Source organism: Azospirillum sp. TSO35-2 (assembly GCF_003116095.1).
Classification (GTDB): domain Bacteria; phylum Pseudomonadota; class Alphaproteobacteria; order Azospirillales; family Azospirillaceae; genus Azospirillum.
Genome location: NZ_LGRA01000021.1, coordinates 730,345 through 788,015 on the forward strand (window position 1 = coordinate 730,345; position 57,671 = coordinate 788,015).

Annotated in this window: 45 protein-coding genes and 5 pseudogenes (1 of these 50 running past the window's edge); 19 read left to right on the top strand and 31 right to left on the bottom strand. The window is 66.8% G+C overall.

Annotation, left to right across the window (positions count from 1 at the left end):
- Nucleotides 1-50: 50 nt before the first annotated feature.
- Nucleotides 51-239, bottom strand: a complete 189-nt coding sequence (locus tag TSO352_RS19485) for a hypothetical protein (protein WP_109110746.1) — start codon at nt 237-239, stop codon at nt 51-53.
- Between the two features lie 1,076 nt (nt 240-1,315).
- On the opposite strand from TSO352_RS19485, the gene TSO352_RS19500 reads away from it, so the two are divergent.
- Nucleotides 1,316-2,206 carry a LysR substrate-binding domain-containing protein gene (locus TSO352_RS19500; protein WP_109108927.1) on the top strand — a complete coding sequence of 297 codons (891 nt, stop codon included), beginning with the start codon at nt 1,316-1,318 and terminating at the stop codon, nt 2,204-2,206.
- A gap of 62 nt (nt 2,207-2,268) precedes the next feature.
- Here TSO352_RS19500 and TSO352_RS33275 read toward each other — a convergent pair whose 3' ends face one another.
- Nucleotides 2,269-2,433, bottom strand: a complete 165-nt coding sequence (locus TSO352_RS33275) for a hypothetical protein (protein WP_158284607.1) — start codon at nt 2,431-2,433, stop codon at nt 2,269-2,271.
- Nucleotides 2,434-2,498: 65 nt separating this feature from the next.
- On the opposite strand from TSO352_RS33275, the gene TSO352_RS19505 reads away from it, so the two are divergent.
- Nucleotides 2,499-3,467 carry an IS5 family transposase gene (locus tag TSO352_RS19505; protein ID WP_109108928.1) on the top strand — a complete coding sequence of 323 codons (969 nt, stop codon included), beginning with the start codon at nt 2,499-2,501 and terminating at the stop codon, nt 3,465-3,467.
- Nucleotides 3,468-3,541: 74 nt separating this feature from the next.
- Here the strand turns inward: TSO352_RS19505 and TSO352_RS19510 are convergent, their stop codons facing one another.
- The 28 genes and pseudogenes from TSO352_RS19510 to TSO352_RS19645 all read right to left on the bottom strand — a co-directional run bounded on the left by TSO352_RS19510 (nt 3,542) and on the right by TSO352_RS19645 (nt 31,984).
- Nucleotides 3,542-5,335: a helix-turn-helix domain-containing protein gene (locus TSO352_RS19510; RefSeq protein ID WP_109108929.1), complete on the bottom strand. Its 1,794-nt coding sequence runs from the start codon at nt 5,333-5,335 to the stop codon at nt 3,542-3,544.
- 242 nt (nt 5,336-5,577) lie between these two features.
- Nucleotides 5,578-6,324: an MFS transporter gene (locus TSO352_RS19515; RefSeq protein ID WP_109108930.1), complete on the bottom strand. Its 747-nt coding sequence runs from the start codon at nt 6,322-6,324 to the stop codon at nt 5,578-5,580.
- Nucleotides 6,240-6,662 (bottom strand): annotated as a pseudogene (locus TSO352_RS34040) (MFS transporter); the annotation flags it as partial. The pseudogene TSO352_RS34040 and the gene TSO352_RS19515, both read right to left, overlap by 85 nt.
- Nucleotides 6,662-7,609: a glyoxylate/hydroxypyruvate reductase A gene (locus TSO352_RS19520; RefSeq protein ID WP_247872268.1), complete on the bottom strand. Its 948-nt coding sequence runs from the start codon at nt 7,607-7,609 to the stop codon at nt 6,662-6,664. The gene TSO352_RS19520 and the pseudogene TSO352_RS34040, both read right to left, overlap by 1 nt.
- 62 nt (nt 7,610-7,671) lie before the next feature.
- On the bottom strand, nt 7,672-8,265 hold the full coding sequence (locus TSO352_RS19525; RefSeq protein ID WP_085091820.1) for an amino acid synthesis family protein: 594 nt from the start codon (nt 8,263-8,265) through the stop codon (nt 7,672-7,674).
- Nucleotides 8,266-8,351: 86 nt separating this feature from the next.
- Nucleotides 8,352-9,389, bottom strand: coding sequence for a glycine betaine/L-proline ABC transporter substrate-binding protein ProX (proX, locus tag TSO352_RS19530; protein ID WP_109108931.1), 1,038 nt, complete (start codon nt 9,387-9,389; stop codon nt 8,352-8,354).
- 81 nt (nt 9,390-9,470) lie between these two features.
- Nucleotides 9,471-10,433, bottom strand: a complete 963-nt coding sequence (locus TSO352_RS19535; protein WP_109108932.1) for a proline/glycine betaine ABC transporter permease — start codon at nt 10,431-10,433, stop codon at nt 9,471-9,473.
- On the bottom strand, nt 10,426-11,568 hold the full coding sequence (locus TSO352_RS19540; RefSeq protein ID WP_348770650.1) for a betaine/proline/choline family ABC transporter ATP-binding protein: 1,143 nt from the start codon (nt 11,566-11,568) through the stop codon (nt 10,426-10,428). Before TSO352_RS19540 ends, TSO352_RS19535 begins: the two co-directional genes overlap by 8 nt.
- Before the next feature lie 226 nt (nt 11,569-11,794).
- Complete coding sequence (locus tag TSO352_RS19545; RefSeq protein ID WP_085091605.1) at nt 11,795-12,109, bottom strand: NIPSNAP family protein; 315 nt, start codon at nt 12,107-12,109, stop codon at nt 11,795-11,797.
- Nucleotides 12,106-12,504, bottom strand: coding sequence for a carboxymuconolactone decarboxylase family protein (locus tag TSO352_RS19550; RefSeq protein WP_109108934.1), 399 nt, complete (start codon nt 12,502-12,504; stop codon nt 12,106-12,108). The genes TSO352_RS19545 and TSO352_RS19550 overlap by 4 nt, the downstream gene beginning before the upstream one ends.
- A complete protein-coding gene (locus TSO352_RS19555; RefSeq protein WP_109108935.1) occupies nt 12,497-13,324 on the bottom strand; it encodes an alpha/beta fold hydrolase in 828 nt (275 codons plus the stop codon). Before TSO352_RS19555 ends, TSO352_RS19550 begins: the two co-directional genes overlap by 8 nt.
- A gap of 2 nt (nt 13,325-13,326) precedes the next feature.
- Entirely contained in the window at nt 13,327-14,442 is a 1,116-nt protein-coding gene (locus TSO352_RS19560) for an LLM class flavin-dependent oxidoreductase (RefSeq protein ID WP_109108936.1), read from the bottom strand.
- A 45-nt stretch (nt 14,443-14,487) separates the two neighbouring features.
- Nucleotides 14,488-15,999 carry an aldehyde dehydrogenase gene (locus TSO352_RS19565; protein WP_109108937.1) on the bottom strand — a complete coding sequence of 504 codons (1,512 nt, stop codon included), beginning with the start codon at nt 15,997-15,999 and terminating at the stop codon, nt 14,488-14,490.
- Between the two features lie 36 nt (nt 16,000-16,035).
- Nucleotides 16,036-17,034 carry a flavin reductase gene (locus TSO352_RS19570; RefSeq protein ID WP_109108938.1) on the bottom strand — a complete coding sequence of 333 codons (999 nt, stop codon included), beginning with the start codon at nt 17,032-17,034 and terminating at the stop codon, nt 16,036-16,038.
- A 374-nt stretch (nt 17,035-17,408) separates the two neighbouring features.
- A pseudogene (locus TSO352_RS19575) lies at nt 17,409-17,516 on the bottom strand (IS6 family transposase); the annotation flags it as partial.
- A 173-nt stretch (nt 17,517-17,689) separates the two neighbouring features.
- Nucleotides 17,690-18,070 (bottom strand): Rid family hydrolase, encoded by a 381-nt coding sequence (locus tag TSO352_RS19580; RefSeq protein ID WP_109108939.1) that lies wholly within the window; start codon nt 18,068-18,070, stop codon nt 17,690-17,692.
- A 26-nt stretch (nt 18,071-18,096) separates the two neighbouring features.
- Nucleotides 18,097-19,575 (bottom strand): NAD-dependent succinate-semialdehyde dehydrogenase, encoded by a 1,479-nt coding sequence (locus TSO352_RS19585; RefSeq protein WP_109108940.1) that lies wholly within the window; start codon nt 19,573-19,575, stop codon nt 18,097-18,099.
- Between the two features lie 38 nt (nt 19,576-19,613).
- A complete protein-coding gene (locus tag TSO352_RS19590) occupies nt 19,614-20,579 on the bottom strand; it encodes a dipeptidase (protein WP_109108941.1) in 966 nt (321 codons plus the stop codon).
- Between the two features lie 43 nt (nt 20,580-20,622).
- On the bottom strand, nt 20,623-21,363 hold the full coding sequence (locus tag TSO352_RS19595; protein WP_109108942.1) for a hypothetical protein: 741 nt from the start codon (nt 21,361-21,363) through the stop codon (nt 20,623-20,625).
- A complete protein-coding gene (locus tag TSO352_RS19600) occupies nt 21,360-23,105 on the bottom strand; it encodes a hypothetical protein (RefSeq protein ID WP_109108943.1) in 1,746 nt (581 codons plus the stop codon). The genes TSO352_RS19595 and TSO352_RS19600 overlap by 4 nt, the downstream gene beginning before the upstream one ends.
- Nucleotides 23,102-23,824, bottom strand: a complete 723-nt coding sequence (locus TSO352_RS19605) for an IclR family transcriptional regulator (protein ID WP_109108944.1) — start codon at nt 23,822-23,824, stop codon at nt 23,102-23,104. Before TSO352_RS19605 ends, TSO352_RS19600 begins: the two co-directional genes overlap by 4 nt.
- 48 nt (nt 23,825-23,872) lie before the next feature.
- Nucleotides 23,873-25,456 carry an acetolactate synthase large subunit gene (locus TSO352_RS19610; RefSeq protein WP_247872269.1) on the bottom strand — a complete coding sequence of 528 codons (1,584 nt, stop codon included), beginning with the start codon at nt 25,454-25,456 and terminating at the stop codon, nt 23,873-23,875.
- Nucleotides 25,453-26,541: an ABC transporter ATP-binding protein gene (locus tag TSO352_RS19615; RefSeq protein WP_109108945.1), complete on the bottom strand. Its 1,089-nt coding sequence runs from the start codon at nt 26,539-26,541 to the stop codon at nt 25,453-25,455. Before TSO352_RS19615 ends, TSO352_RS19610 begins: the two co-directional genes overlap by 4 nt.
- Nucleotides 26,542-26,549: 8 nt before the next feature.
- Nucleotides 26,550-27,431, bottom strand: a complete 882-nt coding sequence (locus tag TSO352_RS19620) for an ABC transporter permease (protein WP_199231664.1) — start codon at nt 27,429-27,431, stop codon at nt 26,550-26,552.
- Between the two features lie 2 nt (nt 27,432-27,433).
- Nucleotides 27,434-28,225 (bottom strand): ABC transporter permease, encoded by a 792-nt coding sequence (locus TSO352_RS19625; protein ID WP_199231665.1) that lies wholly within the window; start codon nt 28,223-28,225, stop codon nt 27,434-27,436.
- Between the two features lie 93 nt (nt 28,226-28,318).
- Nucleotides 28,319-29,419, bottom strand: a complete 1,101-nt coding sequence (locus tag TSO352_RS19630) for an ABC transporter substrate-binding protein (protein WP_109108947.1) — start codon at nt 29,417-29,419, stop codon at nt 28,319-28,321.
- Nucleotides 29,420-30,365: 946 nt separating this feature from the next.
- Nucleotides 30,366-31,266: pseudogene (locus TSO352_RS19640) on the bottom strand (IS5 family transposase).
- A gap of 106 nt (nt 31,267-31,372) precedes the next feature.
- Nucleotides 31,373-31,984, bottom strand: a complete 612-nt coding sequence (locus TSO352_RS19645; RefSeq protein WP_109108948.1) for a TetR/AcrR family transcriptional regulator — start codon at nt 31,982-31,984, stop codon at nt 31,373-31,375.
- A 138-nt stretch (nt 31,985-32,122) separates the two neighbouring features.
- Here TSO352_RS19645 and TSO352_RS19650 point away from each other — a divergent pair, with 138 nt between their 5' ends.
- The 13 genes and pseudogenes from TSO352_RS19650 (at nt 32,123) to TSO352_RS19710 (ending at nt 49,573) form a co-directional block, all read left to right on the top strand.
- Nucleotides 32,123-33,079, top strand: coding sequence for a chlorophyllase (locus TSO352_RS19650; RefSeq protein WP_109108949.1), 957 nt, complete (start codon nt 32,123-32,125; stop codon nt 33,077-33,079).
- Nucleotides 33,080-33,450: 371 nt separating this feature from the next.
- Nucleotides 33,451-33,693 carry a DUF4167 domain-containing protein gene (locus TSO352_RS19655; protein ID WP_109108950.1) on the top strand — a complete coding sequence of 81 codons (243 nt, stop codon included), beginning with the start codon at nt 33,451-33,453 and terminating at the stop codon, nt 33,691-33,693.
- 13 nt (nt 33,694-33,706) lie between these two features.
- Nucleotides 33,707-34,090: a hypothetical protein gene (locus tag TSO352_RS19660; protein ID WP_109108951.1), complete on the top strand. Its 384-nt coding sequence runs from the start codon at nt 33,707-33,709 to the stop codon at nt 34,088-34,090.
- An 11-nt stretch (nt 34,091-34,101) separates the two neighbouring features.
- Nucleotides 34,102-34,470, top strand: a complete 369-nt coding sequence (locus TSO352_RS34045; protein WP_109108952.1) for a toxin-antitoxin system HicB family antitoxin — start codon at nt 34,102-34,104, stop codon at nt 34,468-34,470.
- Nucleotides 34,471-35,030: 560 nt separating this feature from the next.
- Nucleotides 35,031-35,183: pseudogene (locus TSO352_RS19670) on the top strand (transposase); the annotation flags it as partial.
- Nucleotides 35,184-35,364: 181 nt separating this feature from the next.
- Complete coding sequence (locus TSO352_RS19675) at nt 35,365-36,507, top strand: Fic family protein (protein ID WP_109108953.1); 1,143 nt, start codon at nt 35,365-35,367, stop codon at nt 36,505-36,507.
- Nucleotides 36,508-36,567: 60 nt separating this feature from the next.
- Nucleotides 36,568-36,912 (top strand): DDE-type integrase/transposase/recombinase, encoded by a 345-nt coding sequence (locus tag TSO352_RS19680; protein WP_158284608.1) that lies wholly within the window; start codon nt 36,568-36,570, stop codon nt 36,910-36,912.
- A gap of 105 nt (nt 36,913-37,017) precedes the next feature.
- A pseudogene (locus tag TSO352_RS19685) lies at nt 37,018-37,775 on the top strand (IS5-like element ISAzba5 family transposase).
- 402 nt (nt 37,776-38,177) lie between these two features.
- Entirely contained in the window at nt 38,178-40,079 is a 1,902-nt protein-coding gene (locus TSO352_RS19690; RefSeq protein WP_146210773.1) for a hypothetical protein, read from the top strand.
- Nucleotides 40,080-40,101: 22 nt separating this feature from the next.
- The gene (locus TSO352_RS19695) at nt 40,102-42,948 is read left to right on the top strand and encodes a DNA/RNA non-specific endonuclease (protein ID WP_109108956.1); all 2,847 of its coding nucleotides are present in this window, start codon (nt 40,102-40,104) and stop codon (nt 42,946-42,948) included.
- 36 nt (nt 42,949-42,984) lie between these two features.
- A complete protein-coding gene (locus TSO352_RS19700; RefSeq protein ID WP_109108957.1) occupies nt 42,985-44,139 on the top strand; it encodes a serine protease in 1,155 nt (384 codons plus the stop codon).
- 56 nt (nt 44,140-44,195) lie between these two features.
- The gene (locus tag TSO352_RS19705; protein ID WP_158284609.1) at nt 44,196-46,337 is read left to right on the top strand and encodes a serine protease; all 2,142 of its coding nucleotides are present in this window, start codon (nt 44,196-44,198) and stop codon (nt 46,335-46,337) included.
- Nucleotides 46,334-49,573 (top strand): hypothetical protein, encoded by a 3,240-nt coding sequence (locus TSO352_RS19710; RefSeq protein ID WP_146210774.1) that lies wholly within the window; start codon nt 46,334-46,336, stop codon nt 49,571-49,573. Before TSO352_RS19705 ends, TSO352_RS19710 begins: the two co-directional genes overlap by 4 nt.
- A 74-nt stretch (nt 49,574-49,647) precedes the next feature.
- On the opposite strand, the gene TSO352_RS19715 is transcribed toward TSO352_RS19710, so the two are convergent.
- A complete protein-coding gene (locus tag TSO352_RS19715) occupies nt 49,648-49,923 on the bottom strand; it encodes a hypothetical protein (protein ID WP_109108960.1) in 276 nt (91 codons plus the stop codon).
- A 161-nt stretch (nt 49,924-50,084) separates the two neighbouring features.
- On the opposite strand from TSO352_RS19715, the gene TSO352_RS19720 reads away from it, so the two are divergent.
- The 4 genes in view from TSO352_RS19720 to TSO352_RS19735 are tightly spaced (at most 2 nt apart) and all read left to right on the top strand, a layout consistent with a single transcriptional unit that may run on beyond the window.
- Nucleotides 50,085-51,323 carry a DNA cytosine methyltransferase gene (locus TSO352_RS19720; RefSeq protein ID WP_199231666.1) on the top strand — a complete coding sequence of 413 codons (1,239 nt, stop codon included), beginning with the start codon at nt 50,085-50,087 and terminating at the stop codon, nt 51,321-51,323.
- A 2-nt stretch (nt 51,324-51,325) separates the two neighbouring features.
- Entirely contained in the window at nt 51,326-53,443 is a 2,118-nt protein-coding gene (locus TSO352_RS19725; protein ID WP_199231667.1) for a hypothetical protein, read from the top strand.
- Nucleotides 53,440-54,954: a hypothetical protein gene (locus TSO352_RS19730; protein ID WP_109108961.1), complete on the top strand. Its 1,515-nt coding sequence runs from the start codon at nt 53,440-53,442 to the stop codon at nt 54,952-54,954. Before TSO352_RS19725 ends, TSO352_RS19730 begins: the two co-directional genes overlap by 4 nt.
- Nucleotides 54,951-57,671 carry the 5' portion of a hypothetical protein gene (locus TSO352_RS19735; protein WP_109108962.1) on the top strand. Its footprint extends 2,694 nt past the window's final position, so the window shows 2,721 of its 5,415 coding nt (coding positions 1-2,721); it begins with the start codon at nt 54,951-54,953; the stop codon falls past the right edge of the window. The genes TSO352_RS19730 and TSO352_RS19735 overlap by 4 nt, the downstream gene beginning before the upstream one ends.

The window sequence follows — 57,671 nt, forward strand, 5'->3', positions numbered from 1 at the left end:
GTGGCCATCCGCCCTTTTCGCGACAGCGGTCAGGCAGCAGGGCCGCTTCGTCAAGGTGCGGCGTCAAACTCGATGACCAATAGGTCTTCATCGATGTGCAAAAATGAGTTCACTTCAAGGGTGCCGCGAGCAATGGCCTCATTGATCATCACCTGAGCTTCAGCAAGTGTGATGGGTTCCCCCTCATAGAACAGCCGGCCGTCGGTGTACCGAATGACATGATAGGTAGCCGTGGTCATGCTGCTGTACTCCGTTAACTTCCTACCCCCCGTTAACGCTGGCATCGGCAGTTCCGCTCGGGGAGCCTCTATCCTGAGCCGTTTCGTCAGGACAGCATCAGGGGGAGGTGAAGGCTCCTCCTTTTCGCGACACTCCGATCCACCTGGATCAGAGTGTCCGCTTTGCCACCCTTTGACGGACAGGAATGTGAAGGTTGCCGATACTCGGAATTGAAGGCCTCAGTGCGCCACCGTGAAGCCAACGCCCATAGACGTGGCGTAGAGACACTATGAAAGATCAGCCTGGGACGGCGCGGTCGCCACCCCCGCTGCCGATCCTTGCTCACAAGGCGGTATGCTCCTCGACCGCCGACTCAAGCCGGCCCTTGAGGTCGAGGAACCGCGCATCGATAGCCAGCGGGTTGTCCAATTTGAGCATGATCATCTCCGAGCGTGTATTGGCGTGCCAGTCTACGCTCATCCGTCGCGAGGGCCGGGAACCGTTCCTACTGTTCGTGCGTCAGGAGTCGCCGCCGCACCATCGTCCTCTCCAATCATTCGGCGCATCATAGCGGCGGCCGTCCGACGACTTCTCCCCTTAACAGTTTGAGGGATGCTGTCCGCATCGGACCGCGGTTGGCGGATGAGTTGACGCGTATACTGGAAGGTGGCGAGTTGGACTGTGGCCCCGGATCGCGGGTGGCCTGACAACCACCATTGGGGCTGAACCGACATCCAGTCGCCAAAGCCCTCGCTTCCCACTACAAATCCGCGGCGTCCCAATCCGGTGCGAATGGAGGCCGAACAAAACGCTCGGCCTTCGGCAGTGCAGAGATCGCAGCACGATCTTCGTCTCCGAGCCGAACTCCGAGCGCCTCGAGATGGACCATCACCGCGAGAGCGGTCACACCCGCCAAAGCCGACAACAGCGGCCTCATGTAGGCTCCGTCCGCTGATGATCGTTGCTCGTGTGTCTTGCGCCATGAATCTAAGTTGCATGGAGGGCTGGCATGCGACAATGCGGAAGTGAATGCTACCAGCCTTCGGCTGTGCCGAAGGCTCTTGCCACCATGCCGCTGAATCTTGGATAATCCGGGATGCGCTTTGATCTCACTGACCTGCGTTTGTTCCTACATGTTGTCGAGGCTGAGAGCATCACCCGTGGGGCTGAGCGAGCCGGGATGGCACTCGGGTCTGCGAGCGAGCGTATCCGCAGCATGGAGATGACCGGAGGCGTGCTCTTGTTGGAGCGTCGGCCCCGTGGGGTCCGACCGACGCCGGCGGGCCAAGCGGTCGTCCACCATGCCCGCGTTGTGCTGGGCCAGCTTGAGCAGATGCGGGGCGAGTTGGGGCAGTACGCTAAAGGCCTGCGCGGCCATGTGCGGGTGCTGGCGAACACTGCGGCCTTGGCCGAGTTTCTGCCCGACTCCTTGGCCTCCTTCCTTGCTGATCACCCCGGGGTCGACGTCGATCTGGAAGAACGGCCGAGCCGCGAGATCGTTGATGCCATCGCAAGCGGGCTCGCCGACTTCGGCATTGTTGCCGACACGGTGGACCTCGGCGCCCTACAGACTAAGCCGTTCCGAACCGACCAGCTTGTCCTTGTGGTACCAGCCGGTCATGCTCTGGCCGACCGAAGCGAGATCGCGTTCCGGGAGGTGCTGGACGAGCCTTTCATCGGCTTAGGGCACGGCAGCGCACTCCAGGCGCACCTTGCCAGCCACGCAGCCAGGGCCGGCCGCACGCTCAAGTTCCGGGTGCGTGTTAGCGGGTTCGAAGCGGTGTGCCGGATGGTCGAGAGCGGGGTGGGGTTGGCAGTGGTACCCGAAGCGGCCGCGCAACGATCAGGCGGAGCAGGGGCGATCCGGTCGGTTCCGCTCAGCGATGCGTGGGCGCTCCGGCGCCTAACCCTCTGTGCCCGCAACGTCTCGGCGCTGCCGGTGCATGCCAAGCAGCTTGTGCACCACCTTACCTGCGGTGATGCATAATTCAGCGGCCGGCCGCTGTCGCGAAAGGGGCCATGGCCGCCTCGCCGGCATGCCGGCGGCGATCAGCTGGCCAGCACTGGCCCGGCCGGCTCTTCGATCTCCACCGCAGCCGCCAGCAGGTCGACGTCGAGGCCCTGCGCCTGATGCCTGCTGTCCGGCGCCGACGACGTGGCCCCGCCCTGGGCGATCCGCTCGCCCGCATGCCGGCGGTGATGACGTTGGTGCAAAAAGGCCGGGCTGGTGGCGGTCGGGAGGGCGAGCGGGTATAGAGGCGGCCCGCTGAATCCGACCGATGCCGTACAAGGCCAACGAGCCCCGCCGCCACAAGATCCCGAGGGCTCGCTATCGGGTTGAGAACTGGTCAGCTTACGATGCGGCGCTGCGCTGGCTGGGTGACCTGACGATCTGGGTGTCGCCGGAGGCGATCGCCGCGTGGACGCCGCCCGCCACGGGGCGGTGTGGCCGGCCGGTGCGCTACTCGGACTTGGCGATCGAAGCCGGGATGCTGCTGCGCCTGGCGTTCGGTCGACCGTGGCGCCAGACCGAGGGGCTGCTGGGATCGCTCATGCGCCTGCTCGGCCTGGAGTTGCCGGTCCCCGATCACACCACCTTCTCCCGGCGCAGCGGCGACCTGGAGGTGGCAAGCGATCTGGCGAAGGCGGACGGGCCGGTCACCGTGGTCATCGATTCCACCGGGCTGAAGGTGTTCGGCACGGGCGAGTGGCATCTGGAAAAGCTCGGCGGCCAAGCGCGCCGGAGCTGGCGCAAACTCCATCTGGCCGTCAATCCCGATACCGGCGAGATCCTCGCCTCGGAGCTGACGTCCAACGAGGAAGGGGATGCCTCTCTGGTTCGCCCGTTGCTCGACCAGATCGCCCGCCCGATCGGCACGGTGCTGGCCGACGGCGCGTACGACGGTGAGCCGGTCTACCGTGCGGTCGCCGCCCACAGCCCTGCGGCGGAGGTGATCATCCCGCCGCGCTCGACGGCGGTGCCGAGCGCCACGACCGGAAATGCTCCCAACCAACGCGACCGCCACATCCTGAGGATTGCCGAGTGTGGTCGGCTGGCCTGGCAGCGGGCCGTCCGGTACGGCCGCCGCTCCTTGGGCGAGGTGGCGATGATGCGCTACAAACAGGTGATTAGCCGCAGCCTCCGCGCCCGGACTCTGCCCACGCAGAAGGTCGAGGCCGCCGTCGGCTGCAAGGTCCTGAACATCATGGCCACCCTCGGCATGCCCGTCTCCCGCAAGGGCGCCTGATTACCCGCCACCGGCCGCTGGACTCCGTTTTCACGGCGATTTACGCGCCAAAGTCCGACGGAGCCCTTTCGAGATCAGGGGGACCGGTCGATGACCCCGCTCAGGTGAATGGCGAGTTCAACCGAGAAGCGGCGATCCGGGCTTTCGACATCGATGCCGAACAGCTCTTCGATGCGTGTCAGTCGATAGCGCAGGGTGGTGACGTGTACGCCAAGCTGGTCGGAGCAGGCCTTGGTGCGGCACCCCGTCTTCAGATAGGCGGAAAGCGTCTCCAGATAGGGCGTCCCATGCTGACGGTCGTACTCGATGAGGGCGCCAATGCTGTCGGCGACGTAGCCGCGCACTTCGTGGGTGTTCGCCGCAGCCAGCAACATGGGCAGTGGGCCGAACTGTCGGGCATCGAGGACGCCGGGGCGGCCGAACTCTTCGGCGATCCGGATCATCCGCCAGGACCGGTCGCACGCCTCCGCATAGTCCGGCGGGGCCATGCAGCGGCTCGTCAGCACGACGAATGGTTCGGCATGCAGGATGTCGGCGACCGACCGCGCGATCTGCGCCATTAGCCGCTTGACCGGTCCAAGGCTCCGCTCGTCGACGGCGGGAATGAGGCAGACCAGTCCGGCCGGAACGGTGACGAGAGTGCCGGCGATCCCGTGCAGCGACAGCAGCCGCTGGACCGGGAGATGGAGGTCGGCCGCCGCGCTCACTGCCCGCGGACTGCGGCCGGGCAGTCCGACCAGGATCATCTGAGTCGGCAGATCGAGGTTGAGGCCGAGCCGCCGCGCGCGTTGTCCGATGTCGAGCGGATCCCGCCATCGCCGCTCCACCAGCTCCAGGAACAGCTCCGTCAATGACCGGTTTTCGTACCGGAAGCGGATGACGTTGCGCAGCATCTGGATGCCGAGGGCGTGCTTGATGCCGTCGAGCAGGAGCTGATCGGCTTGGCCGTAAGGCTGCGGACCCGGAAAGATCATCAGCACGCCGACCACCTCGCCGTCGGCGGTCAGCGGGTCGATGCGCGGCGCCGTGCGGATGCGTTTGCCGTTGACCTCCCAGAACAGGGTCGCCCCGGTAGCGGCGGGATGGTCGATGGCATCGCGCGCCGCCTTCATGATCGAGGGGCCGAGGTCGGCCGCGACTGCCGCCTGCCAGTCGGCGTCGCCGATGTCGCTGCCGCAGGGCGCCCGGTCGGCGGTGACGAGGTTGGCGGTAAAGTCGACGATGACGATGGAGTAGGGCAGCAGGTCGCGGATGCAGGGCAGAAGGGTGGCCATCGCCCCGTCCTCCAGCGCCTGCCGCAGCAGCGAGGTATTCACTTCCAGCGCCCGTTGCAGGCGTTCGGCGGCCAGGGTCTCGGCACGCAGCCGATGCTGGCGCTCCACTGCGATTTCGCCGAGCTGGACGATCATGCCGATGAAGGCCAGATCCTCCTCGCTCACCTCGATGATGCCGCGGGACACGACGCTCAGCACCAGCGGCCGGCCGCTGTCGTCGGTGCAGTTCATCGGCACGACCAGCACGCTGTGGTAGTCGCGCTCGAAGGCCTCCCGGCGATAGCCGGGGAACTCCTCCGATACCCGGGCGTCGGGGATGAAGACCGGCTCGTTCCGCCGCAGGGCGACCAGAGACGGGCTGGTCGCCAGCTCCCAGCGGTCAGGCAGCGGACGCTGGATCAGCGTGGGGTCGTGGCGAACGACGACCAGGGCGTAGCCATGCTCGACATCGACCGCCATGATCGACCCCATCGACCAGTTGGCATGTCGGCAAGCGGCCAGGACCAAGCGCTGAAGCACCGTCGCCAGATCCCCGCCCGAATTGATCAGGCTTGCCACCACGCGCAGCGACTGGATGCGCGACGTCTCGACCAATGCTCCTCCGGCGAACGGATGGGCCAAGGCCCGGTTTCGAACGACTCTAACCCGATGACGGCACTCGGGAAAAGCGGAACGGCAGCGCCCTTCCGGGGGCCCTATACCGGCACGCGGGGTGCCAGAAGGCTCAAGGACCGTCCGAGGGCCGGAGATTGCCGCTCCCGTCAGGCTGTCGGGCGGCAGCGGGCGGAAGGCCGGCCGGCCGGGCGCCCGCTCTCGCTCCCGCACGGCGCGGCGGATCAGGACGAAGCGGCCAGCGCGGCGCAGCCGGCGGCGGCGTAGACGAACAGTCCCGACGGGCCGACCCTGTCCATCAGCAGGGCGCCCGGCACCGGACCGACCATCGCCCCGGCGGCCCAAACTACCAGCAGGCCGCTGACCGTGGGAACGATGCGGCCCGGCGGTACCACGTCGCAGGCGTGGGCGACGCACAGGGCGTAGATGCACAGGACCTGGCTGCCCCACAGCGCGAACCCCGTCCATACCAGCCAGGCCGGGCTGCCGGCCGGCAGCAGCGCCAGCCTGGCGGACAGGACGGCGCCGGTCGCGGCCACGGCGGCGATCACGACGCGGCGGTCCCGCCGGTCCGATAGCGCGCCGAGCGGCCATAGGGCGAGAAGACTGCCGCCCTGGAGGGCGACGAGCAGGGCGGCGGCGGCCGGTTCCGAAAGGCCGATGCGCAGCCCGTACAGCGGGGCGAACGCGATCATCGTGCCGGTCACCACGCCGACCGCGAAGCAGCCGACCAGGGCCGACGGCGCCAGCCTGAACAGCCCGCGCAGGTCGAGCGAGACGGCGGTTGGCAGGGCCGGGTGACGGCGACCGGCAGAACCGACAGCAGGATCAGCAGGAGCAGCAGTCGGAAGGGCTGGTCGCCGCCGGGGTCGAGCAGGAGGGGGCCGGCCATCAGCGCCAGCTTGGTGGTGACCATATAGACCGCCAAGATCCGCCCGCGGTTGCCGTCCTGCGCTCCGGCGCCAATCCACCCCTCAATCACCGTGAACAGCCCAGCGAAGCCGACGCCGGTCAGCGCGCGCAGCAGGACCCAGCCGACGTTGCCGCCGGCCAGCAGCAGGGCAAGGGCGAGGATCGCCATCAGCGCCGCCAGCCCGGCATATGCGCGGACGAAGCCGAGCCAGCGGACGACTCTCGGCGCCGCCAGACAGCCGGCGGCGAAGCCGACGCCGTAGGCGGACGCCACCATGCCGATGTCGGCCGCCGACAGGCCCTGCGCCTGCATGCGCAGCGGCAGCAGGGCCTGGAGCAGCCCGTTGCCGGCCTGCATCAGGACGGCGGCCGCCATCACCGGCAACAGTGGCGACATCAATAGCCGCGCCCCCGGTCGACCCGGTTGGCCAGCGGTCGCCCGTCGCGGAAGGCCGCCAGGGTCGCCGCCACCTGTTCCACCGCCTGCGTCGGGTGGGTGGCGGCGGCGCTGTGGGGGGAGACGCGGATGCGTGGATGCCGCCAGAAGGGATGGCCGGCCGGCAGCGGCTCCTCGCTGAACACGTCCAGGCTGGCTCCGCCCAGCCGGCCGCGATCGAGGGCGTCGAGCAGGTCCGCCTCGACCAGATGGTCGCCGCGCCCGGCATTGACCAGCACGGCACCGGCCGGCAGGCGGGCGAACAGGCGCCGGTTCAGGATGCCGCGGGTGTCGGCGGTCAGCGGCAACAGGCACACCAGCTGGTCGCAACGCGGCAGCATCGCCTCCAGCCCGTCGGGGCCGGCGAAGCACTTCACGCCGTCCAGCCGCTTTGGCGACCGGCTCCAGCCGAGGACGCGGTATCCCAGCGCCTCGAGGACGACGGCGGCGGCACGTCCCAGCTCCCCCAGCCCAAGCAGCCCGATTGTGACCTCGTGGGCCGGCCGGTAGGGCAGCCACCGCCAGACCCCCGCCGCCTGCGCGGCGTCGAAGGCGTCGGAATGGCGATGCCAGCGCAGCACCTGGAGGGCGACGAAGCCGGCCATGTCGTCGCTCAGGCTGTCCGCCACCATGCGGACGAGCGGCACGTCGGGAAGCGACGGGTCGGCCAGCAGCGTCTCGACCCCGGCGCCGAGCGACATCACCAGCCGCAGCTTGGCCAGTCCGGCGAAGATGCCGGGCGGCGGTTGCCACACCAGCGCCATGTCGATGTCGTCCGGGTCGCCGACCTCCGGCCAGACCCGCACCGTCACGTCGGGAAGGCGGCGGTGCAGGGCCTCCCGCCACAGGTCGGCATTGTCGATGCCCGAACAGAACAGCAGCGTCATCGGGCTGCGTTGAAGCGGCATGTCGGTATAGCCTCGATCCATTCGAAAAGCCGGGCGTGGGCGGGAGCGGGCGCGCCGGAGCCTCAACGGGCGCCGGCCTTTTCCGCTTCCATCTCCTCCATGTCGAGGAAGCGGTCGCCGATGCGCGGATGGGCGCGGCTGCCGTCGGACGCGCCAATGGCGACCAGCAGCTCGTCGGGACCGGGGGAGTCGGGAACCTGGAAATTGGCGGTCAGGAAATGCGCCCGCTTGCCGGTCTCCGTCTTATGGATCATCGGAAGGGCGAGCAGGGCACCCGGGGCGTTGCGGGTGTTGGTGAAGCTGAGGAAGGTGGTGCCCTGCGCCGCTTCGCGGAACATGTTGCCGAAGCGCAGCGTGTGGATCAGGGCGGAGGCGTGCTCGATCTCGCCGTTGACGCCGACCGACGCAGCCTTGCCATAGGCCTCGATGCGCGCGGCCGGCATCAGGGCGACCAGGCGCCGCGTCATCTCGGCCCCCAGCACCGGGGCCACCCGCAGGATCTCCGGCCGCAGATTCTCGACGAAGCCCTGGCCGGCCCAGGGGTTGCGCAGCACGGCGGCGACGACGACTGACGTGATCGGCCGTTCGGCCGGCTTGCCGCCCTCGACGATGGTCTCCTCGATGAAGGTGGAGATCTTGCGCAGTCCGATGTCCATCATGTCCTGTCCGATTCTCTGATGTCCGGTCCCGGAGCCGGCCGGCGGCTTCGGGGGGTGGAAACTGGGGAGCGTTGGCGGTGGGGTCAGCTCGCCGCCCTGGCGCTGGCGACCCACTGCTCGAAGGTCGACTTGTTGGCGGCGAGCCACTCCTGGGCGAGCGCCCGGATATGGCTTTCGCTGGCGCCCTTCTCGCTGATGCTGCGCTCCCAGGCGGCCCACATCTGCAGCGGGAAGCCGATGTTCTCGACGAGCGCCTTCACCGCCGGGTTGGCGGCGATGAAGTCCCGGTTGGCGACGGTGTTCCAGTTCCAAGAGGCCATGGCCATCCGGCAGGGGTCGGCGCCGCCGGCGCAGCCCGACACGCCAGCGACGAGCGCCGTGCCCTTGTTGGGCACCGAGGCGGGCAGGGCGTCGAACGGGGTGGGCAGCCAGACCACGTCCTTGCCGGGGACCAGCGTGTTGGTGACCCAGGACGGGCTCCAGGCATAGAAGAAGGCGGGCTCACCGCGGCGGACGCGGGCGACCGCCTCCACCATCAGCGGCTCGTACTTGCCGCGCACCGAGTTCACCGTGTCCTTCAGGCCGAATTTGTCGAGCTGGTAGTCGACCACGTCGCCGCAGCTCCAGCCGGGATCGCAGTTGACCAGATCCGCCTTGCCGCCTTTGCCGAACAGCGCGGCGATCTTCGGATCCTTCATCTGCTCCAGCGAGGTGATGTGGTGGGCGTCGGCCGTCTTCTTGTCGATCAGGTAGCCGTTGACCCCGCCCTCCTTGATCAGGCCGCCGCCGACAATCGTCGCCTGCTGCTCCACCTTGCGGAAGGCGGGCTCGCGCTGCGGGAAGTTGATATCGGTGGCGATGTCGAGGTCGCCCTGCGCCGCCGCCTGGAAGAACAGGGTCGTGCTCAGCGTGCTGAGCTTGACCGAATAGCCGAGTTCCTTGAAGGCAGCGCTGACGATCTGGGCAGTGACGTAGTTGGCGCCGAGGCTGTCCGACTGGGCGTAGCGGATGGTCTTGCCCTTGCCGGGCTGGTCGGCGGCCAGAGACGGCTGGACGCAGGCAGCGGCGAGAAAGGCGGCGACGGAGAGGGACTTGGCGACCGACTTTGTGAAGAAGGGCATGGCGGTTTCCTCAATCGGGGTCGGGACGGGATTCGGGTGGAACGGGGCTTGCGGTTCGGGGCTTGCGGTCTGGGGGCGGGATCACTGGTCCGGACTGGAGATCGCCGGATTGGAGGTGGCCGGGCCGGCGTTCGTTTTGCCGTCGGCCGGACGACCTGAGCGGACGAGGGCGCGCAGGCTGCGGAGCAGCGGACGCCCGCCGGGGCCGCCGGGCTGGGCCAGCTTCTGGGTGATGCGGTCGAGCATCATCGCCAGCAGAACGATGGCGATGCCGCCCACCGCAGCGCGGCCGACGTCGAGCCGACCGAGGCCCTGGAGCACCACCAGCCCGAGCCCTTCCGCCCCGATCATGGCGACGACGACCGACATCACCATCGCGGTCAGTACCGTCTGGTTCAGGCCGCCGAGGATGGTCGGCACGGCCAGCGGGAGCTGGACCTCCCACAGCAGCTGCCGCTTGGTGGCGCCGAAGGCGAGGCCGGCCTCGACCATTTCGGTCTCGACCATGCGGATGCCGAGGTTGGTGAAACGGATCAGCGGCGGGGCCGCCGCCGTCACCACCGCCACCTCGCCTGGCACCGTGCCGACGCCGAACAGCATCACCACCGGCACCAGATAGACGAAGGTCGGGGTGGTCTGCATGATGTCGAGGATCGGGCGGACCACGCCCCACATCCGGTCGCTGCGGGCGCAGCCGATGCCGATCGGGATGCCGATGGCCGCGCAGATGACGATGGCGGTGGTGATGAGCGAAAGCGTGGTCATCGCCTCCGACCAGACCCCCAGCGCGGCGATGGCGACCAGGGCGACGGCGCTGAAGCAGGCGACCCCCAGGCTGGCCAGCCGCCAGGCCAGCAGCACCGCCACCGCCACGATGGCGAGGAAGGGGATCTCCTGGAGCAGGAAGATGTTGAGGTTCAGGACATACTCGACCGGCCACTTGATGGCGAGGAAGAGCGGACGAAGGTTCAGCGCGATCCACGCGACGCCGTCCTGGATCCAGGCGTCGACCGGAAAGACGTTGAGGTCGTTTGCGTCAAGCATGCAGGCCTCCCGCTGGGTGAGGAGGGGCGGCGGCGATGCCCGCCAGGATGCGGTCGGCGGCGAGCGTGCCGGTCAGCCGGCCTTCCTCGTCGACCACCGCCATCGGCCGTCCGGCCCGGTGGGCGCGGGCGGCGTCGAGAAGGCTGTCGCACTCGCGCACCGTGACGAAGTCCTTGCGCAGTGCGCCGATGCCGCCATTTCCGAGGCTGGCAATCCCGCCGCCGGCGGTGTCGCGCAGACCTCGTAGCGTCTCGGAGTCGAGCGCGCCGACGACATGGCCGCCATCGTCGAGCACCAGCCCGCCACCGTCGCCCGTCTCGGCGAGGCACAGGCCGGCGGCCAGCGGGACGGGCTGCACCGGGGTCATCGCCCAGCGGGCGTCGAACAGGCGGGAGCGGTCAACCTCGCGGGTGAAGGCGGCGACATAATCGCTGCCCGGCTCCAGCACAATCGACTGGGGGGTGCCTTCGCGGACCAGTTCGCCGTCGGCCATGATGGCGATCCGCGTGCCGAGCTTCAGCGCCTCCTGGAAATCGTGGGTGATGAACAGGATGGTCTTCTTCAGCGTGCGCTGGAGGCGCAGCAGTTCGTCCTGCATCTCGGTGCGGATCAGCGGGTCGAGCGCGCTGAACGCCTCGTCCATGATCAGCACGTCGGCATCGGTGGCGAGCGCGCGTGCCAACCCGACCCGCTGGCGCATGCCGCCGCTCAGCTCGTGGGGGTAGTGGTTGCCCCAGCGCGCCAGACCGACGATCGACAGCACCTCTTCCGCCCGGCGCCCGCGGGACTGGGGAGAGACCCCCTGGAGCTTCAGGCCGAACTCGGTGTTCTCGGCGACGGTGCGGTTGGGCAGCAGGGCGAAATGCTGGAACACCATGGAGATGCGCTTGCGACGGATGTCGCGCAGTTCCGCCTCGCCGGCGGCAACGATGTCGCGGCCGTCCAGCAGGATCCGACCGGCGCTCGGTTCGTTCAACCGGTTGATGCAGCGGGCCAGGGTGGATTTGCCCGATCCCGACAGCCCCATCACCATATAGATGGCACCGCTCGGAACCGACAATGAAACATCGTTCAACCCTACAACCATTCCGGTTTTTGCCAGAACATCGGTTTTTTTTGCACCTGCGGCCAACATCCGCAGGGCCGGATCGGGAGATTTGGAGAAAACTTTATAGAGATTCTCTACCCTCAGTCGTTCTGTCACAACCGTCTCCCATCGTTGTGTTCGGTGGGCTTTCCCTGTCTTTAAGATTTTTACTTGAGCCCATTAGGAAGACTTGCGCGTCTTCCTGTCTCCCTGTGAAACAGAGGAAAAACGGCCCTAATGTTCCTGCGAATCGGAGCATAGCGCTGCCGGTTCGTCACTTCAGGGGCGAGAAGGCGGTCGGCAGCAGGATGCGGTTTTCCGCCGTCTCGATCAGCGCCGCCAGCTTCGGGATGAAGGCCTGCCAGCGCGGATCCTCGGAGAGCTGCTGGCGGCGGGCGGTGCGGTCCTCGAAATCGGCATAGCCCCACATGTGGACGACATGGTTCAGTGGGCCGATCTCGCTGACGAAGTAACCGATCAGATTTCCGAGGATCGGTTGCTGGATCGCCAGCCCCTCGCTCTGCACCAGCGCCAGATACTCGCGCAGTTTGCCCGAACGGATGCGGTAGATGCGTTCCTCGACGATCATGGTGTGCCTCCCGTGCCGTCACCGGCGACCTCCTGGTGGATTTTGCGGGCGATGCGGAAGCACTCGACGCCGGCGGGAATGCCGCAATAGACGGCGATCTGGATCAGCGCCGCCTGCAACTCGGCATCGGAGAGGCCGTTGCGGATGGCGCCGCGCAGGTGCAGCTCGAACTCATGCATGCGGCCCAGCGCCGCGATCATGCCGAGGTTCAGCAGGCTGCGCTGGCGGCGGTCGAGCGCGTCGTCGGCCCAGCACTGTCCCCAGCAATATTCGTTGACCATCTGCTGGAAGGGCCGGGAGAAGTCGTCGGCCGCCGCCATCGCGCGGTCGACATAGGCGTCGCCGAGCACGTCGCGCCGGACGCGTTCGCCCGCCCGTTGTAGGGGTTCATCCATGGCTTGCGCCCTCCTTCGGCTGCTCGGCGGACGTCAGGAAGCGCCTCATCAGTCCCGCCACCGCGTCCGGCGCCTCGATCAGGATCGAATGGCGCAGGCCCGGCAGGATGTGCAGAGCCGAACCGGGGATGCTGTCGTGCATGGTGCGCGCCATGCGCGGGTTGGAGCCGATGTCCTCCTCCCCGGTGGCGATCAGGGTCGGGCAGCGGATCTGGTCGAGGAAGCCGCCGAAATCGGTTTCCGCCAGGACGCGGTAGGCGGCGGCGTAGCAGTCGGGGTCGTTCACGGCGTTGCGTTCCCGCAGGCCCCGGATCAGATCCGGGTTGCGCTCCTGGAAGTCGTCGGTTAGCCAGCGCGACAGCGAGGCGTCGTAATGCGAGCCCGGCTGTCCGGCCTGCAGGGCCGCCAGACGGTCGAGCACCCGCCGGCGCTCCTCCGGATTGCGGCCGGCGACGGTGGACAGCAGCACCAGCCGCTTGACGCGCTCCGGATGGGTCAGGGTCAGGCGTTGGGCGATCAGCCCGCCCAGCGAAAATCCCGCCAGGTTGAAGCGGCCGAAGCCGGCATGGTCGGCCAGCGCCAGCGTCTCGCCGACAAAATCGTCGATCTCGTAGCGGCCTTTGATCCTTGTGGACCGGCCATGGCCGCGCAGGTCGAAGGTCAGGATGGTGAAGCGGTCGGCGAGCCGCTCCACCACACCGCTCCAGGCCTCCAGGTAGGAGCCGACGCCGTGGATGCAGACCAGCGGCTCCGGTCCCCGGCCGTCGAGCCGGTAGTTCAACGTCACCGGCCCGACCGTGAAGTGACAGAAGTCGGCCATGGTCAGTGCCCCGCCGCAGCCAGGCGCGGCGCTGCTGTGGCAAGGCGGCGCTCCTCCTCATGCCGGCGGTCGCGTTCGCGTGCGGCGAAGACCGGCAGCACCTCGCAGGTGAACAGGTCGAGCGTCTTGCGCTGGAGCTCGACGGGCAGGTTGAAGGACAGGCCGAGCGAGAACTGGTCAACGCCGGCCGCCTCGTAATCCAGCAGCTTTTCGATCACCTCGTCCGGCGTGCCGAACATCAGGTTCTTCAGGACGTTCTCCGGCTTGTAGTTGTCGCGGCCGGCGACGCTTTCGTAGGACACCGCCGTCGGGAAGCCGTTGGTCACCGTCCCGATGTTCTGGAACAGATTCTCGAAACTGCGGCCATAGTCGATGCTGTGCCGTACCGCCAGTTCGGCCTCCTCCGGCCGCTCGTAGCAGCAGGTGCGGCGCTGCATCATGAAGCGCGGGCGCGGCACCTCCGGATGGTCGGTCACCGCCTTGCGGAACTTCTCGCCCAGTACGGCGATCTCGGCCGCCGGGGCGGCCAGCGGCGTCGACAGGATGCTGGCGCCGATGCCGACGGCCCAGTCGAAGGTGCCGGGGTCGCGGGCCGCCACCCAGATGCGCGGGTGCGGCGCCTGCAAAGGCTTGGGCACCGAGGTTGCCAGCGGGAACTTCCAGTAATGGCCATCATGGGCGTAGTCGCCGGCCCACAGCTTTTGCACCGCCGGCACCAGTTCCTTCATGTAGGCGACGCCCTCCTGCTGGGGCATGCCGCCGGCCATGCGGTCGAACTCGTACTGGTAGGCGCCGCGGGCGATGCCGAACTCCAGCCGGCCGCCGGTCAGATGGTCGCACAGCGCCGCTTCGCCGGCCAGCCGGATCGGGCTCCAGTAGGGGGCGACGATGGTGGCGGTGCCGAGCCGGATGCGCTCGGTGTGCTGGCCGAGCCAGGTCAGGACGGTGAAGGGGTTGGGGGAGATCGTGCACTCGATGGTGTGGTGCTCGGCGGTCCACAGGGTCTCGAAACCGCCCTGGTCGGCCATCTTCACCAGCTCCAGCATGGTGCTGGTCACGTCGCTCATCGGCGTGTCCGGTGAGAAGCGCTCCATGGAAAGCGCGACGGCGAACTTCATGTCCTTGTCCTTTTCTCGGGGGAGGAGAAGCCCGGGCGGGGCGGATCAGCGCAGCCGGATGACGAAGGGGTCCTGCATTGCGCCGGAGTAATCGATGACGACGTTCTTCGACCGCGAGAACTCGCGCATCACGTCGAAGCCGCCGCGCCGGCCGTAGCCGCTCTGCTTGAAGCCGCCGTTCGACGACATGTAGGCGGCGGCGCGGTAGGTGTTGATCCAGACGGTGCCGGCGTCGATCCGGGTGGCGAAGCGCATGGCGCGGTCGATGTCGCTGGTCCAGATGCCCGATGCGAGGCCATAGCGGGTGTCGTTCGCCATGGCGATCATCTCGTCCTCCGAGGCGAAGGGCACCACACCGACGACCGGGCCGAAGATCTCGTCCTGCATGAAGCCCATGTCGTTGCGCGCGTCGGCCAGCACCGTCGGCTCGAAGTACCAGCCCTTCTCCAGCCCCGCCGCCTGGGGCCGCCGTCCGCCGGCGGCCAGCCGGGCGCCGTCGCGCTGGCCCGAGGCGACATAGTCCTCGACCTTGGCGAGCTGCGCCGACAGGGCGAGCGGGCCGATGTCGGTGCTCTCCTCCATCGGGTGGCTGACGGTGATGCGCCCGGTGCGGGCGACCAGCGCCTCGACGAAGCGGTCGTAGATGGCGGCCTCGACGAAGCAGCGCGACCCGGCGACGCAGGTTTGCCCGGCTGCGGCGAAGACCCCGGCGACCACGCCGTTCACCGCCCGCTTGATGTCGACGTCGCCGAACACCACGTGGGGCGACTTGCCGCCCAGCTCCATCTGGCAGGGCACGAGGTTGGCGGCGGCGGTGGCGGCGATGCGGCTGCCGGTCTGGGTGCTGCCAGTGAAGACGATCTTCGCGATGCCGGGGTGGCGGGTCAGCGCCTCCCCGGCGGTGGCGCCGGCGCCGGTCACCACATTGACGACGCCGTCCGGGAAACCGGCCTCGGTGACCAGCTCGGCGAGCGCCAGGGTGGAGGCGGTGGCGTGTTCCGACGGCTTGATCACCACCGTGTTGCCGATGGCGAGGCAGGGCGCCAGCGTGCCGGTCAGCAGCATCAGCGGCGAGTTCCACGGCGTGATCATGCCGACGACGCCCAGCGGTTCGCGCAGGTTGAAGTTCAGCATGTCCAGCTTGTTCACCGGGATGGTGTCGCCTTGCAGCTTGTCGGCCATTCCGGCGAAATAGACGTAGCTGTCGGGTATGGCGCGCATCTGGGCGCGCATCTCCTTGATCAGCTTGCCGTTGTCGCGGGTCTCCATCAGCGCCAGGTCCTCGGCGTTGGCGAGGATCAGCTCGGCCAGGCGGCGGACCAGCTTGCCGCGGTCGCTCTGGGTCATCCGCCGCCAAGCCGGATCGGCGAAGGCGGCCCGCGCCGCGGCGACGGCGGCATCGACGTCCTCGGCACCGGCGTCGGCCAGTTCGTACCAGGGCTCGGCGGTGGTGGGGTCGTAGCTCGGGATGTAGCGGCCGCTTTTCGGTTCGACGAACCGTCCGCCGATATAGAGGGCGCGGCGGGTGCCTTCGAGCGACCTGCAGGTGGTGTGCATCGCGGTCTCATATTTTTGTGAAGGGGCGGTGGGGGATCAGCCGTTTTCGGCGAGCGCGCCGGGCCAGGGAGAGGGGCGGCCATCGACCATCGCCAGCCGCCCGCCGTCGCTTGAGTCAATGTAGATGCCGAAGCGGTCCGCTTGCCGTTCCCGGACATAGCGGCGCAGCATCGCCCGGGTCTCACGCATCGGCATGGCCTCGAAGGGCAGGGCGTCGAGCGCAAAGAAGCGGAGGCCCGGCGGCAGGGTCATGGTGGCCGCATCGGCCGCGAGACGGGTGCGATAGACCAGACAGCCGGCGTCCTGCCCGGCGACGTCGAAGACCGAATAAAGGAAGCTGTCGTCCGGCCGCAGCGGTAGTGTGCTCCCGTCAGCCAGAGGCAGTGCCCGTTCGGCCTTGCGGCTGCGGCCGCCCGGCAGGCGCCAGCCGCCCGCTCCGTCGGATTGCAGCAGGATGCCGTCGTCCGCTTCGACGAGGTAGCCGACCTGCATGCCCTGCGGCATCTCCCCACCGGCGCCCGGAACTTCGTGCATCGTCGCGTACCTGCCCCGGCAGAAGCCGAGCGGAGCTGCCCGACCTGCCGTTCCGCTTGGGCCGAAGGCCTGCACGCGGCCGATGAGAACCAGATGGTCGCCGGCCATCACGCGGTCATGTACCGTGCAATCGAACCAAGTGAGGCAATCGGTCAGAACCGGCGCGCCGGTGTGTTTCGGGCCAAACCCGGTCGACTGGAATTTCTCGGGCGAACGGGAGGCGAAAAGGCCGGAGACATCGGCCTGTCCCTCGTGCAGCAGATTCACGGCGAAGGACGGTGTGTTGCAGAAGATCGGAAAACTGAACGATCGGTTTCCGACACAGACAAGGACCAGCGGCGGATCGAGCGAGACGGATGTGAAGGAATTCGCCGTTATCCCGCGGGGATTTCCGTCTTCGTCGAGCACGGTGACAACCGTAACCCCGGTCGGGAACTTGCCGAAGGCGTTTCGAAGGTCTCTTTGATTGATGGGCGATGGTTCACTCGAAGAGAATGTCACGTCTGCCTCCCTTCCATAACGAAGACGAGGCTACCCTGGGCGGATACCGCCATCTTCCTCCTCTACAGAGGAATGTGCGACATTTTGTCCCATCGATTCCAAGGAATGGGTCCTGCCGCGACGGCGCCGTCGCTGGCGGACAGGGGCTACGGGCATATGAAAATGCAGCTGGGGCGAGGCAGATTTTCTGCCCCGCCCCAGCTCAGGCCAACGTCAGACTCAATCCACGCGCCGCCGCCTGCCCGGCCGGTCCATCAGTTGGACGCGGCGCAGAGCTTCTCGCGGGAGGTCTGCTTGGCGGCTTCAGCGGGGCCGCTTTCGTACCTTGCCATCCTGCCGCAGCCAACCTCCCGCCCATTTGTGCGCCAAGGTCGTTCGACATCACAGAAGCTGAGCGAGAATGTGTGGTACAACCAAACTGCATGCGCGATCATTTTGGCTGGGAAGCGGTGGCGGTAATGGGGATCGGGCTCTCGTCTCATCCCGCCACCATGCCGAGAGCAGCTTGGGGTCGCCAACCCCGCTGTTTACGTGACGATGCCCCTCGGTTGGGTAGCGGCAACCGATACGGTGGTCAGCGGGTGTCGTCATGCCGCTCCATATCTCGCACTCGCCCGCTCCAGCACCCTATCCAACACCAACTTGATGGTGCCGGTCAGGTTTCGAGAACGGCCGTCGCCACAAACTCGATACGGACGCCGGGGGACAGGAGTTCCTTGACCACCACGGTTGCACGGCAGGGATAAGGCGGTTTGAAGAACTCCGTATAGACGGCGTTCATGCCGCCCGCGTCGGCCCGGTCGATCAGATAGATGGCCATGTGCACCACGTTGGCCAGCGATCCGCCGGCCGCGCGCATCGCTTGGTCGAGATTGCGTAGCGCCTGTCGCGCCTGCGTTTCGATGTCGCCCTCCACGATGGCGCCGGTGAGGGGGTCCTTCGGGATGTGCGCGGAATAGACGATGTTGCCGGCGCGCAGGGTGGCGGTCACCGGCCCCTTGGGCGGGGCGATGCCGGTATCGATTGGATCGAACATTGGTAAACCTCGTGGGTGCCCGCTGGTCAGGGCAGATCGTGTCGGTGGGTGATGAACTTGGTGGTCAGATAGCCGTCGAAGCTTTCCTGTCCGCCCTCGCTGCCGTAGCCGCTGTCGTTCACGCCTCCGAAGGGGGTCTCGGCGAGCGCGAGTCCGAAATGGTTGATCGACACCATGCCGGTTGAAAGCCCGAGCGCGACCGCATGCGCCGTGTCGGCGGATCGGGTGAACAGGTAGGCGGCCAGCCCGAACGGCAGGCTGTTGGCGCGGCGCAGCACGTCCGCCGCATCGTCGAAGGGCGTGACGATGCCGAGGGGGCCGAAGGGCTCCTCCCGCATGGCGCGAATGTCGTCAGGCAGGTCGTGGATGACGGTTGGCGCGTAGAAGAAGCCCGGTCCATCCAGCCGCCGGCCGCCGGTGGCGATGGAGGCGCCGCGCGAGCGTGCGTCCTCCACCAGCGCGTCCATGGCGTCCTGCCGCCGGGCGTGGCAGAGCGGCCCCATGACGACGTCCGCGCCAAGCCCATTGCCGACCCGGGCGCTGGCGAGCATTGCGACGAAACGGTCGAGGAAACGGTCGTGGACGCGCCTCTGGACATAGAAACGTGTCGGCGACACGCAAACCTGCCCGGCGTTCCGCAGCTTCTGCGCGGCGAGCGCCTCGGCAGCGGCCTCCACGTCGGCATCGTCGAAGACGATGGCGGGGGCATGTCCTCCCAACTCCATGGTCGTGCGCTTCATGTGCTGCCCGGCCAGCGCCGCCAATTGCTTTCCGACCGGAACGGAGCCGGTGAAGGATACCTTCCTCACCTCCGGGGACTCGATCAGCGTGCGGGAGACCACCGCCGGCTCGCCCCAGACGAGGTTCAGGCAGCCGGGCGGCAGACCCGCCTCCATGAACAGGCGGCCGATGGCGACGATGGCGGAAGGCGTGTCCTCCGGTCCCTTCAGGATGATGGTGCAGCCGGCGCCCAGTGCGGCGCAGACCTTGCGCACGGCTTGGCTGAAGGGGAAGTTCCATGGTGTGAAGGCGGCGCAGACGCCCACCGGCTCCCGCACAACCGACTGGACGACATGCGAGTCGCGGGGCGGGATGATCCGTCCGTAGATGCGCCGGCATTCCTCGGCATGCCAATCCGCATGTTCGGCCGAGAAGCGGACCTCCCCCAGCGCCTCGGTCAGCGGTTTGCCCTGGTCGAGCGTGATGGCGCGGGCGATGTCCTCGGCGTTGGCCCGAACCAGGTCGGCGAAGCGACGCAGAACCGTGGACCGGAGCATTGGCGAACTGTTGCGCCATGTGGCGAAGGCGCGCTCGGCCGCGACGACGGCGCGTCGGAGGTCCGCGGCATCGGCGTGCGGGAGCCGCCCCAGCAGGCCGCCGGTCGCCGGGTTGACGATGTCCTGCGTCGCCCGGCCGTCCGTACCCAGCCATTCGCCGTCGATCAGCATGCCGATCGACGGGTAGGCCGCTTCAGCCGCGGCCGCGTCCACGGGTTCATGCCGCATGGGCCACTCTCCTTTCAGTCTTGGTCAGAACCGCGCGATCAACCCATCACAGCCTGATAGAGGCGCAGCCAGTTGCCGCCCAGGATCTTCCCGGCCTCCTCGGCACTGAATCCGACGCGGCGCAGGCCATCGCGGACGGCGGAGAGCTGGCCGGCCCGGACGAACCAATCGGGTTTCGGCACCTTGCCCGGACGCGCGGCGGAACCGGCGCCATACTGCACCGACCGCGTCCAGCGCCCCTTGCGCATCCAGTCAATGTCCACCTGCGTGGTGTTGTGGCTGTAGTCGGTGCCGATGCCGACATGGTCGATGCCGGCCAGGTCGACGGTGCGGGCGACCATCTCGCACCAGCCCTCGACCGTGGCGCAGGCCGCATCGGGGGTGATGTTGCGGTAGGCGACGCAACCGATGACGCCACCGTTGCGGCTCAGCGCCCTTACCACCTCGTCGCTCTTGTTGCGCTTGTGCGGGAACAGGGAGGCGACGTTGGCGTGGGTGATGGCGACCGGCTTTTCCGACCATTCGATGGCGTCAAGCGTCGTCTTGTCACCAACGTGCGACAGGTCGACGACCATGCCTACGCGGTTCATCTCGCGCACCACCTCGCGGCCGAAGCGGCTGAGTCCGCTGTCCTTTTCCTCGTAGCAGCTTCCACCCAGCTCGTTCTGGTTGTTGTAGGTGAGCTGTACGACGCGGACGCCGAGATCGGCGAACAGCTCGACATAGGCGATGCGGTTCTGGAACAGGTTGCTGTTCTGGTAGCCGAGCAGGACGGCGACCCGCCCCGTCTCCTCCGCCCGGCGGATGTCCGCGGCGGTGCGGGCGATCAGGAAGAGGTCGCCCATCTCCCGTTCCATGTCGCGCCACCGGCCGATGGCTTCCAGCGACTCCAGGGTGTCCTCCCAGAAGCCCAGCGTCGGGGTGACGCAGGTGTAGCCGCTGTTCTTCAGTTCCTCGAAAACGGCGCGGTCGAAGTGACCGCACTGGAGTGCGTCGATCAGCATGAGTGGGTGTCCGTCTGAAGAGGGTGTGCTGGCCAAGCGCAGTTCAAGCCGCGGAGGCGTCGCCGTGCAGGAGGGAAAGGTCGGTGTCGTCCTCATCCTGGCGGCCGACGACCCGCCCGTCGGCGGTGACCATGATCGCACCGGCATGGCGGCGGGAGGTGAAGCTGTCCGGCGCCAGTGCCTCGTTGGCGAGATGGAACAGGCGCCACCACAAATCCGCCTCCACCGGGATGCCATGGCGGCGGATGGTGTCGAGCACGGTCGGATGGCCGTCCGCCCTGGACTGCACGGACAGCCGGACGGCTGTGCCGCCATCCTGCTCCGCAGCGGTTACGGTCGCGGACAACCCGTGGGCTTCCGCCAGCGCCCCGGCGATTTGGAGTTCACCCGTCTCGGTGAGATTCAGCGCGACGACGCCGCCGGGCAGTCCGCGGCGATGCCGCTCCACGCACAGGTCGACAAGTGCCGGCGCGGCGATCCAGGCATGTTGCCCGGTGCAATCCGCCACCAATGTGTCAGGCAGGGGCGTGTCGGCACCGTCGAGAATGCGGAGGCCGGTCGGCTTGGCCGCCCGCAACAGGTCCAGGTGGCGCGGCAGTTCCGGAAAGCCGCCGAGGCCGAGGGCAGCGGAATAGAGGGCGCAGTCGCGCAGGCTGGGAACCAGTCCCGGCTCCACGCGGGTCACCTGCATCAGCCGCTCGAGCACCAGCCTGCTTTCGCGCAGGCTCACCTGCAGCGGTACGCCGGAACCGGCGGTCGCATCGTTTGCGGTCCGTATGGTCATGACAGGGGCTCCGCAGGATAGAACCAGGTCTCGTCCGCACCGGCGGCCAGTTCGGCCGGGGTCGGCGCCCCGTGGAACAGCACGCCGCGCAGGTTGCGGTTCAGGAAATCGCGCGTCTTGTCGATGCCGTGGATGCCGACGTTCAGCAGGCGGGTGATGTGGGCGGGAACGAAGCCCTCGCACATGATGTCGGCATGCGGCGAATGATAGGGCAGCCCGGCCAGCGCCTGCACCCGCGTGACGATGGCGCGGTGGGTCGGGTGGGCAAGCAGGAAACGCGCGGTGCTCTGCTTCGGGTCCTGGGCCGCCAGGTCGGCGTCCAGCCGGACGATCAGGCGCGGCAGGTCGAGCCCGAGATTGACCGCGTCGCCAACCTCGTCCCGCGGGCCGCGGCGCGGCTCCTCCGCCGTCACCGACTTGTACCAGACGTAGCGAAGCGCGGTGTCGGACTTCAGGTCAAGCCCGAAGGCCCAGGCATACTGACTGTGGATGATCTCCCGCAGCCGTCCGACCGGCATTTCCGGACGCCCGGTCAGCTCCTCGTCGATCACCAGCGTCTCGACCAGCGCGTCGGCCACCTCCGGCACCAGCTCGATCAGCAGGGAGTGCAGCGTTTCCATCGCGTCCGGATGAATGCTCCCGTCCAGCGAGGCGCAGAGATCGGCGATCGGATGCTCAGCCACGGCCTCGCCCCGGCGCAGACGGGTCAGAAGACGCTCGGTCTGCTCGCGGATGATAAGAAGGTCGGCGTGCACGACGCCGCTTGGGGTGATCGCTTCGTAGACGACGCGGTCCTGGCGGCGGAACAGGATGGCCTTGTCCAGTAGTCGCAACAGGGTCGCGACCTCCGCGGCGTCGGGCCCGGGGATCAGGCACTTGGCCCGAGCGATGGCCTCCTCCCGGACCCACAGCCAGCGGTCGATCAGGCGCGGATGGTTGTTGACGAACAGCATCAGCCCGAGGGCCGAGCCGTTGCCGACGCCGAGATAGCGCGCCAGTTCGGGAGCAAGCGTCACCGCCTGTGGCGATGCCATCCGCGCCAGATGGTGCAGCAGGTCCTGTGCGAACGCCCGCATCATGTAGGCGCACAGCATCTGGGCGGAGAGCGACCAGCGCAGAGGATGGTCCTTCTCGAAGGCAAGGAAGCTCTTGGTCCCGAAGGTGCCGTTGCCGTCCAGCCCCGTATTGCGCATCAAGTAGCAGATCTGGCCCAGCTGGGCGACGTCCGGCTGCCTGCCGGCGACCAGCGACTGCAGGGCATGGTCGAACAGCCGCTGGCTGCGGTTGGAGCGGCACCAGATCAGCGTGCCGGGTGTCGCCCGGCCCTCGTAGAGCTTCGGCAGTTCGACGCGGGTCCGTTCCACGTCGGCCGGGCTGATGTCCCCTTCCACCAGGGCGCCCATCATGTCCCAGGACCGGCCGATGATGCGGCCGGAACGCCCCTGGTCCGACGGCTCGAACGAGAAGACCGGGAAGGAGAAGCGCCAGCCGCCGATGTCGATGCGGTAGCCGGCGGTGCCGTGCCCGCGCTCGTCGATGTCGAAGCTGGTGCGGGTGATGGACCAGCGGTCGCGGATTGCCCGGCTCATCAACGCGCGCGACGCGCTGATGCGGGAGGGCTGGATGGAGGCGAGGCGTTCGGGGGTCATCAGCTCCGCCGGGTTCCGCATCAGCCGGAACAGGCTGTGCGGGTCGGGACCCGGTGCTGTGCCCCCCGCCGACGGGGATAGGGCAAGGCTCATTCTTTGGCTCCGCGTAGGCGAGCGTTGACACGGGCCGCCGCCGCGACCACGACACTCGCGCAGGTTTGCGTGTTGAAGCCCGCGGTCGGTCCCGAGAGCGACAGCGCGGCGATGCAGTCGCCATGGCTGTCGATCACGGGGGCGGCCACGGCGGAAACGGTTCGGGGGCCGGTGACGCCGGAAACCGCGTAGCCGTCGGCACGGATGCGCTCGGCCAGTTCGCGTTCGGGCAGTGCCACGCCGGCCTCGACCAGTCGTGCCAGGGTGTCGGGACGGGCGAAGGCGCTGAGGACGCGGCCCAGCGCGGTGCGCGCCAGATCGAGGCGGGTGCCGACCCGCAGGTCGGCCCGCAGGATGCCCTTGGCTTCGACGCGGCGCATGATGGCGGCTTCCTGCCCGTCGAGCACGGCCATGGAGGCGGTTTCTCCGCTCTCGGCGACCATGTCGTGCAGGATGTCGGCCAGCCGGGCGCCCAGGTTCGCCTGTTCCATGGCCATGGCCGCATGGGCGACGATGCGCAGGGCGAGGCGGTAGCGCCCGTCCTCCGTCTGCTCGACCCATCCGGCTTCCACCAGGGTCTGGAGGCGCTGGTGTGTCGCCGCCCGTGCCTCCTCCACCGTCCGGGCCACGTCCGCGAGCCGCACGGGCTCTGACGACGCCGCAACGACGTCGAGGACGGCAAACGTCTTCAGCACGGAGGAAAGCGGACGAACACTCACGGACGGCTCCTGGTCTGCATGGATGGCGGGCGGATCAGTGCTTGGTCTTCACATCACTGCCTCGATCAGGAATGGTCCCTTCCGGCGAAACGCCGCCGACAGCCGGTCGGCGAAGGTTCCGGCATCCTCTGCGCGCGCCGCCTCAACTCCCATGGATCGGGCGAGACCGGTCCAGTCGATCACCGGGTCGACGAGATCGAACAGCCGGTCGGCGTTGCGGCCTGGTTCCCCGGCGCCGACGCTGCGGTACTCGTTGCGCAGGATGGCGTAGGAGCGGTTGGCGAAGACGATGGTGACGACGTCCAGCCCCTCCCTTGCCTGCGTCCACAGGGCCTGGGCGGTATACATGCCGCTGCCGTCGGCCTGGAGCGCGATGACCTTGCGGTCCGGACAGGCCACCGCGGCGCCGGTCGCCAGCGGCAGTCCGATGCCGATAGACCCGCCGGTCAGCGCCAGGACATCGTGAGGCGGCGCCCCGCGGGTGAGTTCGAACAGGCGGCGCCCGGAGGTCAGCGCCTCGTCGCACAGGATGGCGCCCTCCGGCATCAGGGCGCCGACGGCCGCTGCGATGGAATCCGGCGTCAGCGCCCCGTCGATCATCGCCGGCCGGTCGAGCCGCTGGATCAGCGGTTGGCCACCCGACCCGACGCCAAGCGCATCGGCCAAAGCGTCCAGCGCACCGGGCAGGTCGTCCTCGGGCTCCGCCAGCGTCAGGACGCGGCATCCGTCCGGCAGCGGGCTGCTCGGCCGCCCGGGATAAGCGAAGAAGGCCACGGGCGCCGCGGCGCCGACGAGGATCACCTGCTCGACGTCCCGGAAGGTGGCGATTGCGCCGTCCAGCGGGTAGGGAACGCGCTCCACCGCCACGCGGCCGGCGCCGCGCTCGATGCGGCCGTTCGACTGCTGGGCCAGCAGCCGGACCCCGGTGGCCCTGCCGATCCGCTCCGCCGTGGCAAGAGCCGGCGCCCGCAGCGCCCGGCCGGTCAGCAACAGGACCGTCCGCCGCCCCGAACGGATCGCCGCCGCCGCGTCCGCGACCATCGCGGCCGACACCTCCGCCGGCGGTGGGGCGGGCAGCGGCGGCAAGCCGGGCGAGGTTTCGCTCCAGGCCGCATCGGCCGGCAGGATCAGCGTGGCTATTTTGCCCGGTGCCGTGCGGGCGGTCCGGATGGCCTCCGCCGCGTCCTGGGCCACCGTGGCGGCCGAGGCCGTGCTGCGCACCCAATGGGACATCGGACGGGCCAGCCCCTCGACGTCGCTGGTCAGCGGCGCGTCGTAGGCGCGATGGTGGGTCGCGTGATCGCCGACCACGTTGACGATGGGGGATCGGGCGCGCCGCGCGTTGTGAAGGTTTGCCAGCCCGTTGGCGAGCCCTGGGCCGCAATGCAGCAGGGTGACGGCCGGCTTGTCGGTCATGCGGGCATAGCCGTCGGCGGCCCCCGTCACCACCCCCTCGAACAGGCCGAGGATGCAGCGCATGCGCGGCCGGCGGTCGAGGGCGGCGACGAAATGCATCTCCGAGGTGCCGGGATTGGCGAAGCAGACCTCCACCCCGCCGGCCAGCAGCGTGTCGCACAGCGCGTCGGCACCGGTGTAGGGTGCATTTTCAGTTGGTGCCTGGGTCATCGTCATGCCGTCGGGATGGCGTGGACGGCCGCCGCCGGCCACAGCAGTTTGAGCGAGGCGCCGCTGCCGATGCCGTCCGCTTCCTGCGCGCGCAGCCGGATGCGCAGATCGCTGCCGCCCGACCGTCCGATCAGCAGCGTGCTTTCACCGTAGGGCACCACCGTATGCACGTTCACCTCGGCGCGGTTCATCCTCTCGGTGTCGCCGCCACGGGTGTCCATCATGCCGGCAAGGTGGATGGATTCGGGGCGCAGCATCAGCGTCACCTTCGCTCCGGTCGCCGTCTTCAGCCGATCGGGCAGGCGCATCAGGCCGAAATGCTCGGTCCTGACCAGCCCCTGTTCCGGGTCCAGCACGATGCCCGGCAGCAGATTGCTGTCGCCGATGAAGCGCGCGACGAACGGCGTGCTGGGCCGCCGGTAGACCTCCTGCGGGGTGCCGATCTGGTCGATGCGGCCCTGTTCGAACACGGCGATGCGGTCGGACATGGTCATCGCTTCGGACTGGTCGTGCGTGACGAAGATCGTGGTCACGCCCAGGCTCTTCTGGATACGCTTGATCTCGATCTGCATCTGTTCGCGCATGCTCTTGTCGAGCGCGCCCAACGGCTCGTCCAGCAGCAGGAGCGACGGCTCGAACACCAGCGCGCGGGCCAGCGCGATGCGCTGCTGCTGGCCACCCGACATGTCCTTGGGCCAGCGGTCGCCGTAACTGGACAGACCGACGAGGTCCAGCATGGCGCGCGCCTTGCGCTCGGCTTCCGCCGCCGGGACGCCGCGCATGTTCAGCGGGAACATGATGTTTTGCAGCGCCGTCCTGTGTGGGAACAGAGCATAGTTCTGGAAGACGATGCCGATGTTGCGGGCGTGCGGGGGGATGTTGCTGAGCGAGCGGCCTCCGATCTCGACGGTGCCCGAGGTCGCCGTCTCGAACCCGGCGATGATCATCAGCGTGGTGGTCTTGCCCGAGCCGCTGGGCCCAAGGAGCGTGACGAATTCGCCCTTTTCCACGTCGAGGGACACGCCGCCGAGCGCCGTGACGCTGCCGTAGGATTTGGTCAGGGCGGAAACCTGAAGGTAGCGATCGGGCATGGTCGGCCTCAAGCCTCCAGTTGCACGCGGCTCGGCGCGCAGGGATTGATGTCGGACGGCGCGGTGCCGGCGTTCGCCCCGGCGGCGTCACGGGCGACGGCGCTGGGGCCGGTGGGGGAACGGCGCTTGCGCGCCGCCTTCCACAGCACCGGCATCAGCACGACCAGCACCACCGCGGCGAACAGCAGGGTGGACACGACGGAGATGACCGGGTCGGCCTGCACACGGATGCTTTCGAACATCTTGCGCGGCAGGGTCTCGCTTTCGCGTCCGGAGATGAAGAGGGCGACGACCGTCTCGTCGAAGGACTGGATGAAGGCGAACAGCGCGCTGATCGCGAAGCCCGGCCGCAGCACCGGCAGCGTAACGTGCCAGAAGGTCCGCAACGGCGTGGCGCCGAGGCTCATCGCCGCGCGCTCCAGGTTGCGGTCGAACCCCTTCAGGTTGGCCGACAGGATCAGGAAGGCGACGGGGACCGACAGCGCTGTGTGGGCGATGATCACGCCGGCATGCGTCTGCGTCAGCCGCAGGTCGCCAAGATAGGAGTAGTAGCCGATCGCCAGCACGATGTGCGGCATTGCCATTGGCATGGTCAGCATCAGGTTGGCGATCCCGCGGCCGAGGAAGCGGTGGCGCACCACCGCGAAAGTCGCCGGGGTGACGAGCAGCATGGTCAGCAGCATCGTCCCGAAGGCGATGACCAGGCTGTTGACGGTCGGCTGGGTCCAGCGCTCGTCAGTGAAATAGGCCGCGTAATAGCCGAGCCAGTAGCCGGGCGGCGGGAACTCCAGCGACGGCGCCGTGCTGAAGGACATCGGCACGACGATGAGCAGCGGAGCCGCGATGAAGGCGGCGACCAGAATGCCGATCAGACGGGGCAGGAGCCTCATGGTCATCCCCACAACCGGTCGAGGCCGAAGCGGCGGTGATAAACGGTGAGCACGACCAGCGTGCTGGCGAGCAGGACCATGGCCATGGCCGACGCCTGGCCGAAATCCAGGAACTCCTCGATCTGTGTGCCGATCAGCCCGGCGACCATCTGCTCCTGCGGGCTGCCGAGCAGCACCGGCGTGACGTAGAAGCCGAGGCAGATCATGAACACCAGCGTGGCGCCGTTCACCATGCCGGGCGCGCTCAGCGGCAGATAGACCTGCCTGAACACGGACCAGGGCTTGGCGCCGAGACTTTCCGCCGCCCGCAGCAGGGCCGGGTCAATGCGCTTCATCACCGAATAGAGGCTCATCACCATGTAGGGGATGAGGATGTGCACCATGGCGAGCGTGGAGCTGAAGCGGGTGAATAGCAGGTGGGGTGCCGGATCCCAGCCGAGGAGCGCCAGCAGCGCGGTCACCGGGCCGTTGTTGCCCAGCAGCACCATCCAGGCGTAGGTGCGGACCAGGAAACTCGTCCAGAAGCTCATGGTGACGAGCAGCATCAGCAGCGCAGCGACGCGCGGCGACGACTGCGCCATCAGATAGGCCAGCGGGTAACCCAACAGCAGGCAGCAGACCGCCACCCCGAGCGCCGTCAGGAAGGTGTTGAGAAAGACCTGGAGGTAAAGCGCGTCCTCGGCCAGATGGGCGTAGTTGCCGAAGCCCGGTTCGGGCTCGGTCACGCTCATCATCGCGACCTGGACAAGCGGGACCAGGAAGAACGCGGAGAGGAACAGAACCAGCGGAAGCAAAAGAAGCCATGGCTTCGACGCCCCCCGGACGGTGGTTGAAATCACAGGCTTCTCCCTTCGCGGATGCAGCGGGATGCGGTCGGAAGGCGCTGTTCAGCTCGCGAGCCACTGCTCGAATCGCTGGGTCACCTTTTGCAGGTTGCCGCCGAAGTCCTTGACGTTCTGCTCGAAGGCGAGGGGATAGTTACGCGGGCCGGTCGGCATGCGGTCGGACTCTTCCTTCGGGATGAACTCGAAGGCGGCCGGATTGAGCGGGCCGTACAGCGCCTCGCGACAGAAGCCGGCCAGTCGTTCCGGCTGTACGGCGCTCTGGATGAACTTCCAGGCGATCTCGCGGCGCGGGCTGTCCTTGGAGACGACCCAGTAGGCGCGGTCGATCTCCGCCTGCGTCCAGGAGATGCCGACCGGGTGGCCCTGATCGATCAGCTCCAGCGCGCGGGAGTGCCAGATGCCGATCATGTCCACCTCGCCGTCGCGCAGAAGCTGCTGCGACTGCTGGCCCTGGGTCCACCAGACCCGCAGGTCCGGCTTGATCCGTTCGAGCGCACGGAAGGCGCGTTCGGTGTCCAGCGGGTAGAGCTTGTTCTGCGGCACCCCGTCGGCCAGCAGGGCCAGCGGCAGGACACGGGCGCAATAGCGCTGCAGGCAGCGGGTTCCGGGAAACTCCTGCCGGTTCCAGAAATCGGCCCAGTTCTGCGGCCCGCCCTTGGGAAGACGGTCGGTGCGGTAGGCGATGACGGTGGAGAAGGCATGCGAGGCCACCCCGTTCTCGAACACCGCGTCCTTCCACAGCCCGGCCGACGCCAGAGGGGAGCCTGCAAGGGGGTCGATGATCTTGGCGGCGTTGGCGCGGACGATGTCGCCGCCTCCCAGCGTCGTCACGTCGAATTCGTAGACACCCGTGCGGACCTGTGCCGCCAGTTTCGCGAAGGACACCGGCGACACGGTGCGGATTTCCACACCGGTTTCCTTGGTGAACGGTTCGAACAGATGCTTGACCGCGGCCTTTTCCCAGGTGCCCCCCCAGGTGTTCACGTAGAGAACCTCGGCCGCCTGTGCGCTGCGGACGACGGCCGGCATCGCGAGAGCACCCATGGCACCCGCCGCCACCTTCATGACCGAGCGGCGGGACCATCCCTGAGCCGCGGGCTCATCGCCGGTCTTGTCGCCGGACTTGTCGATGTCTTTGCTCATAGCCCCTCCTGTGCGGCAGAACATTCCCTGACGACAGCACAGCCGGGGGCTGCGGCGCACCTGCGGGCGTTCCGTCCATGATGATCACAGCATTGGAAGCCACCTGCCCTCTAATGCGATTTCCTGAGCGGCATGAAATGCCTTCAGCTCTCGTCGCGTCTGTTCTGGACAGCGGATGACTTGCACCGAACTTTTCTTGAAGGCCGTCGATGTATTCTAATAGAATACGACGTCTTCATAAAGAATATGCTGCGCTGGCTGTGGTAATGTGTCAAATCAACGCAGCGTCAATATGACGCATGGCTGCTATGCCGAAACCCAATGCCGGCTCGGTTCAGATCGCGGTGGCCCGCAAGTTGGCAGTGCTGATGCATCAGCTTTGGATGGACAGCGGTGAGTTCCGTTGGTCGGACAAGGAGGCCGTCGCATGAGCACGATCGTTCCCTGGGATCCGTCCTAGCGGCGGAGAGGGGTCACTGCCGGGACGAAGCACTGGTCATTCCACGACCTTGCTTGCCCCGGCCTCCTGAGGTGAGCGCGCTGCGCACCTTGGAAGATCAGAGCTTCCAGACGCCATAGTGAGGTGGGCTTGTCCCGACCTTGGAAAGAACCACGGAGCCGGCAGGTCATCTCATCAACGCGGTGGCCGATGATTCCACTATTGAGGGCTTGCTCCCCTGCCGGCAATTGAAGACCCAAAGTCATCGGGCATCGTCACCTCGATGCTGGACAATTTGGCGGGCTCAACCTTGCATGGGCCGACGCGGGCAGGTCGTCAGCAGGCGCGGCGCGGCTTCGGTCACGAGAACGGTCTCGCTCACGGCAACGCCGCGCGCCGACGCGTACATGTGGAACACCTGCCCGGGCTGCAGATGGAAGTCGGCCCCAGGGCGGCGTGTTGCAGGGAGGTGAGCGTGGTAAGAGATCGCCCCAGCCCCGTTGCTGATCAGGAGACGCGGACGGAGTTCGGGCGTCCAAGGTCGAGCATGCGGTTGAGGGTGGCGACGCCGATGGCCTGCGCCGCGTCGCAATGGAAGCGCAGCGCGTCGCCGAGGACGCCCTTCCAGCGCGCCATTTGGCTTTCAACACCAGCGCGCCGATTGTACTCATTGGCCCGTTGCCATGCCATCCGGTCTCTCTGCGCGACTATCTGGATGTGACGGTCGCGCTCGGTGGGCGCGGTGCCGACCGTCTCGCTGAGCACAGCATCGCGGCGGGGCGGCGCTATGACCTTGGCGTCGGGATGGCGCGCGTGGACCGACGCGTAAACCCCCGTCCAAGGGGGCGACCTGCGAGGCATCGTCCACGCCACGGTCGGTCAAGGTGGCGGCGACGATCCGCCCGCTTCCTGCGTCCAGGCCGAGGTGCAGGGCGCGCCAGGAGCGCCGCCGCTTGGTGCCGTGCTTCTCGATCAGCCATTCGCCCGACCCGCACAGCTTCAACCCCGTGCTGTCGACCAGCAGGTGAAGGGGTCCGCCGCTCGAGCGCGGTGCGGGCAGCAGTGTCACCGTCCGGGCGCGCCGGGCGATGGTGGAATGATCGGGCACCGCCAGATCCACGCCGAGCAACTGGAGGATGGAGGCGAGGAGCCCTTCCGTCTGGCGCAGCGCCAGACGGAACACCGCGCGCAGCATCAGCGCTGTTGTGATCGCCAGGTCGGAGTAGCTGGGCTGCCCACCGGGCGTGGTGCGGGGGGCTGCCTTCCACTGCGCGATTGCCTCCTCGCTCACACACACCGTGAGGCTGCCCCGCTGGCGCAGGGCGGCGTCGTAAGCCGCCCAGTTCGTCACGCGCCGCTTCGGTCGCGGGATGTGATGACGGCGGGCGGCGTTCGCTTTGTAGGGCACGGTCCGGAACCTAAAACGGAGGCGGAGCCGCTCCCTACGACAGCGATCCCATCCATGCAACAGCCCGCCGCTGTCGCGAAAGGGGGCGTTCGGTGTCACTTGAGCGTCAGGTGGTGCGTGTCGACGCACGGTAGCGCAGACCGTCGATAAGGAGCGCCACCAGCCAACGCGCCATGGTGGGATCACCCTTATTAGATGGCGCGCAGAGGCTGGCGGCAGCTCGAAGCAGATCGTGGGGCCGGGCATCGGCGCTCACCTCGCCCGAAGCGGCGGCCGCATCCAGAATCGATTGCAACGCGGGTTCGAAGCGACTGTCGAAATAGGCCGGCAAGGATTCGAACGACGGTCCGCCGGAGTAGAGTGCTGAAGCCAGGCCGCGTTTGGCGATAAGGAAATCGACATAACGCTGCATCCAGCGGTCAAGCGCTTCCCCGGGTTGATGCTGATGGAGAAGGTCCGACGCTGCATCAGCGCAGGCATCGACCTCGTGGCGGAATACCGCGGCAATCAGGTCGGAGCGTTGCGGAAAATGCCGGTAGATCGTCCCGACACCCACGCCCGCCTTCTCGGCGATCTCGCGCATTGGAGCATCCACTCCGGCGCTCGCGAACACGTCGCGCGCTGTCTCCACGACGAGCGTCAGATTGCGCCGTGCGTCCGCGCGCATAGGGCGTTCAGTCGTCGCTGAAACCTCCAGTTCGCTTTTCTTGACGCTCATATCGGGAACCCCCTTGCTAAACGGAACGTTCGTCCGTATAAAGCGGAAGAGCGTTCCGCTTATCTTTAGCCGAACGGCACGAGGTTGAACAGGCCCCAACGCGATCGCGACGCGGCCTCCAGATCGAAAGGAACAATCATGGCTGACAAACTTATCAAGGATGCCGCCCTCATTCCGGTCGCCGCGCAAACCCCATTCATGGCCGTGACGCCGATTACGATCCCGGCACCTCAGCGTTATGTCGATATAGAACTGCGGGTGTCCGCCCCAACGACTGGAGACAAGTTGCCTATCATCCTCCTGTCGCATGGCCACGGAGCATCCAACTATCTGTCGTCCAACCGAGGCGTGCTTCCGCTTTCGGAATTCTGGGCCTCGCATGGATTTGTCGTTATCCAGCCGACGCACCTCAACTCCACGACGTTGAGTCCGGAGACGCCCGAAGCACCTCTGTTCTACCGCTCGCGGGCGCAGGATATGGCTCTCATCCTCGATCGGCTCGACCTGATCGAGAAGGCAGTACCCGGCCTAGCCGGACGCCTCGATCGGGAGAAGGTCGCCGTTGCCGGCTACTCGTTGGGCGCTTTCACCGCAGGCATGCTGCTCGGCATGCAACTTCATGATGTCGATGGGGAAGAAACGCTGGACCTCCGGGACGACCGCATCAAGGCGGGCGTCCTCATCGGTGCCCCCGGCCTCGGCTCCCGGTTGGACGGGCCAATCGGGCAACGCTACCCGGCACTGACGAAGAATACCTTTGACGCGATGAAGGTGCCCGCTCTCATTGTAGCGGGGGACAAGGACTTCAACCCCAACTTTTCAACCCACACGGACTGGCGCAGCGATGCCTACCGCCTGAGCCCGGCTCCCAAGAGCCTCCTGGCGGTCACTGACGCCGAGCACGGCTATGGGGGCGTTGCCGGCTATGACGCGGGCGAAACGACCGACGAGAACCCGGAGCGGGTTGCCTTTGTGCAGCGTATGACCTGGGCCTGGCTGTGGTCGGCACTTCATCCGGGCAGCGACGCCTGGGAGAAGGCGCAGGCCTCGCTCAATGGTGAGGCAGGACGGCTCGGTCACGTCGAGACCCGATAACGACTTCTTCCAGAAATGCGGGGCGCGGCGCACCGCCGTGTTGCATGGATGCGTTCGGTGTCGTAGGTCCATGCCCCGTCCCCTCTGGTCGCCCGCTATGCCGCACATGGCCAATGCCGCTCGTCGCCATCGTATTCCCCGGCCGAAGCGCAAAGTGACGAATTGGGCGGCTGGCCATCTCGCCGGCGCTGACGGTGCTGATCAGGCTACCGGCCCCACTGGTCGGCCGGGTCTCCGATGCCAGGCAGCACGCCGGCAGGCGTCGGCGACGCCGCAGCATCGGAGAATTCTCGCGCATCGTTACGATGCACGGCGTAGACTTTCCGGGTCGAAGGATGAACCTCCACTCTTCAAGGAAGTCGGTAGGCCCCATGCCACCCTCCAGGCCCCGCGTACCAGTGCCGCGACCAAATTTCAGCAAGCCTCGCCCAACCACTGCCGCTTCGACAGGGGTTCGACCATCACCCTCCCGTGTGAACGGATCAGCGCTTCAGAAGCAGTCTCAGTGGCTCGCCCGCGCGGCGGATGCCGAACGCAGCGGAGATGGCGTGGAGGCTGAACTGTGTCGGCAGTATGCTGAGCATTGGTTCCGCGTATCGCGGGGAGAGGACTGAGGGAGATGAGCTGGTGAGCGACACCACCTTGACGCCGCGAGAGCGGGCTCTGATCCGCAACGAATTCATGGTGCGCTTTGGGCAGGCACCGCGGCTGGAGAGCGGCATCCTGGTGAAGCGGTGGGCCACCGGGCCGAACAAGGGCCAGCCGAAGCCGGGAACGGTCATTCAGGGGATGCTGGACCGCGGGCTGCTGGAGTTGCGGGATGATGGCGGCCATTGGCTGCGCGCGCGGTTTACCGAGGCTGGCCTCGCTGCCTTACGGCACATCGCCGAGGATTCACGCGCCCTACCACCGGGCGAATACCAGCATGTTCTGGACGAACTCGGAAGCAGGCAACGGGCAGATCACAACGACGCATCGTCGGCCATCCCGGGTTCGATATCTGTCGCGTAAAGGAGCCTCCCATGGCGAAGGTGTCGCTGAAGCAGTATGAGATCGAGGCGATCAAGTATGCCGCCGATCTGGTGCGCACAGCGGCAGAGGGCGCTAACCAGCACGTCTACAATCAAATGCCCCTGGCGGCGCTGTGCGTGCCCGTGGCTTTCGACTATCGCTGGCGGCCGGTGGCGAACGATCCGGACGACGATCATGTTCTCGAAACTACGATCAACGGCGTGGCCGATATGATCGCGAGCTTCAATCTCACCGACCTCACGGCCGGTGAACGTTCTCAGGAGATTATGATGGCCAGCTTTCTCCTCCGCATCCCCGACGATCTGAAGGACGAGGCGGCCCGGCTCGCCGACGCGGCCGGTGTCAGCCTCAACCAGTAGGTCGTGGCGGCCCTGGCGTCGCGTGTTGGTGCGCAAGCGGAGGCAGCGCGCTACTTGGCCGCTCGGGCGGCTCGCACGACCCCTGGACGCGTCAAGGACATCCTGAGCCGGTCCGGCGTCGGAAACGCACCGCGTGATGACGATCTCATAGAATAATCGTCCAGAAAGGGTGCATTTGATGGATGTAACCCTGATCAAGACTGAAACTGACTTCCGGGCTGCGCTTGCCGAGATCGAGCGTCTTTGGGATGCCGAGCCCAACACAACGGAGGGCGCCGTCTCGACATCCTCATGACGCTGGTGGACGCCTACGAGCGGCGCCACCACCCCATGCCGCCTCATGATGGAGCAGCGCGGAATGACGCGCGCCGACCTGGAGCCGATCATCGGATCGAGCGGACGGGTGTCGGAGGTCCTGAACCGGCGCCGGGCGGTGTAGGTGCACGGAGGCAGGGATGAGCGGGTTTGCCGGTGGCGAGCCGTCCTATAGAAGTCCGTCTCCGCACCCTCTCCCTGGATGATCAGCTGCCGGCATCCGCCGTCAAACTTTGCAACGGAACCGGAAGTTGCACCTCGGCGTGGATGCGGAGAGCGGCCGGATCGTTGCGGCCACGCTGACCGACCGCGACGGCGACGATGCCGCTCAGGTCGGGCCGTTGCTCGACCAGATCGACGAACCAGTGGCCGTGCTCACCGGGGATGGCGCCTATGACCGGACCGGCGCCTACGCCTCGGTCCACCAAGCTGGCGCGAAACCTGCTGAAACCATCCATCTGAGCGCCGACGGCTTTGCAAAGAACCCGCAGCCATTCCCCGCAGAGTGTGCGGCGAACTGCTTGAGCCGCGCGGCGAATCAGGCTATACTCGCCGCAGGAGATGCGGAGAACATGAACCATGGCGACCTACGTTTGGCAGCGAGAGGACTGGCCGAGCTTCCGCTGGGACGCCGGCGCTCTGCTCTCTCCTCTGGCCGACGCACGGCATCGCCAGGGGCTGTTCCTTGGCAAGATGCGCGACATCGGGATTGATGGCCGTCTTGAAGCCGAGTTGGTGGCGCTGACCGAGGATGTCGAGAAGACCAGCGCGATTGAGGGTGAGGTTCTGAACCCATCCAGCATCCGCTCCTCCATCGCGCGCCGCCTCGGCATTCCTGACGCCGGACTCGGCCCTACCGATCGGAAGGTTGAGGGGGTCGTCGAGATCGTCCTGGACGCGGCCAGGAACCACGCGGCGTCGCTGACCAGCGAGAGGATCTTCGGCTGGCACGCAGCCCTGTTTCCGACCGGCTACAGCGGGAAAGACCGGATTGATGTGGCGTGCTGGCGGACCGATCGACATGGCACCATGCAGGTGGTTTCCAGCACCTTCTCGCCGGCGCCGGTCGTCCACTTCCAGGCGCCGCCGGCCGGTTGCGTCGCTGGCGAGATGGCCGCGTTCCTGGCGTGGTTCAACGCCTCACAGCCGATCGATCCACTGCTGCGGGCAGGCCTCGCCCATCTCTGGTTCGTGACGATCCATCCAATGGACGACGGCAACGGCCGTATCGCCAGAGCTATTGCCGACTTGGCGATCGCCCAAGCGGAGCGGAGTGGCCAGCGTTTCTACAGCATGTCGGGCGCCATCGAGCGGGACAAACGACGCTACTACGCCGCTCTGGAGGCCGCGCAGAGGGGCGACTTGGACATTACCGACTGGTTGCTGTGGTTTCTCGAATGCTACGCCAGCGCTATCGCCGCCGCTGAGGCCACCACCGACCGGGTCTTCACCAAGGCGAAATTCTGGAGGGCGCAGGACGGCGGGCTACCCTTCTCCGAACGCCAGCGTAAGGTGCTGACCAAGCTGCTCGACGGCTTCGAGGGGAACCTGACAACGAAGAAGTGGGCGAGCATCTGTGGCTGCTCCGCGGACACTGCGCTGCGCGACATAAACGATCTCGTCACTCGCGGGCTGCTCGTCAGGAACCCCGGAGGGAGCAAGAATACGAGCTTCACCTTCCACTGGCCGCCCACGCAGCCGCCAGACACGCCAACCGGCTGAGCGCTCCTCCCGCGACGAAAGGGCCCAACCCTAGCCGGAGTCGTAGCGGAGGACATCGCCGTGTTCAACAATCACAGGGCTTGTGCTGGCGCCAAGCTCAGTCTGTGCGATCTCGCTGAGATATTGCACTTGCGCGGCTTGGTCTTCTCCCATGAGGCGGTGCGTAACTGGGAGGCCAAGTTGGCGCCGCAGTCAACCGCGGCTCTACGGCAGTGCCGGAAAGGCAAGATTGGTCTAAGCTGGTACGTGGACGAGACGTACCTCAAGGTCGCCTGTCAATGGCCGCACCCGCACCGTGCCATCGACAGCGACGGCAACCTGGTCGAGGTGTTCCTCACCTCGGCGCCACCCGTGTTAAAGCGATCGCCGAGGCGTTCTTCCGCTGTGACCGTCAGCGCTGTCTGAAGGAGAGGTTGCAATCGATATGTCTTATGCTTAGGGTCCGGACCCATAAAGAGCCTTTTCGTCAGGGAGCCGTTGTGATTCAACGCCCTGGAAAGGGGCTTTGCGATGAGCGACGGTCAGTTCTGGTTGACTGTGGAGCAATTTGGGCGGCTTGAGCCGCACCTTCCTCGCGACACCCGAGGCAAGCCGCGCGTGGACGATCACCGTGTGATCAGCGGAATCGTCCATGTGCTGAAGTCGGGCGGGCGCTGGGCGGATGCTCCACCGGTCTACGGTCCGCGCAAGACGCTCTACAACCGCTTCGTCCGCTGGGCGGCGAAGGGCGTGTGGGAGGACATCTTCCATGCCTTGGCCGCGGCGGGTGGCCCACCGGCCCAGGTAATGATCGACTCCACGGCCGTGCGCGCCCATCGATCGGCAAGCGGCGGCAAAGGGGGGAGCGCGCCCAGGCCATCGGACGGTCCCGTGGCGGACGAACCACCAAAATCCATGCCTTGAGCGATCCGCGTGGGCGGCCGCTCGCCTTCCTGCTGACCGGCGGTCAGGTTGCCGACTGCACCGCCGCCGACCGTCTGCTCGACCGGATGCCTGCCACCGACCTCCTGCACGGCGACAAGGGATACGACAGCGCCGCTGTTCGCCGGAAGATCGAAGAGGCCGGGGCCGCGCCCAACATCCCGCCACGCGCCAACAAGCGCTGGAAAAACTGCTTCTCACCCTACCTCTAACGGAACCGCAACGTCATCGAGCGTATGTTCGGACGCCTCAAGGACTTCCGGCGCATCGCCACCCGCTATGACCGCTCCGCTACCAACTTCATGGCGGCCGTCCACATCGCCGCAACCGTCGCCTACTGGTTATGAGTCTGGACCCTAGGCCAGAAGGGGAGCTATTCTGTCACATACTTTCCAATCCTCCAACCCTGCGTGATCTGGGGTATGACCCTGGCGAACGTGGCGCTCTATGCCAAGCTGTTCATCAGGATGTTCACCCGCAAGCGGCGGTCGGGTGGCTGAAGCCTAGGCAGGTTTCCCCAGATCGGGCCACAGATGGCCCGGCCTGTGAAATCCTGCTTAGGCGGCACTTGCGCAAGAACGCCTGCACCCGGCGCGGTTCAGTCCTTCTTCCATGCTGATTCACACAAGTGTTCGGATCGAAATGAATGCGCATGGGTTCTTTCGCTTTTTCGCGGCATGGGAATCCGCGTTCCGAACCTTTGCGGCAAATTCTATTGGCGCTATCCAGTCTGAAGCTGTAGAACCGGCTTGTCGAAGGGCGACGATAAAGCGGGGCGCATCCTGGTCACTTTGCGCGTTCCCAAGGGCGAACCACCACTCCAACTCCGGACCGATCCGGTGTTCCGCCGTGCCGCGAGCGATGCCTCGACGCTAGCCCGTTGGGTGCGAATCGGAGAAGTCAAAGAGCCCGATCCGCCGAACCGCTTCGTGCTTGCCGAAGGCGAGACCGCGACCTTCGAGGCCAGCAGGAGCTTTCCACTGGCCGGAACCTGGGAAGCCGTGCTCGACGTGGTCGGTTCCGACGGCGCCGTCGCCACGCGCTTCGTCCTGGCCATGACGCGCACCCCAGCCAGCCTTCCACGCGATTTTCTGGTTGAGCCTCGTATGTCCCGGATCGACCTTGCGTTTCCCAATATCACCACGCCGGAGGGACACCGGATCACCCTGATCGGCCGCAACACGGCTAGCGAGCCGGTCGAGGTTTCTGCCGTCGACGTCGGCCGGCTTGCCAGGATCGTCGCCCAGGCGAAACTCGCGGTCGCACCGGCGGTGCTGCCGAAGGCGGAGGGTGGCTGCCTGGGAAAACGCCCGCCGCAGACGGACTGCCCGGTGGTCCTGACGGTGCCAGACGGCCTTGAACCAGTCCGTTACGCGATTGATGTCGTGGCCACCGGACCGGGCGGCCAGTCGGTGCGCAACCAGACGGTAGATGTGCGCGCTTCCGCCGTCGGGGCGGGCGGGTTGGTGGGGTTCGGGGCGCTACTGGGTTCTCTGGTCGACCGGTGGCGCACGTCCACGCGCGCGGTGGTGGACACGCTGATCGACATTGCGGAGCGCCGGCATCGTTACCGCATGCTGATCTTGTCCGCCATGCTTCCTGCCGCCCGGCGGGCCTTGCATCATCTCATCACGATGCTCGACATGCTGAACGCGCAGGCGCGGCACCGTACGGCCGTCGACCTGAAGCCCTACGACGAGCGCTTCGCGGTCAGTGGCGCGGCCCTTCTGGCGCATGAGGCAGCGGAGCGGATTCCCGACCACCCCGGCGTGCTCCTTATGCGGCTGCGCGGCGAACTCGCCGACGCGATGGAGCGGACCGCGTCCGACACCTGCGACTCCGCGCTGTTCAAGGCCGCAGAGAGTGCGGCGGAGGCACCGCACAAGGAAGCCGAGCGGGTGGAAAGGCTGATGACGATGGCGGCGGACGCGGCGCTCGCCGCCAGCGACCGGCCATTGCGGGACCTGCTGGGCGTCCCCAAGCTAGATGAGGCCTGGAAGGTGCTGGCCGCAGCCCGCAGCTGGGCCTTCGAGCCGCCAAAGGGCACGGCGGACGATGGCGCGGCGGTGCGCGCGGCCGATCTCGACAAGTGCGCCCGCGAACTGAACAATGCGCTGGCGTCTCTGCCCGCTACGCTGCTGGAACGCGCACAGCAGGCGATCGCGCCGTCCACCGACGACAGCAGAAGAACGGCCTTCGAGGAGGCGCGGCTCGCGGCGGAACGGCTTAGGGGAACCTGGAACACTCTCTCTACGACACAGCGTGCGGACTTGGCCCGGTCGCTTGAAGGCACATGGTGCGGTCCTGTCGGCCGCCGGCGAGGAGAGTGCCGCAGGTCCGGAGGTGGCACAGCCGCCCGTGCCCGAACTGCTGACACCCCAGAGTGCCCTGACGCTCGATTTCTCGAACATGCTGATTGGCCCGGCCGGTCACGTGTCGACGGTAGCGCTGCGGAGCTACCGGACCTGATGCTCTATCGGGACCAACGCCATCGTCATGTTCGGCATCAGCGTCTCCGGGATACTCGTGCTGTGGGTCGACAACAGCATGTGGGGAACCACGACAGATCTGCTGACGGCGCTGCTGGCCGGAATTGGGACGCGGCTTGCCGTCGGCTTGGTGACGCGGCGGACCTGACGGACGCCGGGTAGTGTTCTTACGGGGGAGTGATCAATGAAGGCCCGAGAAGAGCGGCTGCGCAGGTATCTCGATCAGATCACCAAACCTTTGGGCGGCTTGGATCCCATCGTCGAACAGCCGATCGCCGTCAGGCGCCGGACGGAAATCCTCGAGGGGGTGGCCGGCCTGGATGGTGGCATGGAGGAGTCTGGGCAGCCGCTCGCCATCCTGCCCGCCGCCCCGCCGGGCACCGACGGGCGCAAGTCCGCCGTGACGGCCGAGCTATTCGACGCGGCGCAACGCGGCATACAGAAGCTTCGCGACGGACGCGATCCGCTGTCGCCGGACGAGATGGCGGGTATTGAAGCGATCATCATCCCGGACAAGCGTCCGGCCTTGGACATCATCGGCGGTCGCTTCGCCGTGACCCAGGCGATGTGGTCGCACCTGACCGAGGACAAGGCCGTGCATGCCCGTCTGCTGGCTGCGATCCCCTGCGTCGGTCGAGTTGAACTGCCGGGGCAGACACGCATCCCCTACGGCGGCACCGGCTTCGTCGTCGGCGACCGGCTGCTGATGACAAACCGTCATGTCGCCGGCATCTTCGCCCAGGGGGTCGGCGACCGGAGGATCACCTTCCGCAACGGCATGAGCGCGGGGGTCGACTTCCTGCGCGAGCGCGGCCGGCCGACCGGCCCGGTCCTGAACGTGCTGCGCGTGCGCATGATACACCTTTGGTGGGACATGGCGCTCCTGGAGGTGGACGGCCTTCCCGCCGGGAGCGATTCCCTGCGCCTGTCCGTCCAGGACGCGCGGGATCTCGCAGGGCGGGAGGTGGCGGTCATCGGTTACCCGGCATACGACCCGCTCCGCAACGATCCGACCGTCCAGGACAAGATTTACGACCGCACCTACGGCGTCAAGCGGCTGCAGCCCGGGCTGTTGGCACCGGGGCGCGACACTGCGAGCTTCGGCAAGCTCGTTCGCGCCGCGGCGCACGACTGCTCGACGCTCGGCGGCGCGTCCGGATCGGTGGTGGTCGACCTTGAGACCGGGGAGGCCATCGCCCTGCATTTCGGCGGCCGCTACCTGGACATCAATGTCGCCGTGCCGGCGTTCGAACTCGCGCGTGACGGCCGGGTCTGGGACGCCGGCGTGAGGTTCGCGGCTTCCAGACCCGAAGGTGCGCCGCCGGAGTGGCTGCGCGCCTGGAATGACACGGAGGTTTCCATGCCCGACGCTCCGCCCGCCGGTCCCGCTTTGTCCCGATCTACCGCCGCGCCGCCGCCCGACGCCCCAACCTCGATGCCCGGCGCGACGGCACCGGGCGGTGGGCGCGTGACACTGGAGGTGCCGCTGCGGATCACCATCGAACTCGGCACGCCGAACCCGGGCGCGGGCGCCACGGTGTCCGGCACCACCGCTGCCGCGTCCGGCGCCGGGGATACGGAGCGTCCGGTCGAGCCGGCCCATGAAGAGGATTTCCACACCCGAAACGGCTACGATCCGGATTTCCTCGGGGTGACGGTGCCCATGCCGGCCCCCCGCGACCCAAGCGTGCTCGCCCCGCTGAAGGCCGGCGGAACGCGGCTCGACTATCAGAACTTCTCCATCCTGATGCATGCTGAACGCCGGCTGGCCCTGGTCACAGGCTCCAACATCACGCGCGACGCCACGCTGCGCCAGCCCGAACCGGGACGCGACTATTCGCGCAAGGGGCTTGGCGGAATGACGAGGAACGACAGCGAAAAGTGGTTTTCGGACCCGCGGCTCGACGGGCGCTTCCAACTCTCCGACGCCTTCTTCACCAAGGATCGGGGCGCCTTCGACAAGGGCCACATCGTGCGCCGGGAGGACGTCACCTGGGGGCGCACCTACGACGAGGTCCGGCGCGCGAACGGCGACACATTCCACGTCACCAACTGCTCGCCGCAAGTGGCCTCGTTCAACCGGTCTGGAGAGAGTGTCGACAACTGGGGCGACCTGGAAAACCTTGTCCAGGCGGAATCCGCCGCCGAGCGTCTCACCGTCTTCGCCGGCCCGATCCTGGACCGGGGGGACGAGACCTTCGTCGGCGTCGGCGACGACCGCCGGGTGCTTCGCGTGAAGATTCCGTCGCGCTACTGGAAGCTGGCGGTGGCCCGCAAGGCGACGGGGATCGCCGCCTACGGCTTCGTTCTTGAACAGGATCTGTCCGCCGTCGATCTGGAATTCGTGGTGCCCGATAACTTCCGCCGCTATCAGGTTCCCCTGACGGCGATCGAGGAGGCGACCGGAATCGATTTCGGCGAGACGCTCCGCAACGCGGACACGTATGACAGCGCCGTCGAAATGGCGCATCTCGGTGGGCTGGAACGCACGGACTCCCTGGTGGCCACCGAGCCTGCGCACCGGCGGCCGACGCCGAACGGCGGCGACGACGCGGAGGCGGAACCGGGCTCGGAGCGCCGCGCGCCTGATGACTTCACGGAGACGGCGGTGCGCTGGCGCACGGCGCGGTCTCTGGAAGCGTTGCGCCGGCAGATCGACGCGCGGGCCCCGCAGCGCAGCAAGGCGAGCGATGGAACAATCGGCGACGCAGCCCACGCCGCCCGCAGTTCCGATCACAATCCCTGGGTGCGCGATGGAGCCTTCGGCATCGTCACCGCCATGGACATCACGCATGATCCGGCCGGCGGCTGCGACGCCGGCGCGCTGGCGGACGCCATCGTCAAGAGAGGCGACCGGCGGGTGAAGTACGTGATCTGGAACCGCCGGATCGTGAACTCCTCACCAATCGGGAGCAGCCCGGCCTGGATCTGGCGCGAGTACACGGGGGCCAATCCGCACAACAAGCACATACACATCTCGGTCCTGCCGGAAAAGGAAATGTATGACGACGAGACGTTGTGGCGCATTTGACCCCGCGGCCGGGCGCCGCATGGCGGGCGTCTGATCATGCCTGAACCCTCGACGCCCGATCGGGACCTTGCGCTCGAACTGGCGCCGCGGCGTGCGCTCCGGCTGTTGATGCCGCAGGCTGGAACAGAGGGTGCCGCGGCCGAGGCGGGCGGCACCCGCTGCGGCCCGCCCGACGACTTGGACCGGCGGCTGATCGCCCGGCGGATTCGATCGGCCCTGCCCACGCGCTGGCCGGTCGGCGGCCGTGACTCCGCCGCCGAGGCCGATGCCCTGGCCGCCACCCTGGTATCCCGTGCCCAGGCGGCGGTTGCGGCACTTCAGGCGGGCGCCCCGACCGGTGCGATTGGCGAAGACGATGCGCAGGCCCTGGAGGCCATAATATGCGCGCGCGGGCGGCCGGCCTTGCGGGTCGACGGGGACCGGCTGGAACCGATCGATTCGGTCAGGCATCCTGGATCGGAGATGTGGACAGCGCTGGTTGAGGATCACGAGGCGATGCTGGCCGGGATCGCCGCTTCAACGGGCGCCGTCCGCGTCACCGACCGCCATTCCGGCAATCCGCCCTGGGTTCAGGGCACGGCTTGGTACGTCGGCTACGACCGCGTCATCACCAATCGCCACGTGCTTTTTCCGCGCCGCGCGCCGGCGCTGTGCGAACGCCGCAAGGAGGATCCGAACCGCGCGCGCTTCCGGACCAACCTGCAGGTGATCGTCGATTTTGCGTTCGACGACGGCCCGCCCCGGTCGCGCCTCTACACCATGACTGAGGTTCTGTACGTCTCCGAGGATAGGGACCCCATCGACGTGGCGGTGGTCCGCATCGCCCCGGCATCAAACGGCGCGATGCCCAATCCGCTGGCTTTGGCAACGGGGGCGGTGACCGGCCGCAGCCTGTACATTGTGGGACACCCTTGCCCCGTCGAGAATGCCTCGCAGGACGTACAAGCCGTCTTCGGATCGCTGGACGGGCGTAAACGCATCAGCCTTGGCGAGCGCATGTCGGGAGAAACAGGGGCGGAAAAAGTATTGTTACATGACGCGTCGACCATAGGAGGCTACTCTGGCGGGTGTGTGGTCGGGTTTTTAATGCGCGACATTGCCGGATTGCACTATTATGGCAACTCCATCCACGGGAACATGGCTGTGCCGTCGCCCGTACTGCGCGAACACGGCGTGTTCGAGTTTCTGTAAATGGTTGGGACATGCCTGAGGGAGTGAGCGTAGTGCCGAAGGACTCCGCGGACGTGTTGGCGACGATCGTCGCGGAGCGCGTTCCGGTGACGATGCTGGCCGAGGTGGTCATGGAGTTGGGGCTAGTGCCTGACTTCGAAGACCAGCGCCGTCTGGCCCCGGCCGACCCGTACGAGGCGCGACGGGTTCTCGCGAGGCTGGCGGTGGACGCGGCGGAGAGACGCGACGCGGTGCGTCCCTTCGCCCAGATGTTTTGCCGGAAGCTGTTTCAGGACAGCGACCTCTACGCCCGGCTCTACGAGTTCACCCAAACACCCGATGGATCGGAACTGGCGCAGGAGGCGGCGCTGGTCCTGCGTGCCCGCACGCTCCGCCTGCCCGATCTGCGAAGCCGGCTCTTCGATTGGGAACAGTGGATCTGCGTGGTGGCCGCGGGCCAAGAGAACGGCCAGACGAAGCTCGGCACTGGCGTTCTGATCGGGCCTGATCTGGTCCTGACGGCCTATCACAACGTCCGCTCGCACATCGACATGGGAGCCGAACGGAATCCTGCCCCCGGGCCCCTTCTCGCGATCTTCGACCATCTCTACGGCGAGCCGGTTACCGACCCCCAGGTCTTGCATCCGGATTGCGTCTCGGTGCCCTTCCGCAAGGAGGGGTGGCTGGTCGCTTGCTGCGAGGACTGGCCCGGCGATGGGACGGTCCTGTACCCCGACAAGGGGCAGGAAGAGGAACTGCGGCGAAAGCTTGATTTCGCGGTCCTGCGGCTGGCCGAGCCGATTGGTCGGCAGGCGCGCAACATCAACATCGGGGGAGCGCGCCGGCGCTGGCTCCGCTTGGTTCCATCGAGCGGAACGCTGCGCCACGAAGACCGCATCATCATTCCGCAGCATCCCGGCGGATCCCCGCAACGGATCGATTTCGGGCGCTTCTCCGAAACGGCCACGCAATGCGACACGTCCGGGACCCGCTTGCGCTACACCACGGAAACCGCGAAGGGCACCTCGGGTGCGCCGTGCTTCAACCAGCAGTTCGAGTTCGTCGGCCTTCACAATGCCAGCTTCGAACCCGGCGGCCTGCCCGTCGCCAACCAGGCGATCCACCTGCAACACATCCTGGATCACCTGAAGGACACCGCCTTCGCCAAAGAACTCCTCTCGACCGCCGCCCCACTGCCCAGCATCCTGTGGAAGGTGTCCTCCGACCCGAAGTCGAATCGCGTGATCCTCGGCCGACGCCCGCTTCTGAACTGGATCGAGCAGGCCGCGGCGGAGAACCCTGCAAGCCGTGCGAACCGGATCTACGCCGCGGTCTGCCGGGGAGAGGGCGATCCTGGTCGAAGCACCACGGGATTCGGCAAATCCTTCACCATCGAAATCCTGCGCGCGGCAAGGCGGGACAAGGGGGAAAGGTTCGTCGTGCTCGGCACCAAGGAGGAACGGGCGCCGACGTCGGTGGCCGACGTGATTCAATCGATCGCCGACCAGTTGAGCATTCCGGCGGAGGCGCTGGAGGGCATGCCGCAGCGCCCGACCCTGGGTGCGTCGGGATCGAGCGGCGACATGGACAAGCTGAACCTCTGGGCGACCGACGAGGTGCCGGCTTGGTTCAAGGGGGTGCTGGGCAGGCACCGCGAAGTGCGGGTGGACCTCAGGGAAGAGGCGCGCGCCGAGATGGCGCACCTTAAGGAATTCGCCAGGCCGGTGCCGGAATCGGTCCGCGCGCTGGCCGAAAGCGCCGCCCCCACATTCGAGGTCCGCAGCCGCTGGAACATCCTGTGGATCATTCTCGACCAGATCACCGACTTCCGCATGCCGGACGAGGTCCGCAATCTGTTCGCCGGTCTTACCGGCGGCAAGTTGCCGGAAACGACGATGCCGGCCGAGCTGCGCCGGCTGCGCTGGCTGTTTCTCGGTTACGTACCCGACTTTCTGGTTAAGGATGACGTGACCCCCGAACTGCTCGATCCGATGGAGGTCGGCGTGGATGCCATGCTGGCCACCTTGGAAGCACACGCCGCAGCCTTGGACAAGCCGCTCGACGAGGGGCAAGCCGTGATGGCCAAAGCCTGCATTGACTCCTATCTGAGCGAAGAGGCGCTTGCCCCCTATGTCGGGAATCCTAACAGGCGGCTTGCAAAGCTGCAATCTTTCGTTTCCAGCATCCCACCCAAGATCATGTCCAAGGTGTCGTCATGACCTCGTCCGATTCTTCGGCTGTTCCGGGTACCCGCAGGCCGGTCCATGCGGACGACCCTGCCCTGGCCAGCCAAGTAGCGGTGCTCGTCAAGGAAGCAGTGGCGCGCTTGATGGAGGAATCCGTCGTGGAGGAGGCCAAGCCGCTGCCCCGGACCGAGGCGGCGTACCGTGCCGCCGCTTGCGACACCTTCGTCGTCAAGGATCTGAACGCCGATCCGGACTCCGAGGAACTCCGGGCCATCCTGAAACAGACCGAAATGATCATGGTCGGTGGACAGCGCCGGCTGCGCCTGACCGACGAGGCGCGCAGCCGGTTCCTCGCCGAAGTCCGCGACATGCCGGAATTCCGGCGCGTGCTCGACGAGCTTATTACGGCCGACAAGCGGGCCTTCGAGGCGATCACCTCCGATCCCGTCCGGCTCCCGAGCGCCTGGCTGCGGGCCTTTCTTGACGGCGTCTTCGGCGACTTTGCGACTGCGCCGCCGTCTGAACTCCGCGCCGCGGTGAATGCCCTCGAACGGCTCCGCCACGTTCCGCTGGGGGACGCCGTCCCGACGCTGGCCGAGGCGAGCCGCCAGCTCAACCTCGCCGAACTCCTCGAACCGTTGCGCATCCTGATCGGCGCCACCGACGGCTGGAACGGCCTGCCGCCGAAGGACCGGTTCAGCGGGCGCGAAGCCGAGCAGCGGACGCTGCGCAGCTTCGTCGACGTCCTGCAAGCGCAGAGCTTTTCCGAAGGCTTTCAGCGGTTCACCGCGCGGGTGCTCGACGGGGTGTCTAACGCCTTCACGGAGCGTTCCGCCGGCGTCCTGGTGCTGGCCGCGAGGGGCGGGCTGGGAAAAACGGCCCTGATCGCGAAGTTCGTGCTCGACCACGCGTTTGCCCAGAGCCGGCCGTTTCCCTTCGCTTATCTCGATTTCGATCGCGGCGCGATCCAGCCGCGCGACCCTCACCGGCTGCTGATCGAGGTGGCGGGGCAAGTGGCGTTACAGCACCCGGCGCTCGAGCCCAGGCTGTCGGACCTTCGGCGCCGACTGCGGGCCGCGGTCGTCGATCCGCGCGCCGAAACGACGCAAAACCCCTTCGACGAGTTCCGCGCCGTGGTGCGCGGGTTTATCGCCGACAAGGGCCTGCCCTTCCTTCTGGTCCTGGACACCATGGAGGTGGTGCAGTACGACCCGGCCGCGCTGGCCGGCGTTGTCGCCTTCGTCGATGAACTGACCGCCGGCTATTTCCCAGAGCTGCGCGTCGTTGCCGCCGGCCGGGCCGACATTCCGGAACTGCGGTCGGCAACCGATACCCGCTCGGAAGGGAAACTGCTTCCCCTCCCCCCGCTGCCGGTGAAAGACGCCTGGACCATGGCCGACCGGCTGGGGCGTGATCTTCTCGGTGTGGACTGGCAGGAGACCTGGGCGAAGCGGATCGCGGGCGATGAGTGGAATCCGCAGGACCGGCGCGAACCGCTTTCCATCCGGGTCGCCGTCGAACTTCTGTGTACGGCCGAGGACACCGCGGCCCGCGACAAGCTCGCCCGGGAAATCGAACAGGTCGGCGAGAACGCGCGGGACGATTTTGTGGCCGTTCTGTACGAACGGCGCGTGCTCCGCCATGTCCGCGACCTCGACGTGCAGGCGCTGGCCTGGCCCGGACTGGTGTTGCGGCGGGTGACGCCCGATATCGTCCACGACCTTCTGGCACAGCAATGCGGTCTGACGCCGGAGCGGGCGGCGGCGGCCTTCGATGGATTGGCGCGCGAGGCGTGGATCGTCGAACGCAAGGGCGATGCGCTGCACCACCATCCGGACCTGCGCGCGCGGACGCTGCCGCTGATGCGCCGGCATGATCCGGCACTATTCGAACGGGTCAACCGCGCGGCCATCGAATATTTCGGCATGCGCCAGGAACGGAGCCTGCAGGACCGCGCCGAGTGGCTGTACCATCGGATGCTGGCTGGCGAAGAGCTGGAATCGCTCCAGCGCGATTGGAGCGACGAGGTGGGCCTGCTGCTCGCCGGTGCCGGGGAGGATCTGCCGCCGGACTCGCCTGCGGCTGCGTTCGTGACGGCGCTGACCGCGCAGACACTGCTTCCGGCCGCACGCGTTTCCGCGTTTCCTCCATCATTGGCCATGGAACATGTGGCGCGCACGGCCTCCCAGCTTGGACATTTCCATGACCTGCGGCTGCAGGACGTCATTCTTGCCATGCAGCCGGAAGCTGCGTTTCACAGTCCACTGTCCCCGATGGCGCGGGCGGCGACCGTAACCCTGTCCGCAAAATCCGGGCGCTGGCATTCCGTCCGCCCCTTCGATGAGCGCTCCGCCACCGAGGGGGCCGGCCCATGGGAGATGTACCTCGATTTCGCGCTGCGATACTGCCGTGCCCGCATGCTTGATCCGTGGATCATGTCATTGCCTTTGGGACATCCCGAATTCGTCACGAAGTCGTCTACGCCAAGGCATGAATTCCGTTCGATGGTGCAGGACCTCGCGCTCACACGCCTGCTGAAGCTTCCGGAATTCCATGAACTGGACGGCAAGTTGGCACGCATGATCATGAACTGGCCGTCGCAATCTTTCAGTCTTGGGCAGACTATGATCCGGCTGGTTCTGACCTTCGGGGAGGAGTCCTTTGAGCCCGCTTTGGATCACTTTCTGCGTCATATCGAATTGCATGCTTTCGAAAAGAACCGTGCAACCATCTCATTTGCAGAAATGGTGGCCCTTTCCGAACCGTATGGGAATGAGGCACCGCTGTTTTCTCGCGTTCTGGAAACAAGTCCTTCGATCTGGCGCATGACGTCCGGCAACGACGTGCCTGCATTGCGATTCCGGAACCCCGAAGTACGATCGATCCTGCACAATGCGCTGACCCGGCTGAGGATCGATCTTGGGCGGTATGCAAAGCGACCAATTCGACGGTTTGCGGTCGCGCGCGACGAGGATTGGCTCGTGCCGGTGGCCTACGCCGCCGCTCGCGCGGTCAATGGCAAAATTCCCCCCATGGTGCTCGATCATGTTGCGGATCAGGATGTCGCGTCGCGTTCCAGCAGGTTCCTGCGCCGTCAAGCACCTTTGAAGGGCGACACCTTGCAGATCCTCCGCCGCGCCGACGAGGCCGGCAACTTCTCGGAAACCGCCAAGCTGTTTCTGGGGTATGGAAGCGGTGATGATCAGGATCTCCGCATGTTGTTGCGTTTTCATGCGGAGTGGCGGTCGCGCATTGCCGGACTTACGTAGTTAGGACCTCGGCCAAAACAACGAATCTCACGGCGCAACTGCGGGTAGGCGATCCTCAGGCGTGGGCTGAGCGGCTAGACTCGGCGGCATGATCGATGAAGCTGAGAACCGCCGCCACTACGAACTGCTGCACCCTGGTCCGAGCGAACGCGGGTGCCGCCTGTTTGTGGCCACGCAAGTGCGCGCCCTCGGGCATGGCGGGCTGTGCCGAAGCCCACCGCCACCCGCTCGATCAGCGGGCGCAGCCGGTTGCGTGCTTCGATCCGGTGCTCCGGGTCATCCAGCGTCGCCGCCAGATCGGCGATCCGCTCCCGGTACAGGGCAGCCAAGCTGACATCATGCTTCGTCATGATGATCTCATCGTCTCAAGACATGGGGCATCCGGGACCCCCGGAGCGGTTCACTAACTGTTGGCAGAACCCCTCGCGAACACTACTATACATCCAGCTCGATTCGGTGTGGGAGCGAACTGGGGGCAAGTTTGCAGGTTAGTGGTCATGATCCAATCTTCGTGGACGCCTTTGCCGGGTGTGGGGGGCTGAGCCTTGGCCTGATGCGGGCAGGCTGGAAGGGCCTGTTCGCTATCGAGAAGGACTTGTTTGCCTTCGAGACACTCAAGGCAAACCTCATTGACGGGCCACGCTTCCAGTATGACTGGCCCGAGTGGCTTGAGCGCAAACCCTGGACCATCGAGAGCCTAATGGCAGCCCATGGAGCCGATTTGCAGGGGTTGCGCGGAAAGGTTGACTTGCTGGCAGGCGGCCCGCCGTGCCAAGGGTTTTCGAGCGCTGGCCGCAGGAAACCTGGCGATCCGCGGAACGAGCTGGTCGAACGGTATCTTGAATTTGTCGAGGCCGTGCTACCATGCATGGTGTTGATCGAGAACGTGCGAGGGATCACCTACGACTTCGTTGACAAGGGTGAAGACGCCATTCGCCGTAACTTCGCCAATGAGCTGGTCTCGCGGCTGGGCGTCCACTATCATGTCTATACCGATACTATTCGGTGCTCAACGTTCGGCGTACCCCAGCAACGCCCACGCTTCTTCCTAGTCGGCATGCTGAAAGCGAGCGAGATGCGGCTTCCTTTGGGAGACGATCCGTTTGTGCGGATGCATGCACAGCGTGACCGGTTTCTCGACCAGCGTGGTCTCAAGGCGAGGGTGTCATCCAAGCAGGCGATCTCTGACCTGGAGTGCGATCGCGCTGGCGTCGGCCCGTGCCTGGACTCGAAGGGTTACAACGCAATCCTGACTGTTACGCCCCGCACCAATTACCAGCGCCTCATGCGTGACGGGTTCACAGGGGTCGTCTCAGACACGCGGCTCGCTCGCCACCGCCCCCATATCGTCGAGCGGTTCGGAAAGATTATCGTGGAGTGCCGGGAGGCTGCCCGGCTCAATGTTCAGTTGAACAAGGAGATGAGGGAGCGCCATGGTATCAAGAAGATGGCGACACGGGTCCTGGACCCGGCGCTTCCCGCCCCGACGATCACGAGCATGCCTGACGATCTGCTGCACTACTCCGAACCGCGTACCCTTACCGTTCGTGAGAACGCGCGACTGCAGACATTCCCAGACTGGTTCGTGTTCAAGGGGAAGTACACCACTGGAGGTGAACGCCGGGCGCGAGAGGTTCCCCGCTTCACCCAGGTGGCTAACGCCGTCCCACCGCTTATTGCCGAGATGTGGGGCGAAGTGCTGATGCAGTACCACAAGGCTCGCGCCGCCAGCCACCAACTCGCGGCATAAGTATGCTCAGCAACGATACCCCGACTGCCGACGCAGGACCCGTCCCCTTCCCGCAGGGCCTCATGGCCTGGTCGGGCAATCGGGGCGGCGGTGTGCGCCGCCTGTTCGACCCGGCCAGCGGGCGGCCGGGCGCGATGGTATTTGAGACGAACCTGCTCCACCAACTTCGCGACTGGGCCCGCAAAGTTGCCGAGGGCGACGAGCATGCACCCCGAGTGATCCTCCTGGTCGGAGGCCCGGGCAACGGTAAGACGGAGGCGGTCGAGGCGACGATTGCCGCGCTCGACGCCTCACTTGGGTGTGATGGGGGCTTAGTGTCGACCCTCGCGACCTCCTACCACCCACCGGAAGGCATGCCCGTCCCGCGTTTCGTCGAGATTGACGCTGGCAGCCTCTCGTCACCGGTGCGCACGTTGCGGCTTCAGGTCGTCCAGGATGCATCTGTGGGTGGCACGGCCGCGAGGCCGCCGGCTCAGCTGCTGGTCGAGGAGCTGGGGGAGGCGGTATCGTCGCCAGGGACGCTGGCCTACCTTTGCTGTGTCAACCGTGGCGTTCTTGATGACGCGATGATCCACGCGATCGACAGCGACCTCCCCGACGCCCGTGAGCTGCTTGAGATGATCGCCCGCGCGGTGAGTCAGACCGCCGAAGCACCGGCTTGCTGGCCGCTGGAAGGCTTCCCGAACGTGGGTGTTTGGCCCATGGATGCCGAATCTCTCGCGGAACCGACGGAGGCCGGCGACGCGCCGCCTGCCGAGGCCATCCTGGCTCGTGCGATTGACGCGACGATGTGGTCCGTTGCCTGTGCCGCCGGCCCGGCCTGTCCGTTTTGCAGGTCGCGCAAGCTTCTGTCTGCGTCGCGCGAGAGCGCCAGCCTGCTCAAGATGCTCCGGTGGTTCGAGTTGGCTACGGGGAAGCGCTGGGCGTTCCGCGACCTCTTCTCCTTATTTTCCCACATCTTGGCCGCATCGGGGACGCCTAAGGCCAGGGTGGCGCTTGGACCTTGCGACTGGGCGGCCGCGCTTGTCGAGGCGGACCAGAGGGCTGCCGGCCGCCCCAAGCGAGACACATCGGCGGCGCTCTTCTGGCTCGTGTCGGCACAATACCAGCACGCCCTGTTCCATTCCTGGGACTGGACCCTCGCCTCGTCTCTGCTCAAAGACGTTAAGGACCTCGGTCTCCATGAGACGAACAACACGGCCATGGGGTTGTGCTATTTTCTGCAGTCTCGCGCTTCGGGTTACATGCCAGCCATGATTGCGCCACTGCTGGACGACATGGACCACCTGCTCGATCCCGCGCTCGCCCCGCCGGAACACGAGGTCGTGCTCTGGGGAGGCAATGTTCCGCTGGGCGACTTTGACGCACGCTTCAGCAGGTCGGTGCGCGAGGGGCTGGACTTCGCCATCCGGACCCGCGCACTGTCCCAGATAGAGCGCACGCTGCTCGAAAGGCTCGCCGACCTGGATGAACTCCTGGGGACCCCCCACATTCGCCGCCGGCGCCCAACCGCGGCTACACGCGTCCAGCGAGCCGCGCGGGATTTCGCATGCCGGATCACGCGCCGGAGTGTTGGCGCGCGCCAAGCCGCCGTGCCCGACGCAGCGCTGCTGGATCGCTTCCACCGTCTGGTCACGGACGCCGATGGCCGGGGCCACGAACTGCACGAGGTGGCCATCCAGGTGGAGGACCTCCTGAACAACGGTGCGAATTTCGACGTGTCCCTGAGCACCACGTTCGGGCAGCCGATGCCGCCAGTCCGGAGCCGGGCCATCCTCGAGGTTTCGCGCCGCAGAGTCTATGCCAGGGAGGCGAACGTCGCTGGGCGCCCGTCGCCGTCGCTGTGCTTCCTCAATGTCGAGGCGGGAGGCAGCTCTCAGCCGATCGCCGTCACCTACGACTTGTTCAAGGCGGTCTCTGACCTGGAGCGAGGATTGTCGCCCGCGTCGCTGCCCCACAGCGTCCTAGCTCTGCTGGACACCACGCGCGCCAGGATGGCCGGCTCGATCGTTCGTGACAAGCATGTGCAGGACCGTCCAACGATCCATCTCGGCGACAGCCTGACGATCGAGCGGCACCGGGGACGGTTCATCGCAAGGAAGCGGGGACGACGTCCGTGAGCCTGTCTGACTTTCTGTCCTCGCCCTGGGCGAAGTCGCATCCAGCGTACCGGGAATCGGCGCTTTCCATCCTCCCGGCGCCAGAGTATGCGAATGCGGAGGTGCTGGTGGCGGGCCTCTATCGGTCCATCGGCATGCCCGGCGTGGCCGAGCGCGCCGTGCCGGGGAATGGCCGGCAATTGGATCGGGCCGTCGCGAAGAGCCGCGACATGGGCAAGCGCCCCGAGGGTGCCGCCTTGGAGGGCGAGGCGGCGCACGCCCTGCTGAATGGCGTGCTCCAGAGTCCTAAGCTGCAAAACCAATCCGCCAAGCGGTTCATCCAGGTTACCCCGCTCGTAGGAGAGACGGCTTGGTTCTCCGGGTCAGCGCGCCTCGCGGGCAATCCCTGGCCGGCCGGGACATTGCTGCGGCGAATGGTCTGGTTGGGCTCAGACAGTCAGGAAGGCGCCGAGACGATCTGGCAGCGGCTGTTCGGTGCCCTTGCCGTGGCCGATGGCGACGACGTATTCGCCCGCTTCCTCAGCGAGGAGCTGGCCGCGTGGTCCGGGCACTCCTGGGGCGATGAGCCCGTGATGCCAGGGGAAGGCGAGGTTTCCCTCCTGCCGCCTGGCGAGCTTGAGGGCCGGCCTTTCCCTGCGCGGCAGTTTGCGAGCGACCTAGCCGCGGTCATCGACGCCAAGCCGTTAATGACGCGGCGGCAGTGGACCAGCATGTTGGAGGCCCTGGTCCGCGTGGCAGCCGTCGCACACGTGGCCTGGCTCTGCGAGGTACAGCGGCGTATCTGGGACATGTTGCGCAAGGCGCTTGGTGGACGCATCGACGCGGTGCCCACCAGGGATCAGATCTATCCCTTGGCGTTGTCCTACCTGACGTTCGGCAAGGGCGCACTGGCCGAGCTCAAGGACCGTACGTCCGCCTATCTTCGCGCCCGGCTAGGCATTAACGCGTTGCTGTGGTCGCTCGACGACATCGGGGCCTCGCACGAGGGCGGGTTAGGCTGCGCTGCTGACTTCGAGCGCCTGCGGGGATCCGTGGCCAAGCACCAAGCCAAGCTCGGCGAGGTACTGGACCATCTGGAAGATCTCTCAGAATCCGAGGCGCGGACCTTGCTTTGCTCCAAGGGGATTGGCTCCAACCTCAAGGAATTCGCGCTCCACGTTCTTTACCAGCGCATTCCCGCTGATACGCTGCTGCGCGGCTACGATCAGGGCTTCGTGCTGCGACGGAAAGGAACGGCGAGGTCCGCCCGGTGGATTTGCGCGCCAGGACCGCTCGCCATCCTGACGCTCGTGCATTGCTCACTCGCCGGCGTTGCCGGACCCCGGTCCGTCCAGCGCCTCGCCCAGCACATGGCGGCCTATGGCATTGGTGTGAACCACCGGGACATCGCCCGTAACGACCTTGGCCAGCAACTGCGGATGCTGGGTCTGGTCTTGGACAGCCCCGACGCCGAGACCGGCATGCTGCTGGTTGCCCCTTTCCAGGCTGCCGTTGGGATGGCAAGGCCATGATGCAACTTGCCGTCTGGCTGGCGGAGGTTGTCCGCGAGCGCGTCGTCGCCACCACGAAGGGGGCCGGAGAGGTGCGGCTCATCTTCCACGGCCCTCCGCTGGAACTGCTCCAGGCGGTGTTCGACGAGTTGACAAAGCCGGGCCTCGGGCTTGGAGTGCCCGTCGTGCTACAGGTGCCGGTGCTTCCCGCCGGAACCACCAACCCGCCCATTGGCCAGTCCGGGCCCTGCGAAGAAAGCCACCTCCTGGACCTACGGAACTCGCCCGCAAACCCCAGCTACATCGCGCTCGTCCCGCCGGGCGAGCGGGCTATCATGTCCGTCACCTCGACAACGGACGAATTCGGGCTCTCGGCGGCCAGCGACGGCAGCGAGGTCTTGTTTGGGAAATGGTGGTCCGACCCATTGGTCGAGGCCGTGCTGGCGGCTGGCCTCGACAAACTGGCCATGGACGAGGGCCAGCGGATGGAAGCCGCCAGCCTAGTTGAGCGTGCCGCCGCCGCCGTGGATTCGGTCGACCCAGAGCAGAACCGCCGCACCTCCGTCTGGCGCCTGCTGTCGCGGATCTATTCCATCCCGGACTCCGGGGCAGGCATGGCGACGGGACTCAGCCTCGCCTGCGGCGTCCCGCCCATGGAGGCGGCGACCCTGTCGGCGAGCGAGCAGCAGGCGATGCTGGACGGGGTTGTCGAGGCGCTGGCGGATGGATTCCGGCTCGGGCTGGATGCGCCGATGCAGGCTGCGTCGGCTGAGCAGCGTGCTTGGCTTGGGGCCTTCCTGGGCCATATCCGCGCGGTTTGCGATGTTCCCACGGCCCTTGAGCGGGCGGCAGAGCCATTCTACCTGCCCCAAGACGGCTGGTTTTTGTCCGAGGCGCCCGACTGGTGGAAGGGCCTCACGGCCGAGGCCTGGGCAGCGCTGCTGGCTGACGAGCCCGAGATCGCGGGCGATGTCCGCATTGAGGTCAAGAACGCTATCCTCCCACCAACCCGGGGCGCTCCGCTCATTGTTGAGGCCGCGGTCGAATTGGCCGTCCGGACAGTCTCCGAGGAGGACGCTCCCGTGGTTGTCCGTGTGGAGCGATCACCTGGAAAGTCGGCGGGCGGCTTTCCGCTGGAGTTGGAGGTCGACGGCGAGCAGGAGTACATTGACGACTCGCCGCCGCGCCACAAGTCGCCATTGCAGTACAAGGGATCCGCTGAGGGCCACCGCCCGGCCTCGACCAAGGTAATTTCCCTGGCCAGCTGGGCGCCGGGCATCGTGGTTGCTTGCCGCTTGGCACGGAAGATCGTCCCGCCCAAGGTGCCGTCGGGCCGAGGGCGGGGAGCGAACTACGAGACCAGCATGGCCTTGCCTGGCCCCGGTCGCTACGAACTGCTCGTCTTCCTCTCCGAAGGGGTCTCCCTTGGAGCCCAGGCGAAGGGGACGGGTGGGGAGGGCACCGCGTCCGCCGAGCCCCTGGTGATCCCCGTTCGAGAGTTGCAGGAAGGTCGCCATCAGGTCGAGGTTGACCTCGATGGCGCTTTCCAGATCGACTTGCAGCTGTCGCGGATCGGTGAGGACGGCAAATCCAGGACGGAGACCTGCCGTGTCTTCCTATCCGTCGACGATGTAGCGGAGGATGGCTGCCGCAGCGAGTTCGAGCGCCTCATCAAGCTCAACCGGCGCCAAATCGAGCCGAGCGGCGCGAAGCCTGTCGTGCAACTGGCCCGGTCACGAACGAGCACCCTGCAAGGCTGGATGCTGCAGGCCCAGGCGGTCTCATCCTACCTCCCGCTCGTCCTTGCCGAGGATTACAGCGACCATTGGGCCGAGCCCGCGTGGGAAGAGGAAACAGGTCGCATTCTCTCTCGCGCGCGCTTCCTGCGCGACCCCCGGCCGCCAGCCAGCGAATTCGTCCCTCCCTCTGGTTTCCTGGAGGCCCGCGCCAAGCTCGCCGAGATGATCCGGGGCGACGACCACGCCAACCTCGTCGAGGCGGCGCCCCTCGGGGAGTGGCTACGCAGCCGGGATGGCTTCGCCGCCGCCCTGGAGCAATACATCGACGCCTACTCGGTCTGGCTAAGGGCCAGTCCGGAAGTCGCACGGTGGGTGGATGTCACCTGCATCGTTTCCCTGGAACCCGGCGGGCGCACGATCTCGCGGGTCCCGGACGCAATCATGTTGTCGCCGCTCCACCCCCTCCGACTTGTCTGGCACGCGGTTGCGCAAGGGCTGCTGGACTCGGCTGCGGTGAGCAATCGCCCTTGCCCGGCGGCTGGCGTCCTGGACCCTGGCGTCGTGCCCGACATCCTGCACCTGCCCCTGGCCTCTCCCGACGGGGTGGACAACGTTCCTTTTCTCGCCGTTGAGGTCAACTCCGACTACTGGTCGGTCCTCTGGAATGGAAACAAGCTGTCTTCCCTGGCAGCCCGTTCGCGCCAGGAACCGTTCGGGGCAGCGCTGGGGCTCGCGGTCGGCGGCATCTCCACCGGGTTCAGCGCGAGCCAAGTCGGCCGCGCCCTCGACAATGTCGCCGATGTGCTTTGTGCGAAACCCCGGCTGACGGTCCACGTAGCCAGTGCCGGCGGGGCGACCGAGGCCTGCAACGAAGGGCTGGTCAGCTGGTCGACGCGGAGGTTTAGCGAGCAGGGGAAGCATGACCGCCGGCACTGGCTGGGCACGCGGCACCTGGACGTGTTCGACGGCCGCGCGCTGGGCGAGATGCCGGAGGAAGCG

Bases quoted from the DNA above. Each gene is read 5' to 3' on its own strand.
- TSO352_RS19485 (WP_109110746.1), bottom strand. From the start codon at position 239: ATGACCACGGCTACCTATCATGTCATTCGGTACACCGACGGCCGGCTG.
- TSO352_RS19500 (WP_109108927.1), top strand. From the start codon at position 1,316: ATGCGCTTTGATCTCACTGACCTGCGTTTGTTCCTACATGTTGTCGAG.
- TSO352_RS19505 (WP_109108928.1), top strand. From the start codon at position 2,499: ATGCCGTACAAGGCCAACGAGCCCCGCCGCCACAAGATCCCGAGGGCT.
- TSO352_RS19520 (WP_247872268.1), bottom strand. From the start codon at position 7,609: ATGCCGCTTCAACGCAGCCCGATGACGCTGCTGTTCTGTTCGGGCATC.
- TSO352_RS19525 (WP_085091820.1), bottom strand. From the start codon at position 8,265: ATGGACATCGGACTGCGCAAGATCTCCACCTTCATCGAGGAGACCATC.
- proX (WP_109108931.1), bottom strand. From the start codon at position 9,389: ATGCCCTTCTTCACAAAGTCGGTCGCCAAGTCCCTCTCCGTCGCCGCC.
- TSO352_RS19535 (WP_109108932.1), bottom strand. From the start codon at position 10,433: ATGCTTGACGCAAACGACCTCAACGTCTTTCCGGTCGACGCCTGGATC.
- TSO352_RS19540 (WP_348770650.1), bottom strand. From the start codon at position 11,568: ATGTTGGCCGCAGGTGCAAAAAAAACCGATGTTCTGGCAAAAACCGGA.
- TSO352_RS19545 (WP_085091605.1), bottom strand. From the start codon at position 12,109: ATGATCGTCGAGGAACGCATCTACCGCATCCGTTCGGGCAAACTGCGC.
- TSO352_RS19550 (WP_109108934.1), bottom strand. From the start codon at position 12,504: ATGGATGAACCCCTACAACGGGCGGGCGAACGCGTCCGGCGCGACGTG.
- TSO352_RS19555 (WP_109108935.1), bottom strand. From the start codon at position 13,324: ATGGCCGACTTCTGTCACTTCACGGTCGGGCCGGTGACGTTGAACTAC.
- TSO352_RS19560 (WP_109108936.1), bottom strand. From the start codon at position 14,442: ATGAAGTTCGCCGTCGCGCTTTCCATGGAGCGCTTCTCACCGGACACG.
- TSO352_RS19565 (WP_109108937.1), bottom strand. From the start codon at position 15,999: ATGCACACCACCTGCAGGTCGCTCGAAGGCACCCGCCGCGCCCTCTAT.
- TSO352_RS19580 (WP_109108939.1), bottom strand. From the start codon at position 18,070: ATGTTCGATCCAATCGATACCGGCATCGCCCCGCCCAAGGGGCCGGTG.
- TSO352_RS19585 (WP_109108940.1), bottom strand. From the start codon at position 19,575: ATGCGGCATGAACCCGTGGACGCGGCCGCGGCTGAAGCGGCCTACCCG.
- TSO352_RS19590 (WP_109108941.1), bottom strand. From the start codon at position 20,579: ATGCTGATCGACGCACTCCAGTGCGGTCACTTCGACCGCGCCGTTTTC.
- TSO352_RS19595 (WP_109108942.1), bottom strand. From the start codon at position 21,363: ATGACCATACGGACCGCAAACGATGCGACCGCCGGTTCCGGCGTACCG.
- TSO352_RS19600 (WP_109108943.1), bottom strand. From the start codon at position 23,105: ATGAGCCTTGCCCTATCCCCGTCGGCGGGGGGCACAGCACCGGGTCCC.
- TSO352_RS19610 (WP_247872269.1), bottom strand. From the start codon at position 25,456: ATGACGATGACCCAGGCACCAACTGAAAATGCACCCTACACCGGTGCC.
- TSO352_RS19615 (WP_109108945.1), bottom strand. From the start codon at position 26,541: ATGCCCGATCGCTACCTTCAGGTTTCCGCCCTGACCAAATCCTACGGC.
- TSO352_RS19620 (WP_199231664.1), bottom strand. From the start codon at position 27,431: ATGAGGCTCCTGCCCCGTCTGATCGGCATTCTGGTCGCCGCCTTCATC.
- TSO352_RS19630 (WP_109108947.1), bottom strand. From the start codon at position 29,419: ATGAGCAAAGACATCGACAAGTCCGGCGACAAGACCGGCGATGAGCCC.
- TSO352_RS19645 (WP_109108948.1), bottom strand. From the start codon at position 31,984: ATGAGCGTCAAGAAAAGCGAACTGGAGGTTTCAGCGACGACTGAACGC.
- TSO352_RS19650 (WP_109108949.1), top strand. From the start codon at position 32,123: ATGGCTGACAAACTTATCAAGGATGCCGCCCTCATTCCGGTCGCCGCG.
- TSO352_RS19655 (WP_109108950.1), top strand. From the start codon at position 33,451: ATGCCACCCTCCAGGCCCCGCGTACCAGTGCCGCGACCAAATTTCAGC.
- TSO352_RS34045 (WP_109108952.1), top strand. From the start codon at position 34,102: ATGGCGAAGGTGTCGCTGAAGCAGTATGAGATCGAGGCGATCAAGTAT.
- TSO352_RS19675 (WP_109108953.1), top strand. From the start codon at position 35,365: ATGGCGACCTACGTTTGGCAGCGAGAGGACTGGCCGAGCTTCCGCTGG.
- TSO352_RS19695 (WP_109108956.1), top strand. From the start codon at position 40,102: ATGAAGGCCCGAGAAGAGCGGCTGCGCAGGTATCTCGATCAGATCACC.
- TSO352_RS19700 (WP_109108957.1), top strand. From the start codon at position 42,985: ATGCCTGAACCCTCGACGCCCGATCGGGACCTTGCGCTCGAACTGGCG.
- TSO352_RS19710 (WP_146210774.1), top strand. From the start codon at position 46,334: ATGACCTCGTCCGATTCTTCGGCTGTTCCGGGTACCCGCAGGCCGGTC.
- TSO352_RS19715 (WP_109108960.1), bottom strand. From the start codon at position 49,923: ATGACGAAGCATGATGTCAGCTTGGCTGCCCTGTACCGGGAGCGGATC.
- TSO352_RS19725 (WP_199231667.1), top strand. From the start codon at position 51,326: ATGCTCAGCAACGATACCCCGACTGCCGACGCAGGACCCGTCCCCTTC.